This is a genomic window from Nostoc sp. JL33, assembly GCF_017114985.1.
Taxonomy (GTDB): Bacteria; Cyanobacteriota; Cyanobacteriia; order Cyanobacteriales; family Nostocaceae; genus Nostoc.
The window spans coordinates 1-57264 of sequence record NZ_JABXKP010000054.1 but is presented as its reverse complement, the minus strand read 5'-3'; the positions used below and the strand labels follow the sequence as shown (position 1 = coordinate 57264).

Below are 57264 nucleotides of genomic sequence, written 5' to 3'. Positions count from 1 at the left end.
GATGCCAACGTTGACTTCGACACACAACCAATTAATTTGCCCTCAACATGGTTTGAATCCCGAATTACTTTTGAACAAATACGTCGTTGCTTCATGGAGGGTAAAAAAGAAATTCGGATTGCATCTGGATTTTTCACAATCAGAGGTTGGGGATTGATCCGAAAGTCTACAACAAGGAAGCAAGTTTACCTCTTAGTTGGAATTGAAGACCCAGGTGAGGATCGGGCGCGAAAAGCTTTAGTTAATGAAATTATGCGTGATCTGCGTACTGGTTTGGATCACTCACGACGACAGGCTGTGTTTGATTTAGTCCAAAAAATGGCTGCGGGTGAGTTCCACATATTTGACGCTCGTGCCATGAACCATCATGCCAAGCTTTATCTCATTGACCGCAAAGTAGCCATTATTACTTCAGCCAACACAACGGGACGTGGTTTTATTGAGCAAATTGAGTCAGGAACTTTGGAAACTAAGCGCGATAAAGTGGTAGCTTTAGTGGATAAGTTCGATGAATATTTTGCTCAAGCTAAAGACATAACTCAGGAACTCCTTGAAGCTTTCCAAAGATGGCTAGAATTAGCTGATCCGTGGGATATTTATCTTAAGACCATACTGGCTCTAGAAAATCTACAACCTATTAAAGCTAACTATAAAAAGCAACCTGTTTCGTATCAGGTAGACATGATCTCTCAAACCTTGAACAAAATTCGTGATCATGGTGGGTCAATGTTGGTTGCCTCTACTGGACTAGGCAAAACTGTAGTGGCTGTTCATGTGGCAATACATCTGCGTGAGGAGGGTTTGATTGATAAGGTTATTGTTGTCTGCCCTGTAGCTGTCCGCAATATTTGGAAACGCGAAATGCGTGATGCCAGTTTACATTCAGACTACTTTACTCTTTCTGCATTGGATAAGGAAAATTCCACCCACGATCGTACCCTTAACGATTTTGAAGAAATTGTCCAAAACATTGGTAGTGATGGGCGCTATTTTCTCATTTTTGATGAAAGTCATCAGTTAAGAAAACGTTATTCAGATGAGTTTAGCAACAGAAGATATAGAAAAGAAGACAGAACAGAGCGTCTGGCATTTACACGCCTTAGCAATTTAGTCAAAGCTGGGAATTTGAAGGTTTTACTTCTAAGTGGCTCTCCTTATGCCACAGAGATCGACAATATCAACACCCAGTTATTGTTATTGCCTCATACTGCGGAAAGTCATGATTATTTGCCTTTAGTAGAGTTTTCTTACGATGCACAGGCGTGGCGTATTGCCCAAGCCGAAGAGTTTACAAAATTATGTGTAGCTTCTCAGTTAACCACGCCTCACGTAGCTAAGTATTATGGGCAAACTGACTCGCAAGGTATCTACATCGACTTTGGTGGACAAAAGAAATATATTCCCCAAGTAATTCTACATAGTATTTATGTTCCTTTACCCAATGAGCGCGAACTTACTTCAATTATTGTTGATGGTTATTTCGACCTTAATACACCCCATCCTATATATAGAAAAAATATAGAAACCCAGGTCAAAATATCTTGGGGCAGTTCCCCAGAAGCGCTTCTATCGCTACTTGAGCGCGTTGTGGATACACCTGAAGGATTAAAGGAATTCGATTTTGCTAAGAAGGGAACATCAACCTTTAAATTTTCAAGAACCGAGCGTCAGCAAGTTCTAAATCCCATTATCAAAAAACTAAGAGAACTGGCTTTTGAACACGATCTGAAACTGCAAACCCTCGTTCGTATTCTCGAAGAACTTCATGCTAAAAAAGAAAAAGAAAAAGTAATTGTATTTTGTGAGCGGCTACCAACTGCGGTTTACCTGGAACAAGGTTTAGCTAAATTGATGCCAGAACTGCGAGTATTCAGCACTATAGTCAGTGGTCAGTCTCAAAAAATTGATAACTACGAGCCGAAGAAAACAAAGGATATAGAAGAAGCCATAGCCAAATTTGCGCCCCATGCTAACAATACTGTAGGTAACTACAAGGAAACTTACGATGTCTTCATTGCCACAGATGCTTATGGCATCGGTGTTAGTATGCAGGATGCTTCAGTCGTCGTTAATTATGATATTGCTTGGACTCCGATTGAGCCAGTTCAACGCGCTGGGCGCATATTACGTTTTTGGCATCTTCCTAGAACAGTTCAGTTATATACTTTTATACCCACGTTGTCAGGAAATACGAATCTTGGATATGAGCTATTAAATATTAGGCAACGATGGGAAAATCTGATGGAGCGTCATGGTGAATCTCGAAAGTTAATTGATTTACCTGTATTAACCGCCAGCACAATGCAAGAAATTTATATGCCTGACGTAGCCCCCCAAAAGGTAATGATGGAATCAGGCAGCTTGAAACTGGATAGAGCCGATGACCAAGATGTTTCACCCTTTTACAAACACACAGCCCAACTCCAACTAAACCGTGACTATGCCGAAAATATCAATAGCGATATTATCAGCGCCAAGACATACCCTGGTCAGAACCCACTAATTTATGTTCTGCTAAAGTACAACGACAAATATAACTGGTCTGTATATAATCCAAAATTGAAACAATTAGTATCGCTGACTGATGTCCAGCTTCTTGATTTGATTGCTTGCTGTGAGAATACTGAGCCGGCTTTGGTTGACCCTGACGAAGTAGAGGCGTTAAGTGATATTTGCATACGCGCCTGGTGCGAAACACATTGCGTTTCTGAGCAAGAGGTAATCAGAGAGTGCGCTCTGTACTTGAAGCCAGAGAGTGAAGAAGATACTGCTTCATCTTTGCTGAATATTCCTTGAAGTCGTCAAACAAAGAAAGCGATCGCTGGGGTGGAGCATCGATGGCTATACTCATTTATTATTGGTCAATTCAGTTGCATCTGTTTGGCGTTACCCTGTCTGTGGGAATTATAGGTTTTGTTTTGAGTGAAGTTGTCTCAAGGATTGAAAGCGATGACTGCTACATGGAACGGGATTACAAAATCAGAAGTACTTGGGGATAATGAAACTGCGATTCGCCATAACCTTGCAGATGCTGCAAAAGCTTACAACTGGAACAAAACTCTTGAAATTTTGAATAAGCGTCCAGACTTAATTAATGTGACTCGTCCTAATGGGCGCTCACTATACACCCCTTTCCATCAAGCTGCACATGGGAACGCACCAATACAAGTAGTTCAGCAAATGGTAGCAATGGGAGGATGGCGGACGCTAAAGAATGCTTCTTGTCAAAGACCAGTTGATATCGCCAGGATAAAAGCACATCAACAGTTAATTGAGTTACTGGAGCCAGTTTACAAAATATATGTTCCTTACGAAACGCTTGCCTCAATTCAAAAGCATTTCCATGCAATTATTCGTGGTCGAGTAAATGATTTAGTTGAAAAATCTGGTTTGAGGTTGCCAGAGTTGGAACCGTTGCTAGAGATAGAGCAACCGCGAATGTGGTTTCCGGTTCCTGGGATGTATGGTGGATTTAGTTATTGGTTTAATGGTAAGGGAGAAAATCTAAAGTTGATTTCTGAGAGTTGGTGTCGTGTTGTTGGTGGGTCAGGTGAACGTCATGAGATTACCAGCAAGGAGGGTAAATTAGTTGATGAAGGCTTTGTTTAATCCGCAGCAGAGTAAACAGACCTCTTTATTACGCTGAAGTTTCAAAGCTTCCCAGCCACCATTTGATATTAAAGGTTCTAGCACTTCTTGTTCATCAACGAGAGTGAAGCTGGAGCAATAGAACCCAGACAACAGACTGACACACCTGAAATGTTGCCAGACAATACTCCATTTAATCAGTTGCTATCGTGGCAGCAGTTTCTTTCTCTACTACTAAAAACTGGAGGCTGGACGGTTGCTGTATTGCTTGCATTTCGGTTTGTTGTAGCGCCACTGTTAACGGCGGGTAATACTCCAGTTACTCTAATACTGGCGATCTCTGTCAGTATTTTTTTAATACTGTGCGCGATTAGTGGTTTAGTGCGGGAGTTTAGAAGGTAGGCAGTACATCACCCTAGCCTTCTCTTGCTTTTTCGGTGGATAAACGCATTCCTGCTGCGATTACCGATTCCCGCAGACGGGAAAAAAGTGTGGGTTTACTTGCATTGAAAGACTCCGTAATTGAGGCTATCCGGCAAGGAGCAACCAGCGTCAAATTAGCGATCGCTACATCACGTACTTGTTTTTTAATCCTGCAAGTTTATATCATCTTCTAATTCTTCAGCAGCGTCCGAGTAATTGAACATGAAGATAAATTTGTTTTTAGGTAGAATCAGGGTTGGAAGATAAAGCGGTTGATTATCCCAACCTTTTATGCTTTCACCTTTTTCATACATGATCAAAAGGGTAGGCACATTTGGGTACTCAGTTTTAGGTTTATTCAGTACCCTAGCATTGATAAAACCAAAACCTCCCCATCCTGACGGTTCTTGTCGTGACAATTCTAGCCCCTTACTCGTTTTTCCTCGAACAACATTGAGCCGTCCTTTTAAAATATCTTTTGTCTTCATTTGAACAAGCAAGTTTTTAACTCTGTCATCTTGCCAGGGATATCCTGGGTAATAGCGAGTTTTCATATAAGAAAGAATTTTGATGAGAAAATCAACTTCTACTTCGTGATACTCGCCTTTCTCACCTATACTCTCGTAACCGGACAATAGCCTATCTAACTCTTCTACATCTTTTCTAACTTCTGAGGCTTTCCACAAAGGAGCGCGAGGAAAAATATGTGAACCTGGAATGAAAGCATTAATTTCTGCTAGGTTCAAAACATTAGAACGGGTTGCTTTGAGTTGAGGCCCTACCCAAACTGGCGTAATCTGAATGTTATTTGGATCGTCTCCAATCGCCTGACGCATTCCCTCATCAGCTTCATGAATTGCCCGAAAATCTTCTAAAATATGCTGAGGTAAAAAAAGGCGGGTAACATCTAGTAATTCTTGGCGGTAACCAAACATTCGTGCGTGCTGATGAACTGTATCCATCGTTCTTTGCTTGGCATCACGAAGATAGTAAGTTACCATCAAACCCTCAATAGTAACTCCACGTCCAAGTCTATTACCGCCTATAAGAATGTTCATTCCTGGGTTATAGTTTGGCTCTTTATCCGGATTATTAGCATTGATAACTTTTGGGATAGCACTCCGCAATTCATATTTTAAATCTTCAATAAGGTTATTTAGTGGCGGTAAATCTGGCGCTGTTTTATTTAATTCGTTATAAGCTTCGTTTAAACATTTATAAGCATCAGCTTGCTTTGTAATTGATGCTTCTTCACGAATCGATTTATCAATATGTAAAATAAAAGAACTAATAATTTCTTCTAAATTTTTGTGATTATCTTTCTTGTAACATATATGAGCTAGGAAAGAATAACTAGCATCTTCCTTTCCTGATTGCATATTGTAAATTGATCCCAGGAAGAAGCAGCATAGAGCTAATTTAAGACCACTAGGAATATCCCAGTTATTACTGGGATTTTCTCCTTCCTGTTTTTTTAAGCGATCTAATTCTTCAGCTTTAACTGTGTAGGAATATAAGCTATTTTCTTCAAAAAATAAGTCACCTCCCATATAACTATTACCTGGCTGAGGAAGAGCAGCACAGAAAACTGGTTTGCAGGGATGTTCAAGACTTTGCAGTAGAAGGCTTTGAGGAGTTGCAGTAATCTGTAAATATATATGATTAGCTACTTCTTTGCGAATATTGCCTATTTTTTCAAACGTTGAGCTATCTTGAATTGTATCTTTACCTTTTTTTGATTGCCTTGCTTCGTTGGTGTTCAGACTCGCATTATCGGCTTCATCGTCAAATATGAGAGTGGGTACACTACTAGCTTTAGCAAACTTGAGAACCTGAAGCAGATTATCTAAGTGATGAGGATTCTTTGTAGATACTAAAACAACTCCTGTATCTTTGACATAGGGAAGGAATTTAGTTTTAGCAAAAACGTTTGGATCTTTTTTCCATTGTTCCCAATCAAAGACAACAGGGCCACCTTTAAGCTGATTATTAAACCGAGCCGCAGTTTGTTTACCGAGCCATGTATTGTTAGAAGTCAAAACAATGAAACAACGGAAATGGTTAGCCTGAGCAAGTGCCAGTGTAGCAATAGTAGTATTAGTTTTACCACTTTGGACTTTGCCATAGATTAGTCCGGTAGTACCATCAGCTATTTTTCCCTTGTAAGGTTGACTAACAATACCTGTACCTGTAGCACCAACATCACCATAACCAAAAGTTGCCGAGTAGACATCAACGCAATTCTGGACTACTTCAACAGCAGTTTGTTTTAATTGCTCTGCTGCTGTATCCCCAATTTTGCTTTTAAGTCTGTCAATAACCTTATTAATACAATATCCATCCGTTGCAATATCTATCTTACTCATCGGTGTTGTCTTAGTTGGAAAAAAGTACACGAGGCCAGTCATTTTGAGGCACTGTCTGATCCATCTGTTGTCTACCTGGGCCACTTATATGATAACTACCATGTGCCTTGCGAGACATGGATATATGCTGACCAGCAATACCAGCATTTTTGTCCAATATACTCCAAAGCCTTTGCTGAGATATGCAACAGATACCGTCTTTATAACAGATAAATGCCAAAAATACTGAAATATCGTGATACTTATTATGCAGAGTATCCAAGGCTAATTCTTCTTGACTACTTAAGGTAAATTGCCATGCAGATTTGGGTTTCTTGGAAACTTTAAAGAGAATAGCCAATTTACTGCTATCAGTTTCAATTAGGTAGATCGAGGAATGTATCCAAGATGCGTGAGTTATAGTGAGGCGCTCTCCATGATCAATTAGTCGCAAAAATGCAGCGCCGTAAAGAAATTCCCGATCATTGATCATGGTCAAATCTATCCGTGATAGGAGTTACGGATAATCCCTATAGTTAAAATACCCAATTAAACCGATAAAATTAATCTACTCTTTAACCTGAACCAGCACCCAATTAGCGATCGCTGATTTTATTCCTCTTTTTTACTGGGACGATACGTTATCTTTTTTGGACGAGTTGCTCAACATTGTAATTAACCGTTTAATTTGCCCAACTCGTTTACGTTGGTTGTAACGGTGCTTGGCTTCTGTAGTGATTTTTTCTACGAGCGCATTATCGGCACTTGCAATAGTCCAGGCTGCTTCTAGAAATACCTCAACTGTAATTCCCCTGTCTTTACAAAATCGTGTTAATTCTTGGTCGAGGTCTTTTTCTAAAACGATCGCCGAATGCCGTCGAGTTTCGGGATATTTTTCAAGTTCGGCTTGGAGTTCGGCGATTGTGTCTGCTGGTGCAGCAGTTGGGTTGGCTGGTTCGGTAACTGTGCTGGGTTCTTGTGATGACTTTTGTTTCTCCGCTTGGGGTTGTACTTTCTTGACGAGTGCATCCTGGCGTGGTGTAACTGTCGGGCGATTGCGCTGATTGCGTAGTTGATTGAGTACGTTATCTGACATTTTTATTTACCCCCAAGTGAAGTACGAATTTTCTCAACTAAAATTTCAAATGGATACTCCAAGTCGTTATATCCCAACTGCGAGAGGGTTGTACGTTTGTTGATAGCTTGCTTATAGCGTTCTGATTCGCGGATTGAGGGTAAAACCAACCCAACGCCCACTTCGTCACGCATACCATCTACAGCCGCCCGACTTTCTTGTGCTTGCGTTTTACCAAACCAGCGATCGCGGAATGGTAAAACACCTAATACTTGGGCATCTGTTGCACCGACATCTTGCAAGCCGTTCAATAAATCGAGTGTCCGCACAAGTGAACCGTACCCTTTAACTCATGCCTCTGCGGGGATAATCAAAAAATCTGCTGCGCCGATCACTGTCAAACAAATTTGCGATCGCTGAAGTGGGGCATCAATTATGCACACTTTGAATATTTTGCTGATGGCTTCCAATCGCCGCTTGAGTAAGGTTGCACCAACTCCACTGTTAGATAAATAATCCTGTACGGTATCGAGTTGATCGTCGGCGGGGATTAAAAATAAATTATCGTTGTCTTGAGTCGGGTAAATACAGTCTTCTGGTGCGACTGTTTTTTTGAGAAATTCCAATAGGGTTGGTTGGTTGGGTTCCAACTCGAAACCTAGATAGGTGGTGAGATTGTGTTGGGGGTCGGAGTCTAGCATCAAGGTAGGTAAACCCTGGCGCGATAGCAACCGCCCCAGGAACAGGGATGTTGTAGTCTTGCCCTGACCGCCACTCAAGGAGCTTACGGTTATTGTCAGCATAAATATATTTATTAAATTAGCTATTTAACTTAGAGTTATTTAATTATTTTGTCAAATACTAAATTTAGCAAGTTAGCTTTTTAGCTTTTTGTAAAATTAGCTTTTTAGCTTTAGCCTGCCGTCAATTTTCTTGTAAGTGCCATCTGCTTCTACATGTAATTGTGAAGTTAAATTCACAGTTGATGATATCCGTTTATTCTTCCAATCCATTGCTGATGCTGGTTGGGGACGTGTGGAAGGAACATGCGATCGCATGGGCTATGTTTGGGAAGCATGAAGAATGCTCCACGATTGCAAAGTGCTTTCTGGAGGTGGGAACACTGGAATTAAGCATCAAACTAATAATGCCATTTCAATTAGTAAAAAAATGTTTATGTTCCCAGTGAAAATCGTTCGCTCTCTGTTTGCAGTATTTCTGACCTGTGTAATTGCTTTGAATTGTTTTATTAGCCCAGCCTTCGCTGCTACTAGTTCTTCAGACTTTGCTGATACTGGTTCGGTAGTCAACTCCTTTGTTAAGGATTTTTTGCAAGAATTCGTTAAGAATGCGGGTAGTGCCGCAGGTAGCGTAGCAGGCTTGACAGCAATCTGTTATGCATCTGATGTTTTTATTGCTCCAGTCGCTCCGCCAGTAGCAGTTTACTTAGCTACAGTATGTTCTGGCATTGGAAGCACACTTGGAATAGGCGGAACCGTAGTAAGTGCAAAAATTATTAAATCGGCGCACCTCTAGATAAGCTTTAGACAAATTCTAGATAACCATTAGCAGCACCCACTTGATTGTTTTGTCGGGTGCTTTTTATTGGTCGGACTGCCTCAAGACTCAGGCTACGACATCGTTACAGTGGCAATATAACTCCTCTGCTCACTCAAGACAAACCCTAGATAAAAAACGCTATTTTTTTGGCACTCTAGACTGCTCAAAACAAATCTAGAAGCCCGTTTCAGCCAACTCTATATAAAAATCCTGCGGATTAAAAAACTGAAATTCGGCTGGAATTTTGAGGTAGGTAAATGACTAGATATTTTTAGTCCATGTTGGCTATCCAATTATATACACTACTGGATGATCAGACATTTAAAGCTACGCTAAAATGGACTTATCCAAATATACACACTTATGGAACATGAGCAAACTAAAGCGTGGAACTATTGGCAAGGAGAAAAGGACTCTACACCCAAATTCCAAGAAGAATTTAAGGTTGGGGCCTTCTTCGCTTATGCAGGGGAAGAAACCAAAAGTCCGGCACAACTTTACCTTATTTGAGGAAACCGTAAAATGGCTCCAAAAGCATAAGAGTGCCAGCGCAAAAATTGATGAACTGGTACGTCAGGTCAAAGAGCGTCAGCTAGTAGAGATTCAAGAAGTTCCTAACACTAAGCAGCAGATTTCAGATTTAGGGAAGGAATTGAAGCAGATACGGAGCAAATTAAAAAAGGCTGTTAAGCTACTTGATGAGGCACTGCCACTACCCACAAATCGGGGTGGAGCTATTAAAGAGAAAATTAGGGAAGCCCTGGCAGTATTAAACTAATTCTATAAGTGTGTATTTTTGGAATAGCTATAGAGATTATTCTTTGATCGCGGGTTACTGATGATTTTGGTGGTGGGTAGTAAAAGCTCTGTCATAGGTAGTGGCTGTTACTCCAGGCTTGATGTTGGGCAATTTATATATAGGGTTGGACAAATACAGTTTTTGCTAACTCACTATCATCAGGCACACCTTATTTGGCTATAAACCTGTGAATATCTCTGACTCAGAACTAGATTTAGTCTCTTTAGCTTCCAGAATTGAACAAATAGAAGAGGAGCAAAATCTCCGCAAGCAAAATATTGCATGGCTAAAACGCTATTTGGATGAAATCAAACAAGAATTAAATAATCGGACTGAAATACAGCAGTTTCAAAGTATGCAAGAGGCGATCGCGCTCTTAACTGCACAAGTCGCCGACTTGCAACAGCACCTCAATCTTTCGTCTAATTTGAGTAATGGCTTGAATAATAACCACACTATTGACCCATCTATTAAAGAGACGAATATTGATGATACGGAGATTATCAAGCAGTTTTTTGAGCCTGTTGAAAAGCCCGAAAAACAACTAGCGTGTGTAGATGTAATTGCTATTTCTGAAAATATAGATATTGTTGAAACTGAGCCAGATAAGCCAATTAATGTAGCTGAGGAGCAGCCGCAATTAGAGAGAGCTTTCAGCGCTCCAGAATTCAAGACTGAGAGAATAATGTGGTTAGTCAACAGAATTTATGCAGGTGAGGAACCTAGCCACGAAATACCTGTCGATGCTAAAGAATTTTTAAAGCGATATAACGCCGGAGAACGGGATTTTACAGGGATTAATTTAGCCGGGATAAATCTTAGTGGAAAAACTCTAGGCTCTAGTGCTAACTTGACTGGAGCAAATCTTAGGGGAGCCGATATGAGTGAGGCAGACTTATCTGGTGTTAACCTGACTGGAGCTAACTTAGATAACGCATACCTTCATAAGACAAAACTGAAATCGGCAAAGCTAGAGAAAGCAACACTGAAAAAAGCCAACCTCAATAGAGCTGATTTAACTCAAGCATATATGCGAGAGGCTAATTTCTGTGAAGCCAATCTCAGTGGATCTCAACTATCTGGAGGGGTTGACCTCAGCATGGCAAACCTAAGTGGAGCGAATTTGAGCGGGGCAAACATGAGACTGGCAAAACTGATGAGAGCAGACTTAAGTAATGCCAATATGAGTCAGGTAAAGCTGATAGAGGCAAATCTGGAAGGAGTTAACCTTGAAAGAACTAATCTTCTGTATAGCTATTACGACCCAACAACTATATTTCCAACGGGCTTTGACGCTGCTCAATCTGGTGCGTATTTTATTACTCCGGGTGCATCATTACAAAATGCTAATTTAGCTGGTGCTAACCTCAATAACGTAAATCTAAGTGGAGCAGAACTGCAAGGAGCCAACTTGAGTCAGGCAAGCTTAGAATCGGCAAACCTGAGTGGAGCAAATCTCAATGACTCAAACCTGATTGAAGCAAATCTACAATCAACAAACTTGACTGGGGCAGAATTGAATAAAGCAAATTTGAAAAATGCAAAATTATCCGGGACAAACTTAAACGGCGCTAACCTGATTGGCGTAAAACTGGGTGGGGCTACATTTAACTATCCAAAACTCAGTGGTGCAAACTTGAGTGAAGCTGATCTCCGAGGATGTAACTTCAATCAGGAAAACTTAAGTGAAGCAAACTTCACTTCAGCAGACCTACGTGGGGCAATCTTGACCAAGGCAAATCTTACAAAATCAAACTTCACTTCAGCAAACCTTACTGGTGCGAATCTGACTGGAGCAAATCTCACTGGCGCTATCATGCCTGATGGCAGTACTCACGAGTAAACTGTGCTATGGGCATTGATCCGAGATGTGTATATCTGGAAACAGTTAAGCGCAACTTATTAATCAACGGCAGAATCAGCATTCCAGCACTCCTGTCCGCACCTCTCATATATAAGCATTCGCAATAGTTGATCAGCAGTTCGCACTGTTCACCAGAAATAAAGGTTTGGGGCGCTTACGTGATCAAAGGGGAAAAACTATCTGTGTGCGATCACCTACGGTGGGAGAAAGAGCGCCATCGCAATTTCTAGACTTGCTCAAAAGCTGAATGATTCGGACAGTTCGGCGCATACTTGCGATTTACTGGGATTCCCAATTTGGGAATCTGGGAAGTTTCCTTGTACATTCCACTTCGGTCTGGTCATGTTGCGATCGCAGTCCTCTTGGACATTGGCTAAGGCTTGGGAGAGATACTTAATACACCCTTTGTCAGCAATAAAAATACTTAAATATGGGTTGTGGTTGTAGAAAAAGCAGTTTTGGGGAATTGATATCAGGGATTCGGTAAAGAAATTAGTAGAAATGCTTTTGGTTGTTCCCGAACAGCTGTATGTGTATGAAGGAGACAAAATTAGTCTTTTGTCTTTTTGATATCCGCGATAATTATGACACCAGTAGTCGTAGTCAAGGCAAGACGTAAGCAATTATCCCATTTAGCGCCGGTTGATGCCCAGCAGCGCTTAGTTCAACTGTGGCTGCACGATAAGCCTCAAAGTACCCAAAAGTGTTATTTGCGGTATGCGGCGCAGTTTACTGGATTTTTGGCGGGGGTAGGGAAGGCGATCGCTCACACGACTGTCGAGGATATGGTGGAGTTTTCTGAACATTTGCATAATCGGGGATTGGCAGCGCCTACCATTAAGACCTATATGGCATCTGTGAAAAGTCTGCTTTCCTTTGCTTACAAGACGGGTTATATCAAGGTAAACCCCGGTGCTGCGATTAAGTTAAAGAAGCTTGACCAGCGATTGCATGAGAAAGTTCTGACTTTAACTGATATCGCTTTGATGATTCGGCTGACAGAACGGGCTGAGTATCGTTATAAAGGTCAACAAATTAGAGATTTGTTGATATTGAAGCTTTTATACGTGGCTGGGTTGCGGGTGTCGGAGCTAGTCGGACTAAGGTGGAAGGACTTTACCCCACGCAATCTCACCGGACAAATTACCGTTGTGGGGAAGGGGGATAAGTCCCGTCACATCTTACTGCCGGAATATCTGTGGCAGGAATTGATAAATTACAGAGGAGACGCGCCGAAAGATGCCTATGTCTTCAAGAGCCGCAACGGGAAAAATAAGCCGATCCATCGTCAAAATGTTGATCCAATAATTAAGGATGCAGCAGAAAGGGCCAGGCTGATGGAGAAAGTTAGTTGTCACTGGCTCAGGCATAGTCACGCTACGCACAATGCTGAGAGGGGTACGCCTATCCCGTTGCTCCAGCAAACTATGGGCCACGCCGATATTTCCACAACGGCAGGATACATTCACATTCGCCCTGGAGACAGTAGTGCTTTGCACTTGCCACGGGTTTAAATACAGACGAACCCTATTGCGGAGACAGTTGAAATTATTTCACCGGATGGTAAAGTCCGTCTTTTACATTCCATTCCCATCCCACGCTCATGGGGTCACGGTTACGCGACCAACTGATAAATTCTTTGACGCTCTTGTTTTCCCTTTCTGCAATGAGACTTTGGTGGCTTACAGCAAGCCTTTGGGCTAAACTTTCATTATTTCTGGGAAGGAGTTCAACTTGGGGTTGTTGGTACGGGTGCGCTTGTCTTCGAGGTCTGGTGTTGCTGTATGTACCAGAAGTAATTGCCTTCTCTATGAGTTCCAACTTCTTGGTAATTGTTTCTAGTTTAGTGTCGAGATGGGATTCCAGATTTTCTAGCTTCTGATCCAATCTCCCGGAATTATTGATATCAATCTTGCTATCAAACTTAGATATTAATTCCTCCAAGCTTTGCAGCAAGGAAATTGTATGCCCCTCTCTATGCAGTTTAGATAGTTGGCGTACTACTGGAATTAAAGCAGTCGGGACACGAATCCGGAACGCTAGGTGGGGTCTTGTCCTCAGCCATTTGATATCAATTTTGATAGCAATAAACTGATGATAGATGAAAAGCGATCCGTTTTTTCAAAGCCCAGATGCTATGGAGCGATCGCAGCCCAGACATGGTATCAAACCTCACGCTCCCAATCCCTACACAACAATTCTGCCTGTTGCAACACCGTTACCATCGCCTTCTCCTGCTTGTCTGGAGGATAGCCATATTTCCGCAGCAGGCGCTTGACTAATCTCCGCAGATTCGCTTTGACACTTTCTTTTAGAGTCCAATCAATCGTGACGTTGCGCCGGATTGTCTCTACTAAGTCACGAGCGATCGCTTGAAGTATTTTATCCCCTAATGCTTACACAGAAGTGTCATTTAAACCCAAAGCATCATAAAAATCTAATTCATCCTCAGTTGAGCGTGAGTATTAACTGAGGATGAATTAGCTTTACAGATTTATTTTTAACTAATTATAGTTTGACCAAATGGGAATTCAATCTAGCATTTAAATTCCTAAACGTTTGCATTCAGTATCCATTAATTGGTCGTACATTGCCAGTTTTGAGTGAATCGATTCGTACAACTTGCCTAAATGTTCGGGGTCGCACTGGCACTTGTTGACCATTTGCTTAAACCATTTAAAACTCTCTTTGTCACTACGTCCAGCTTTGAAATCTACAAGAACACCCCAAAGGCATTCACTTCCTGTAATGGGTAGAAACCCCATTGAGACTGCCTCTTGTTCTGCAAGAAGGTTGTACCGTTGGATGATTTTGCGGTTGAGAGTTTTTTGTTGTGGTGTCATGAGTTTGGGGTCAAATCCATTCTTCTGGTTGCGTTTATTCTTACGAGGTTTTGTCATATCTATTCCTCAATTTTTTATTTGAAATATGCAATCACATTATAGTATATTTATACTATAAAAAATAAAACTTATTTTTTGATAATTAACTTATGCGCGATCGCTTTGGGCGTTTCTGTTTGCCCCCTAAGCGCCTTCATCATCCGATCTATTCAAGTAAATCTTATGAACTCAGGTTCAGATGGAGGTTATAAAGAAAGCAGTCAAGAAAGCAAATTGCAATTTGAACAAGGAGCGACATAGTTAAGAATGTTGATTCTGCGCGATTACCAACAAGATTTAGTTTCAAAAACTTTTACTGCTTGGTCTTGTGGAATTAGAAAAGTATTATTGCAACTGAGTACGGGTGGCGGCAAGACTATAATATTTGCTGCAATCGCATCTGAATTTATAGCCCAAGGTGAAGGTGTGTTGGTAGTGGCGCACAGGGAGGAATTAATTCTCCAGGCCAGCGAGAAACTGACGGCAGCCACAAAAGTACAACCAGGAATCATTAAAGCAGGATACAAGCCAACTGATTCCTTAATTCAAGTAGCCAGTATCCAAACTCTTTTTCGTCGCCAAACTTACCCAATAGCGAAGGTTGTCATTATTGATGAAGCTCACCATTCTTCAGCTAATAGTTACCGTAAATTGCTAGATGCTTATCCAGATGCACTCATTTTGGGATTGACAGCGACACCAAGACGTGAAGATGGTTACGGACTGCGAGATATTTTCGACCACCTGATTTGCTCAATTAAGACCAAAGAATTAATAGCCCTTGGATATTTGACAGATTATAAGTTAATAGCTGGCTTTAAATATGCCAAACACAAAGTCCCTAAAAAACGTGACTTCACCAGAAAAGAATTAGAAGAAGTTGCTTCTGATTACAAACCGTCTGAGGTGTTAAAGCAATGGAACAAATTTTGTGCTGGTCAAAAGACAGTTATTTTTGCGGTCAACGTGAAGCACTCTCAAGAGATCGCAGCAATATTTCGTGCAGATGGCATCACCTGTGAGCATCTTGATGGAGATACACCACACTCTGAGCGAAAAGCAATTTTAGATAGATTTCGTAATGGTCAAACGCAGGTGATTAGCAATTGTGCAATTCTGACTGAGGGATTTGATTGTCCTGACTCACTTGCTGCGGTGATTGCTCGTCCCACCAGTAGTGTTACTCTCTGGTTGCAAATGATTGGCAGAATATTACGCCCTGCACCGCTTAAGGAATATGCAACTGTCCTAGACATGACTGATAACTGGTTTCGGCTTGGTCGTCCCTGTGACAACAGAGAATGGAGCCTTGATCCGATATCCTGCGAAGAAGATAGTCTTGGGGTGAGATGCTGCCCACACTGTCACCATGTTTTCAAACCAATGCCAGCCCTAATTCGTACTAAAGAATATTTTAATTCCACTTCATTAGAGTTTTTGACTCAATATGAAGCGGATTGTCCCAACTGCGGCGAATCTTTTAAGTGGATATTGTCAGAGGATTCTGGAATAGAAAATAGTGGAGTACCAGTGATTGTTTCTAGCAACGAGATTGAATTTAAAGAAGTTCCTGCTGAAGTCCGTCCTGTTTTGCTGCTCCCAATTATTTCAGCCAAAAAGCGCAAGTTTAGAAGCCAAGAAAAAAAGCTATTATTCTATAATGACACAATCAAAAACTGGTTTTTAAATTGCCAAGAACTAACTCTCTCGGAGCTAATTTACGCTATTCAACTACTGTCATGTCCAGAATGGGCATTTGAGTACAGCATAAAATGTTTAGTCTCCCGTGTTCGCAACGCTACTGAATGGGAAAATGTAACCCGAATTATGTCTCTTCGTCCAGACAATGTGAAGAAAGTTATTTGGAGTAATTTGTCTGGTTTAGAAAAAGACAGACTCAACCAAATGAAAGCACAGTATGATAACGAAATGAAGGAATGGTTGACCGAAGAAAATCTGACAGCAATAGCGGCTGATCTGGAAATCTGTGAAGACATTGGGATGATTTCTGATTTATGGGAAATCTATAAAAAACCAGCGATTAAAGCCGCGATTGATCTAGTAAGTGCTGAGAGGCGCGGACAAATTACGCAGTGGATTACTCAGTTAGATACAGTTACTTATTCCTAACCTTGGGCTGCAATCATCGGCTGTCTTTGTTCGCACGTTAGCCAACAAAAAAAAGCGTTCAAAGCCGCTCAAAAAGGTAGTTTTCAGCCTTTTTACCTCGAAAAATGCCCGAAAAACATTTTCGCTGCCTGGTCGCGCCAGTTTACAAAACACCAGATATCCTTTGCCCATGCCAAGATAGAGCGATCGCAGTTGGTATAGCAGTCGCAGTAAGTATGCGTTTGAGGCAATTGAGTTAGAGTTGTCAGTTACTCAATTACTTAACTCAATTACTTATTACCAGAGATTTGGGAATTAGAATTTAGAGACGGGAGAGAACTGCGCGTTCAGACCGGATATTTTTGGGGATGGGAAAAGGTTTCGGACTATGCTGATATTCCAGGCTTTGTAGTGCTACATTTAGCTACTGAGCACTACAAAAACATCTGGCAAGGAGCAAGCAGCACCAATTAGCGATCGCTGCAAAGCAAAATTTCCTGCATCTACTCTAACTCCAGATAAAATACAGTAGAAAATGCAGTAACAATTGGTTTCCAGTTTCTCCTCTAGCTGCAAAACCGATTTACTGCCCTTTACAACATCGATATCAATATTGCTATCAAACTTGGATATTAATTCCTCTAAGCCTTGCAGTAAAGCAATTGTACCCCCTCTCTGTGCAGTTTGGATAGTTCTCTGACTGCTGGAATTAAGGCAGTGGGGACGCGAATCCGGAACGCTTGGTGGGGTCTTGTCGTCAGCCATTTGATATCAGTTTTGATAGCAATGAACTGATTGTAGAGTGAAAGCGATGTCTACTTTAAGGGGCTATTTGGTGTCGCTATTTTCAAAGAGGAAACTTGAGCAATGAGGCGACACCGAACAGCCCGCCGCAGGCATCGCCCTTTGATTTCCTCTTTGAAATCAGAACTGGGGGGCGTGAGCCAGTTCGCTACGTAGTCGCTCCACTTGTTAGTAAACGGTTCATTAAAAACCTCACACGCTTTCATCAAACACTACTCATCATCAGGCAAAAACTGATTGTAGAGCCAAAGCGTTGCTTGCCGGCGTTAGGCATTGCCTGATTGTGATGGTTTTCCTCGCTTGATTAAGTCACCAACAAAGTGCGATCGCTTTTGATTATCCTCTAGAACTTGACCACAGTATGAGTTGTATTTATCACTAGGGGCAGATGAAAGAGCGTTAATAGCAATGAAAGCTAGTGAGGTGATAACTAACAGGAAGGAGTGAAAATGTATGCCCTATCAAGATGTAGCGGATTTACCAGACTCCGTGAAAAAGCATCTACCCAAACACGCGGCGGAAATATTCTTGGCTGCGTTTAACAATGCGCTCTCTGAATATGGCGAAGAAGAGACAGCATTTAAAGTTGCCTGGGCAGCAGTTAAGCGTGACTACGAAAAAGGTTCAGATGATCATTGGCACAAAAAAGCAGAGTAAATTCTACTACACCGAGTCATCCATCCAACCGCACTCCGGGCAATCCCAATGCACCCGTGCTGACCAGTCGCGGTCAAACTCATATCCACACTGGGGACACTTGCCAGTAAACATAGGATGGGTATCTAGCAGTTCTAGCTGTTGCTGTTGCGTCAATCGCTGTTGTGGTTGCAGTATTAATTCACCGTTGTAGTAGCTTGCCCCCTCCGGTTGCCATAGTTCCTCTGGCTCAATGTTGGAATCTTCTCGAAAGTCCAAACAACTATCCCCCTGTGGCCCTGCTGGGTGAACGGCACAGATGAGGTGAGGATCATGTGAGTAAAGGAGACAGCGATCGCAGTCGGGAATCTTCATAGTACCAGTGTACTGCTTTGGGGCAAGCGATCGCTGTTTTGTGTGCAACTTTTCCTCTAAGAATTTTAGGAGGGGCGATCGCTCTAGTAAAATCAAAAACCACCCACATCATGTAAGTGGAGAACAAAAGAGATTGTATATCTTTTATCACTTGCCGAACACCTTATTAAGTACATCAGCTAGACGGTAGCCCGCCAAACTCATTTGACGTTCTGCTATTGGTTTGGCGGTAGCAGCATAATTTGGCGGTAACGGCTTTGAGTTTCCATCATTTTTATCACTACTGCCAGAAAGTTTGCCATTGAGATATGCTTTTTGTTTTGCTATCCTAAAACTCTCTAATTTTGCCCAATTATTAAATTGAGTTTCTCTTAATTCTGGCAATTTACTGCGTTGATAGTCGGCTCTTATCTTGGTTGCGGTGTTGCGAACAGTTTGAAATCTTTCGCTTCCAAGAATCAGGTCATCCCAGAATTTATGCAAACTAATTGTTTGGCTATCTGGTTTAACTCTAATATAAAAACGTGTACCACCTCTATCACCTTCCGGTTCGGGATACTGATTAGTTATTAATTTGGTGGTATGTAGTGGCTGATGCACATCTCCTAATAAATGGAATAGCCAGCATATTGCAACTGCTTTTTCGCTGTTACTAGTAGCACTACTTTGAACAATATCAAAATTTTTTTTAAATGCGTAGAGAATATTTTCTTCACCTGCAATTTCACGAGGAATTGAGTTTGAGGCATTGCTTGGTTGATAAGGAAAGTTGATGTAGTGCCAAGTTGGGTGATCAAATGTTTGATTGCCACGGGCTTCATCTGCCCATTTTGCCGCCCACATAAACAAGTACAAATTTTTATATTCAGCAGAAATATTAGATTGATTAAGAGACTTCCACTGTTCCTCAAATTTGGAGTACTCAGGGTGTTCCTTCAAAATGGCAACCATTTTCTCAATTACTTCTTGATGATTCTGCTTAAGTTCACTGTAGGCGATCGCTCCTGAAACCATGTGTCCAGCTTTATTCCAAGCAAAAGCTGGGTACTGCCAAATCAAGATTGTTGATAATGCTGTCAATAAAGAAAACTTAGCAAAAGAATGTAACTTCAGCATAAAATTCTTTGTTAGAAAATACAGCTAAAGTATAGGTTGCATTCAGGTAAGTTAGGGTTAAATTTGCATGAAAAAAATAAATCACCCTACACAATATTCATATATTTCAATAAACAGAGCTGTACATTAACGAGTTTAAGAGTGCGATGCCACCGGTTCATGGCGGGTACGGTACGCCATCGCAGGAGTAATGCAGTGTGTAGTCAATGCAGCAGCAAAGATGTTGAGCATATCTCGTGCTGGCAGTTTCCAGATGATTGAATGTCCAGATATGTAGCGATCGCTCAAAGCAGTTAATTTTTCCTCTAAGAATTTTTTATGGGCGTAGCCCGCATTTCACACGCTTCGGTGCGATGGCGTACCCGCCCGCCGGAGGCATCGCTCCCACTTGGGCCAGAACTGAAAACTTTATCACTCTCCATCCCTAACCTCTAACTGATAAATCCGCATTGATGGGTATTCGTCCATCATCCGCCAGTAATACCCAGTAGGCGGCGACGATACCCTACTACCACAGCGATACAAAAAGATTGGCTCGTCCCGCTTCATCACTTTCTTAACTGTTTGCTCCAGGGTGGTGTCGGGGCGATCGCTGTCGTACCAAATAATATGCGATTTTCCTTCATACCCAGCCGCCATTAAACTAGCAAACAGCCATTCCATCAGTGATTGAATTTGCTCTGGCTCTACGCCGCAGCTTTGTTGTCCGTAGCATAGAATAGTTGGCTGGACTGGTTTGGGTTTGAGGAAGTTCAAGAATTTCATGACTGTGAGAAACGCAACTATTAACAGGGTTCCCATTTGTTGAGGTGCGATACCTAGCTTGGGCAAGAAAGTGCGATCGCTATTGAGGTACAACTTTTCCTCTAAGAATATTTTTAACTGAAATACTCGCTCTTAATGAGGGCGATGTCTAGGACGGGCTGTTCGGTGTCGCACTCAGCAATAGAAGTGAAATAATAAACTAGTATGCCTTGCTCTGGAGATACACGCCATGACCTACACCATGCACGACGCTCTAGAAGTAGCAAACCTTGCTGCTACTGATATTGAAGCTTGGCTGCTCTCCAAACCAGAAACTATTAGCGTTGTTAATGTTGAGGATCACCCAGAATACCAACGCCGCGATGTTGACCTCATCTGGACAACGCAGACGGGTGAAATCTTGATTGAGATTAAGGGCGATAGGTGGAATAAAACTCGTAACTTTTTCTTTGAAACTCACAGCAACCTGGAAAAGGGAACCCCCGGCTGTTTTATGTACACTGAGGCAGATTGGCTATTTTATTACTTTGTCAATACTCGCCAACTGTACAGACTACCGATGCCAAAAACGCGGGAGTGGTTTTTGATTACCATGCGGCGGTTTCGGGAGCGCTCGACTACAACGCCAGTGGGGAGTAGTTATTACACCACTGTGGGGCGGCTTGTGCCGATTACTACGGTGATGATGGAAGTGGCGGGGATTAAGATGGAGCAATTGTAGGGGTGCGATAGGCGTTGGCGTAGCCTCTCGTAGAGAAGCCCGTCGCAGACATCGCATACCCCACCCAATTCTTAGAGGAAAGTGGGGGAGCGATCGCCTGTGCGTTGGCCGCATACGTAATTTATGCTTGTTAAATTCCAAGAGAACTGGGGCAAAGCGGGCGATGCCTACGGCGGTAAACTACGCGCAGCTTAACGAACGCAAGAGCGTCTCGTAGAGAAGTTATCGCATTCTATGCCTTTTCAGTTGGACGAAACTGCTTAAAATCTTGTTAATTCAAAAAATTTCCGAGTTTTTACGGAGAACACATAAGCATAGGTGTAGTTAATATAAAGCAAATGATATATCAAGTGTTACATCAAGTTTGTTATTTGAGTTCAGAAGCTAAATGACCACAAAAAAGCCCCTAGTTATCAAACAGCCAGAAGTTGGTAAGCTTATTCGTGAACTCAGGCTTTTGACTGGACTAACGCAAGAACAGTTTGCAGCTACTTTAGGTGTCACTTACCCAACAATTAACCGTTGGGAGAATGGACGCGCTAAACCATCACCTTTGGCAATGGAAAAGATTGAGGCGCAGCTGCACGAGATGGGCGATCAAGGTAAGGATTTGTTGAAGAAGTATTTGGCAACTTAACCAATATTTTCTGCAATATTTGGTGCTAAAAGCAGTAATTTTCAAAGGAAATTATCAATGACACTAAGTTTTACCAATATAATAGCAAAAATTGCATCTGTTGATTTATTTAAAAGAAATAGTAGTACAGGTGATATAGAAACTGGAATTTTTATTGGTCGTCCATTTCACATTGATTATGAAAAAGCATATATTTTAGTTGCTGACTCTTGGAAGCTAAAAGCTAAAGGAGTTCCCCAAGGGTCTTTTTTATTAGCTTATTACGAAAATGAAAATGAGGTTGATGTTTCTGAGGTATTACTTCTTAGGGTTGTGAAACCAGCGAAGTTACCTACTGATAATGATGTCATCAGTTCAATGGTTGAATATTATAAAGATAACTTAAAGACAAGTGGTAAAGAAAGTCAGTTAGATAGCTACACAAAATATGAATTTAGTTTCTCTGGCCTGGAATGCAGAATTTTAGGAACATTTTATAAGGACGATAAAGGATGTACACGTTTTGGCGCTGATGTTGAAAACTTTTATAGCGCCCATCACTATAGGGTCATTAAGCCAAATCCAGACGTATTAGAACTTATAGTCAACTTCCGTGAAGAGGGCATCACAGGTAAGCCAACTGATATCAAAATTGGTAAGGTTCGCTACAGTTCTAGCCTTCGTTTCCAAGCAAAAGAAGATGATGTACCTGTATTTGTAAGTCCAAAAGACTTTCTTGGTAAACGTACTGCCCTGTTTGGAATGACCCGTACAGGTAAGTCAAACACAGTTAAAAAGGTCATTCAAGCTACTGTTTTGATGAGCGATAAGGCTGCTTATACACTCAACGTTAAGTTAAATGGTAGCGCCGCACAGAACTTAGAACCTTTAACTGATGACGGTTTACCAAAATATCCGGTCGGTCAAATCATATTTGACATTAATGGCGAGTATGCAAATGCAAATATGCAGGATGAAGGTACAGCGATATTTGAGATATACAAAGAGCGAACCATCCGGTACAGTACTATCAATAAAGATGGCTTCAAAGTAATGAAGGTAAATTTCTACAGAGACGTAGAATCTGGATTTGAATTAGTTAAATCACGTTTGGCTGAAAGCACAGGTAACTATATTGATAGTTTTTGTGCAGTAGACTTTACCAAGTCAGAGGACTATGACACAAACAATTCTGTAAAAACTCGATACGATAGGAAAGTTGCAGCGTATCTTTGTTGTTTGTACAGGGCAGGATTTACTGTACCACAAGGCTTTAAAATTAATTTTTCAGGTAATAAAGAACTTAATGAATTGGTAAAGCAAGATGGAAGCTTAGATCCAAGTAAGGGTATTTCGCTTGAAGAAGCCTGTGATTGGTTTACTACTATTTGGGATAACTACGAGAATCAATTCTTCTCTAAATACAAACGCGACAATGGGCATGAATGGGCAGATGAAGATTTGAAAGCTATACTAGTTTTCCTTTCACGCAAGCGGAGTCCTGGAGGTAGCGCTAATATAGATGGTTATAAAAAATTACGCAGTATTGCTGAACTACATACCGAGACTGTTGGCAAGTCCTTTGAGATAGAAATTATTGAGGAACTTCGCAAGGGTCAGATTATCATAGTAGATTTGTCACAGGGCGATCCAGAGATTCAACGCTTATATTCCGAGCGCATTTGCCGACAAATTTTTGCAGATGCAATGAATCACTTCATTCAAAACATACCCAATAATTTCATTCAATTTTACTTTGAAGAAGCTCATAATCTTTTTCCAAAAAAAGATGATAAGGACTTAAGCCAAGTCTATAACAGGATTGCCAAAGAGGGTGCAAAGCTAAATCTTGGTTTAATTTATGCTACTCAAGAAGTCAGTTCAATAAGTTCCAATATTCTGAAAAATACTCAAAATTGGTTCATTGCTCACTTAAATAATGAGGACGAGACAAAAGAAATTAAAAAGTATTACGACTTTGGAGACTTTACTGAATCTTTAGTCAGGTTTAGTGCAGATAGTGATAAAGGTTTTGTACGCATGAAAACCTACTCAAATGCCTTCGTAGTTCCTACTCAAATTGACCGTTTCTCTAAAATTTAGGAAAGCAAGTAGTATATGGGATATACAAGCAAGCGTGGACGGCGACCTAATGAGTATGCCAGTAAGTCTGCACATAGTCATATAATTAATGATGAATCATTACAGGAGTTTCTTAGTCAATGTAATCTCCCTAAATCAGCAGATGAAGTAACTATTTACGACTGCCTTAACTTTTCCTATGAACCTGTAGTAAAAAATCCGATCCGCAATATTATCGCTATTGATGGTGGATACAGTGAAGTGTCTGTACAAACCGGTTTCCCATCTTCAACTGTCTGCTTTTGTCAAATCGGGGCGCTCATTTTTAGCATTGATGATCTTGATGGACTTGGTAAACAGCCTTTCATAGACCCAGATGATATGGCGAAGTTAAAGCAGATTCAACGTTTAAAACTAACTCTGCCTGTTCGCAATATCCAATTTAAAAATGAAAGTACACTTCTAAACTCAGTACGTAGAACTATTCATAACTTTTTCTGCCAGAAGGTGGACAATGAAGAATTGATTGCAACACTAAGATGGTTTATCTTTCAGGAATATGATGTAAGTTTACCAACTTGGAACTTAGCAAGTTGTCCAGTTTGTGGAAGTACAGGTATTCCCCTTAATCTGGGAGAAATGACAAAAGACCATACCTTTTCCTGTAATCATTGCAGCACTGATATTTTTCTAACAGATGTATTCCGGCTACATGAAGCTATTGATGAAGAATTAGGTGCTGGCGGTATTTTAGGATATTTGATAACTACCTTAGAGCAGATGATCTTAGTTCACCTCATTCGAGTTGTTCTTAAGATGAAGCCAGCTTTGCTGGGGGAAATATTGTTTGTTAAGGATGGCCCACTTGCCTTTTTTGGACAAACAGCAAATATGCACCGTCCGATGCGATCGCTTGTCAACTTTCTCTTTAAACATCACAACTTATACCTAGCTGGATTGGAAAAGAGTGGAGCCTTTGTAGAACACGCCGATGAAATCTCTGAAAAGCTTGCAAATGGAACTGTCCTAATTCTGAATAATGATTACATCTACAAGTACATTCTTCCTGGCAAAGCTGACCCAACAAGACCTTATGGTTCTACAACTTACTATAGCAACAAGCTGATTTTTAAGACCTTGGCGGGTGGGATGTACGTTGTTTCTTTACCAACTTCAAGAAATATGACAAATCCCAAAGAGGCAGACTTCCAAAACTTGAGTGCAATTTTAACCAACGTTGAGAAGCTAAAGTGCGATATGTACGACAACTCTCTGATTCCTGTCGCTTTAGCAAACAAGCTTGTCTCTCTGGCTGATCATCCTAGCTCTAGAATCCTTCAGAAGTTTGCCAAAAGTGCAATACAGACTTAGCTGTGGTTTTTACAGATGATGCGATCGCATCTCTCATTTTTAGCAAACTACTAGACTAAGCGAAAAAATTGCTGAGAGATTGGGTATTAACCTGATTGGTTGAATTAGTCTAGCAGCTACTCATGCTCAAGCCCAAGGTCATACGTAAACTTTTCAATTGCGATCGCTCTCCCAATGCTTAGAGGTTTGAAAAGAGATGAGTGATATAGAAATAGATTATAACTATGTTATTGAGCAGGACGCAAAAAGATTTAAAGTTTTAAAACTTATTTATTTTGAGACTAAAGGTGATAAAGATATAGCAGCAGATACCAATTATATTTGTAATAACACTGGTGTATGTAGTAAAGAACTATTACATATTTTAGAATATTTAGAAAACCAAAGTTTAATTAAGCCATTGGGTAGTCTGTATGCAATGTATGGTGGTTCAGCTTATATAACTATCACACATCAAGGTGTGTGTGAAGTAGAAGCTGCAATTAAAAAACCCCATGAACCCACTAATTATTTCCCTGCCATGATTCAAAATCTCAGTTTAAACATTAAAAATGTTGCTGTAAATAAATCTATGTCGAATATTCAAAATAATGATTTTCAGGGTGCTAATATCGGTGGTGGCGTTGCAGGACGTGATTACACAGGCGATGTCACACACAACTATGCTATTCAACGAAATTTAGCTAAATCCGCCGCAGAAATTCAGCAGATTTTAAAACAATTAGAGCAAAGCTATCCCACTACTAGTTTAGTAGAAAAAGCAGCTGTAGTAGAGAAAGCAATAAAACAAATTGAAAATGATCCGACTTTAAAGGCAAGAGTGCTAGGAGTATTAAAACTTGCTGGTAAAGAAGCTTTTAAAGAAGCCGTCGATCATCCTTTGGTGAATGTTCTAATAGCGGGAATTGAAGGCTGGCAAGAGGGAGTTTAAAAATATATCAAGGGCGTGATCGCCCCTTGACCCCATCAATCCCTCTCAAACACCGCCACCACTAACCCAACTAACTCCCGCAACTCTAGCAGCTTGAGGGGTGTAGAAAATCTTCTCAGAACCAAACACCGAACCATCCGGGCTAATTACACGAAATTGCCAACACTTGCCAGGAGTGTAAAACACCAAGAGGATACAGCCGTTGATTGCAAAGAGGGATTGGATCTGTAACTGGTTCATGCTGTCATTGTAGGAGCGATCGCCCTTCAGTTATGGGAGAAGCTGAGGCGATCGCCCATTCCAATTTTTCCTCTAAGAATTCAAGTTCAACATTACTTAAAAAACTCCCCTTCATTCAAGTAAGAAATTTTACTATAAAAACACATTTCAGTGTATATACGGTGTGTATGCAGCTTTAAAATGACTAACTTGTAATAGATAATATAGCACCAGCTACTAAAGATACAGTGAATCAAGTTTAGAAGTTAAATGACTATCAAAAAAGCCTTGGCTATCAAACAGCCAGAGGTGGGGCAGATCATTCGTGATCTGCGGCTTTTGGCTGCGCTAACGCAAGAACAATTTGCAGCCACTCTAGGCGTTACTTATACCACGATTAATCGTTGGGAAAATGGACGCTCAACACCCTCGCCGATGGCGATGAAGCTTATTGAGCAGAAGCTTAATGAGATGGGCAGTCAGGGGGAAGATTTGTTGGCTAATTATTTGCGGAATTAGTTGCTTGCTCAGTTTTTGTGTGAGCGATGTCTACTTTTTGGGGCTGTTCGGTGACGCTGTTGGGTGCGATCGCCTACGGTCGCTCGTAGACCATCGCAGATTTGACGTGCCAATTAGAGATTCATGAGGAACACGAATGGTTTTCACTAAAGAACAGTTGCAGGATGTGATAAGTGGCACAGATATAAATCGCGTTGAAGCGCTACGGCAGCTGTTGGAATATCCAGTGAAAGAGCGTGACCCTCAAGGTTCTCGGTTCTGGTATTTGCGTCCTGGTGTCGATGAGGAGGAAGCTGAGGAAACTTGCCCAGTTGCTGTTGGCTTTTACGAGGAACTATCAGGAGCAACAGACCAAGAAATCAAAAGATTTTTGACTTCAAAAGAGCAACAACAAGAAATTTACGGGCATTACACAAATCGAGTTGCTGAACAGCAACCAGTGATGTATTTGCTGTTGCCAACTAAAGAAGCTTTAGGTCGAGTGCCGTTAGTGCTGCCAAGTGAAGGTGGACTACGCCAACGGCAAATCCAGACTTTTGATTGGAATGAACCGCAACTAATAGCACGGTTAAACCGTTTAAAACAAGGGGAACTGCCGATTGCTGCTAAGGGACTAAGTTCGGTTCCCTTGGTGGAGTGGGTTTTCTATGAACCGATTAAGACGGCGAAAGAACTGGCGCAGTTGTTGGCTGAAGCTGCCCGTCGAATTGAGCAGGTCATTCCCCAAGTCTATGAGAAAGAAAAAGCTGATGGGTATTTACACCACCTGCTAAAGAGTTTTCAACGGGAACTATTACCCACACTGCAATTGACTTCAGAGAATGAGAAGGATTACAGTTTTGCAGATATCTACGCCCAAACCATTGCTTATGCACTGTTTACAGCAAAGGTATTCAGCCATGTAAAAGATAAGCGGGAGGGACGTGAGAAGGAAACGCATTTTGACCGTGAATCTGCATGGCAACAATTACCAGAAACCAACCCGTTTCTTCGTAAGCTGTTTCAGGATGTGTCAGAGCGTCAACCAGAAGAATTGGGTGATGAGTTAATTGGTGCGATCGCAGATATCTTTGGCATCCTCCGCGCTGCCAAGATGGATGCGATTCTCTCGGATTTTCAACTGAAGATGAACCGGGAAGATATTGTTATCCGGTTCTATGAGGATTTTTTGACAGCCTACAAGTCACAGATGCGAGAACGCCGGGGTGTTTATTATACGCCAGAACCTGTAGTTTCTTACATGGTGCGTTCTGTAGATATTTTAGTGAAGGAAAAGTTTAATAAACCCTTGGGTTTGGCAGATCCAGAGGTAATGATTCTTGACCCTGCTTGTGGTACAGGGACGTTTTTATTATGGATTTGTCAACTTATTTATCAACGTTTTCAAGAGTCTCCAGAAGCACTAACAGAAGGATTAGAAGATAAATCTTGGTCTGGTTATGTCAAAGAGCGGTTATTACCAAGAATATTCGGGTTTGAGTTGTTAATGGCTCCTTATGCGATCGCGCATCTGAAGTTGGGGTTATTTTTGCAAGAAACGGGGTATAAGTTTGATACGAGTAAGAGGTTAAATGTTTATCTCACAAATGCTCTAGAACAAGCTGCACCTGATAAACCAGAAATTCCTTTTGAGGAATTTATTGCAGCAGAAGGTGAAGCAGCATTAAAAGTTAAACAAAATCAACCTATTATGGTGGTTTTAGGAAACCCACCTTATTCTGTAAACTCTGCAAATAAGAGTGAATGGGCTACTAACCTAGTTCGAGATAGTTACTACCCCAATGATGAAATTAAAGAACAAAACCCAAAACTTTTACTAGATGATTACGTTAAATTTATCCGCTTTGCTCAGTGGCGGATTGAGCAGACAGGGTATGGAATTCTTAGTTTTATTACAAATCATGGGTATCTAGATAATCCGACTTTTCGGGGTATGCGTCAAAGTCTGATGCAAAGTTTTAATAATATTTACACTCTTGATGTACATGGTAACTCTAAGAAAAAAGAAAAAGCACTTGATGGTTCAAAAGATGAAAATGTTTTTGATATTCAGCAGGGTGTAGCAATTGGTATTTTTGCTCAAATTGATAATAAAAAGCCAAGTAATATTTGTCATGCCAATATATGGGGTGTTAGAGAAGCAAAGTATGAATGGTTAAAGAAAAATGATGTGATAAGTACTAAATGGATTTCTGTACAGCCGCAAATACCCTTTTCTCTCTTTTCCCCACAAGATACTGCATTGCTACCAGAATATGAACGGGATTATAAAATTACAGATATTATGGCACTTAACTCTACAGGAGTAAAAACCCATCGTGACCATTTTGTATTCGATTTTGAACTCTCATCACTGCAAAAGCGTATAGAAGATTTTAGAAATTTAGATATTTCAGATACAGAAATTGCAACAGCTTATGACCTTTCTGATGCATCAGATTGGAAATTAAATAAAAAGCGGAAATCTTTAGCTACAAATTCTAACTGGAGACAATATTTGATTAAATGTTTATACAGACCCTTTGACCTCAGACATTACTACCATCATCCGGATGTAGTAGATAGACCAAAAAACGAAGTTATGCAAAACCTGCTTGTGGAACATAACTTAGGTTTAATGTTTATGCGTCAGGTTGCTATACAAGGTAACTATAATCATTTCTTAGTAACTTCCCAAACAGCAGATAATCGAGCTTTTTACAGTAATAAAGGAGCTATGCAGCTTGCTCCTTTATATATCTACCCTGACTCAAGCAACCCTAAAGAACTACAGCAATCAGTCCGTTCCAATCTTTCACCCGAATTCCTCAAAGACATCACCGCAAAACTCGGCTACACCCCCACACCAGAAACCATCTTCTACTACATCTACGCCATCTTCCACTCTCCCACCTACCGCACCCGTTACGCCGAATTCCTCAAAATCGACTTCCCCCGTGTTCCTCTCACCAGTAATAATCAACTCTTCTCTCAACTATCAGAATATGGTGAAGAATTAGTAGCACTCCACTTAATGAAATCACCTAAATTAAACAACCTAATCACACAGTTTCAAGAAAATGGTGGCAATCAAATAGTTGATGCAGGACACCCAAAATATAACGAAGGCACTGTCATCATCAACAAAAAAGGAGACAAATTTACTGGCGTACCAAAAGAAATTTGGGAATTTTACGTAGGTGGTTATCAAGTCTGCCAAAAATGGCTCAAAGACCGTAAAGGACGCATTCTCACTTCTGACGATATCCAACATTATCAGCGTATTGTTGTAGCCCTCAAAGAAACCATTGAACTAATGGCAAAGATTGACGCAGTAATTCCAGCTTGGCCTATTCAGTGAGTTATTAACCATGCTTGAAAACTTTATCCAAGACCTAATTCGCAAACAACGCCCCTATTACCTACTCCAAGGTAATCCCATCAAAGGCGTTGACAATCAATACTGGCTTGTCTTCAAGCACCGCGATGCTGACAGGTTGTTAAAAACAGTTGTGAAGTTCTTAGGTATTGGTGGTAAACAAGCGACTTATAAAATACTACGAATTGACCCAAAAAGCGCTAAGGTTTTTGAATATACACCCATCAAAGATGGAAATGTACCTAGTACCTCTCTACTGCGAATTAGTAATTTAAATGTTATTGAAAAATTCCTTCATAAAGAAAGTGTAACCAAAGAAAAAGCTTTACTTGCAGGCAGCTTTTTAGAAATTAAAGGTCGTCTTCGTAGATTCAATTTGCCTGAACAGCTAGATAAGTACAATGTCTTCATCGGCTCTGCCCTAGAACGCACCCAAATTTATCGCCGTTCTACAGCTTACTTTGATAGTGGTGTGCTGAAACTATATGAAGAACCTCTCGCTTCAATTCTGCAAACTGAAGGTCAAATTCGCCTATTGATGGACTGGCAGGGATTCACCAAGCAGGCTGATGTCCAAGAACTGGAGAAATTACAAGACCCTAACTACCGCGCCCAATTTGCTCATCTTACCCTAACTGAATTCCTTAAGGGTTTAGAAGATAGTGCCTTTAGTGGGACAGAAATTTTGGCAGAGTTAGTTCGCCTCAATTTTTTGCAAATTAAACTCGTCAAAATGGAATCAGGACGAGCTATATATCACAAAAAAACTGGCATACTGAGCGACCAGTTAGAAAACCACATTCTGCATGAAGGCTCAGATAATTTCACCCGTGCAGCACATTCTAAAAATGCTGAGAGTGTAACTTTTCTTTATTCTTGGGATTCTCGTTTAGATGCAGAAGCCATATTTGAAAGTATTGGTCAATTTGATGCTGAGTGGCAGCGAGATGACATCACCTTTGACTTAACCCAAGAGTTTTTACAGCAGGTGTTGACGGAACGCGATCGCCGTGCCCAATTAAAAGAACCAGTTATTGAATCTATCAATCCTGATGAGTTTGCCCCTGGAGAAACCACCCAAGTTGAAATCACAGGTCAAAATTTAGACAAAATAGAAAGCATTGAGGTTGTAGATGATGAATTGGTTAAAATCACCATTGATAGCCAAGATTCTGAACGGATTATTGGTCAAGTTGAGGTAGACCCAGAACATCCGCCGACAAAGTTAACCGAATTCAAAGTTACAACCACCGAAGGCACTTATCACAACTTACCCGAAAATCCCCCAGCAGTCAGCCAATCCCTAGAAATACCAGATTTCAGTGAGATTGAAGGGTTTAAACAAGCTGTCGAAATAATTTTAGCTGGCAATCACGGCACACCTAACGATTTTCTCTACTGGTTGGCACAGCAGCGCCCCCGTCAGTTCCGGGTTGAACGTAGTGATTTATTGGATGAGCTGTTAAATCAAGACATCTTGTTTGAGCATCAAAAGTCTGGAGCGCAACATTGCCTAAGAGTCATGCAAGATTTTGGTGTTGCCGTCTGTGCTGATGCTGTAGGTTTGGGAAAAACTCGGCTAGCGGCTACTGTCTCCTGGTTGTATCGCCAGCAGAACGGTCAAGCTAAGATTGCGATCATCGCTGCTAAGAAACTCTACCCCAACTGGGAGCGAGAAATGGCAGAATTGGGCTTTAAATCTAACGATTACGAGCTTTACAATAAAAACCTGATGAGCCGCAAAGGTAGTAATTTCCTGGCGGACTTCAATCGTTATCGTGGCCCCGACTTAGTTATTATCGATGAAGCTCATGAAGGAATCCGCAATTATAAAAACCGTATTCACAAAACCTGTGCAGCAATTCAAGAAAGCGATCGCAAGTCTGCTTGGCAACGTTACTTTCTACTGTTGACCGCTACACCTTGGAACAATCGCCGGGAAGATATTTATAACATTCTCTCACCCTTTATCAGTCGTCCTGAAGGATTCAATGATTTAAAGTTTCCCGCAGAAGTTGCCCAATGGTTTCAAAACCGGGAAATTGGGGTTGAAAATTTTACAGATAACACTGAACTGTTTCGCCGCACCTACCGGGAACTGTTTCTTCAGCGCACTAGACAAATGTTGCGAGAAGCCACCCCAGATTTAAACTTGTATGCCAAGCGGGTAGCAGAATGGCTACCTGTGCATTTTGAACTTAGTACCGAGCAGGCACTTGAGCAGATTTTCACCCAATTTGAAACCAGTCTTTTCATTCCCTTTGCTGACCCTATTCGCTATTTAACAGGTAATGTTGAACAGCGAAGCTTACTAGCTAACCAACGCCGATTTTTCTTGCAACGGGCTGAATCCAGTATGTATGCCCTCAATCGGACTATTAAAAACTTTGGTAATCGTATTAGGCAAATGCAGCAACGTCTAGAATCGGTTTCTCCAGATGCTGATGGGCTGAAAGAATTTTTGCTGATTCACTACAATTTTGAATCAGATAAGAAAGATAAACAAGATGACTTCGACCGTGAAAGTTGGGGTGAAGATGAAGAGGAGGAAGATGAAAACGAAGAAACTGAGCCGGAACAAGAAAAGCAAAAGCGTCACCAGCTGCTTAGTTCTATTAAGAAAGTTACTGATGCTTTGCAAAAAGACCCAATCACCGCTCAATCAGTTTATAACCGAATGCTAACTGATTGTGAAGGCGACTTACATCAGCTAGAACAGATTCAAAACCTATTAGTAGATGAATTTCTTGTTGACCACAAACGCAAGCAAGTTACCCAAAAAGTAAGAGAACTGGTAAGTCAAGGTCATAAGGTACTGCTAATTTCTACGTTCAGTGACACCGTAATTGATTACTACCGTTATATGGCTCGTGACAGTGCGATCGCATCTAAAGGTATTGGGATGCTGATTGGTTCTACAAAACTGTATTACCCCAACAATTCAGACCAAGCTCAAAAAGTAAGTCCAGGTCACGCACTCCAACACAAACGTAGTCCAGTTACTTTAAATCGCCAAGAAATATTTAGACTGTTTGCCCCAGATGCTACTTGTAAAAATCTCACAGAACGCCCCAAACCAGAAGAAGAAATTGCAGTATTAATTGGTTCAGAAACTCTATCAGTGGGTCAAAATCTACAAGATGCTGATTACTTGATTAATATTGATCTGCCTTGGAATCCCATGATTTTAGAGCAGCGCATTGGACGGATTGACCGACCAAAACAACATAAAGCTGAGAACATTTATGTTTATTATGCCAATAGTGAAAGCCAACTTTTACGCCAAGCCTCTCGCCTATCAAATCTGCATAAAAAATTGGTAGGAGACTTAGCCCAAAAGGATGGAGACATCGCTAGTATTGAGCCTAACCCCAACATCCCTACCATTTCCAGTGTCAACACATTAGGGGCTTCTATCTATGGTGATACCCTATTTGATGATGAGATTTTACCAGGATATATTGACTTTCTTCAAAGCTTAGTCAAAGCCAGAAAAATGGAACAGGGCAATTTACAAGAAGATGCCTATAAAAAACAGGAAACCAACCGTGACATTTATACCCAGAATGAAATTTTACACAGTGAAGAATTGAGTGAACTGCTAAAAAAATTAGGTGAAGACTATCAAGCTAACCCCATTGCTGTAGGGCGTACAAATGAACTAGATGAACCAACTGGGTTACTAGCGTTAACAGTGCAATATTTTGGCCCCAATGGCGAACCAATTACAGACAAACAGCAAACCCTATTCTGGAATGACCGAACAGGAGAAAAAGATGGTTATGGTTTAGCGATCGCTACTGCTATCAAAACTCCAGTAGCCAGCAATATATTTTCTACAAAGTATTTACTATCATGCGCTCAATCAATTTACAACGAACTGGTGAAATTAAAGCAACAACGCAGTGCAGAGCTAGAACAACCAGAAACTTTAGAAAATATCAGTGTCACATCTGAGCGCATTACCCAAATTCAGCGTCGGCTAAGTATGTTTGATAGCTTGCCAGAGGGTTTAGACCGTGGAGCAGTCAGAAGTACACTCAAAAAGCTCAATTCTCAGCGAGAAAATAAGTTTGTACAAAAACTCTTAAAAGAGTATACCGATGGTAATAAGGCAGGTTTAGATAATGAGGATTTCGTTATTCAATTAGTACAAGATACAGACAGATTAAATCTGATTCTAAATGAAGGGATTAAATCTACCAGTATCAAAGTTTATTTAGCTGCACTTTTATTGAGGGCATAATTTCATGAACATCAATATCATCCTTCCATTCTTGAGGGAAATTTATCTAGATGCGATCGCCCCCACCAAATTAAGCATTCACGTAGTGTCTCGCAGAGAGGAAATCTACCAACAATGACCTACTGGCTATTTCAAGGCAACCCCAAGTATTACCGCATCATAGACGGCATCCGCGACTTTGAGCAGATGCCCTGGCTGACAACGCGCTACGCCAAAGACATGGCTCCTGGTGATGGAGTGCTGATTTGGAAATCTGGAGATAAGGCGGGGATATATGCGATCGCAGAGATTATTGAGCCGCCCAAGATTATCACTAACCCCCCTGACATTGGCTACTGGATTGATACCAGCCGTATTGGTGCTAAACCTTGCGCCAAAATTCGCTTTACCAGCAAATTGTTAGATAAGCCACTGCTAAGGGAAGACTTAAAACAAGACCCTGTGCTAAAAACTCTGATGGTAATTCGACAGCCAAACACTACAAACTACAAGGTTACACAACAGGAATGGCAACGTGTACATGAATTGAGAGGATAGCAACGCTTCCCAATTCTTAGAGGAAACCCCAAGCGATGGGCTACGCCCCAACCAATTATTCAAAAAAAACCACCTCCAACAAGGTAAAGATTAATGGCATAGATTATGGATAAAAGTCTTAAATCACATCACACAATTATGAATTTGTACAGTACATAAGTCATATCATCTATGAAGCAGTTTCCTTTTTTGGTATTTGAAGGATTAGATGGGGCTGGGAAAACTACTTTGGCAGAGCTATTTGCCAAGCAACAAAATTTTTCTTATTACAGCAGCATACCGCCTGAGTTAATTTCTTTACGAGAGCAAATAGCTGCGACTCATTCCCCAATCACCACGTTTCATTTTTATACTTTGTGCAACCTTATGCGTAGCCATGAGTATGGATTAAAGTTGAACTATTCAGGGGTTGTGGCTGACAGATATGTGTTTTCTACTCTTGCTTACCATAGCCTGTTGATGAAACAAGACTTGTCTTTGCATTTACCTATATTGCAATCAGAACAAAAATTTTTGTTACCTGACGTTATTGTTTATGTGACGGCCTCTCAGCCTGTAATTTGCCAGCGTCTTGCCAAGCGAAGTCAGGAAGTTCCTATGCAATGGTATGGGGATAAAGTTTCTATTGAATACAATCTTATTGAATCATATAAGCGTATATTTTCCCTAGTTGATATACCAGTTTTAGAGATTGATACGACTAATTCTGACCCTGAGCAAGCTTATTCTACTTTGTGCTATGAACTGCACAGAATTGGTCAAAATATACCCATCATTCAGTCTACAGATTTTGCATTAAATAGCTAACTTCAACTTTTCAATTTACCAAGAAATATTATCATGCGACCAATATCTGTAAATTTCCATTTGTGGAAACCATGCAATTATCATTGCCGATTTTGCTTTGCTACCTTTCGTGATGTCCAAGGATATTTAAGTTTCAGTGATGCTAAACGTCTTCTTTTCTTATTGCGTGAGGCGGGGACGGAAAAAATTAACTTTGCTGGAGGAGAACCAACACTGCACCCTTACATTGGTGAACTTATAGCTGAGTCGCGTCGTTTGGGATTTGTAACAAGCATTGTGACCAATGGTGCGCGAATGGCTGAATTACTAGAAAAGCACGCTGGTGATATTGATTGGGTCGCATTGTCGGTAGATTCTGCTTCGGAAATGGTTCAAAAACAGTTGGGACGGGGGAATGGGGATCATGTAGTACGCTCAATTACTTTGTTTGATCAGCTACATCGATGTGGCATTCATGTCAAACTTAATACAGTAGTCACCCGTCTTAACTTCCAAGAAGATATGTCAACCTTTGTAAGGCGGGTGCGTCCAGAAAGGTGGAAGGTCTTTCAAGTGCTGCCAGTGGAAGGTCAAAATGATGGTAGCGTTGAGGATCTGCTAATCTCGCCACAGCAGTTTCAAGAATTTGTCGAACGACACCAAAGCCTTTCAGATGAGGGAATCAGATTTCTCGCAGAGACAAACAACTTGATGAAAGATTCCTATGTAATGGTCAATCCACAAGGGCAGTTTTACAACAACACTACAAGAGGGCGTTATTTGTATAGTTCACCAATTTTGGAAGTGGGTGTAAATGTTGCCCTAGCTCAAGTCGGTTGGAATGTAGAAACTTTTTTGGATCGTGGAGGTATTTACTCTTGGAAATAGTTGCACCGCCAATTGCAGACGAAGATTAGCGCACTTCCTCATTACTGACAACAGGGATACCCAAAAAAGTCAAGGAGTAAAAATCATGGGACAATGGATTGATTTTCAACAAACCGTTAATCAAAGGTTACTCAGAGAAGATTTAGACCAAGAACAAACTAAAGTCAGAAACATGAATACCAAAGGACACGCTCTTGTTCGAGGTATTGCTGGCTCTGGTAAGTCTTTAGTTTTAAGAAATAGAGTTGAAAAAATAATTAATGAATTTGATAATATTTTAATCCTCAGCTATAACCGTTTTATGAGTGGATGGCTCAAATCAAAGCTAAGAGAGAAAGGTATTAGCAACGAAGTAACTTGCAATACCTTTCACAGTTGGGCTTATCGTAATTTAAATTATGATTACAAATTTGATAATAATTATGAATTAAGAGCGCAAATTATAGATTTTGCTAAAAATTCAGACTTAAAATATCAAGCTATTTTAGTAGATGAAGCACAAGATTTCTATGATGAGTGGTTTATTGCTTTACTAGAAATTTTAGATGATAATACAAAATCTTTATTTTTTGTCTACGATAATACTCAATCAGTATATGGACAATCTCACAGAAGAAAACAAGATTGGACATGGCGAAAACTGGGAATTGATGTTGTGGGGCGTTCTCAAATATTTGATGTTAACTATAGAAACTCCCCTGAAATTCTAGAATTGGCTTGGGAATTTATACTTGGAGCATTATCAGAAGTCAATATGAAAGTTTCTAAAAAAGAACAAGCTGGAGGTAGAATAGGCGACATTATTCAACCCAAAAAGAAAAACTCTAGAAGTTCAAATATTAAACCAGCTTTATTGCAAATTTCTGATGAAGCGATACCAGTTAAAATTGCAGAGCAAGTCAAACTTGCCTTATCAAGTCATAAAGAATCTTCAATTGGTGTTTTAGTGCATCCACAGAATTGGAAACTAAAGAATGCAATTAGCGCAGAATTATCAAAGCTAAATATTGAACATCATGCCCCCAAAAGTTCTACAGACAGAGATATGAATGTGGTGGATAGACCTTTTGTAATTGTTGACTCTTGGAATGCCTTAAAAGGTGTTGAATTTGATGCGGTTATCATTGCTGGACTAGATAAAGCTGATGAATACCCAGATGATCTAGATAAGGATTTTCAAGAAAAAGCAGGAATTTACACAGCCATGACTAGAGCAAGAGATCACTTAGTTATGCTGTACGATTCCAAGAATTCAATTGTTGACATTATGGAAAATGCTCTAAATGCTCCTGAACAGTTGGAGAGTGAGGACTAAAAAAGTCATCTTGCTATTTGTAGCGATCGCCCTCCCCATTCTTAGAGGATGTTTGAAAAGTCTAATTTATTACTAGCCGGGCGACTAGAAGTCGCGGCTACACGAGACTTTACCCACCTCCGTGGGTTAAAAACCTTGATTTTTCATGCTTTCCACGGAGGTGGACGAGAGTTTCTGTAGTAGCGAATTATATTCGCCCAATACTTTTCAAACAACCTCTTAGAGGAAACCTCAAATTACACTTCCTATGGCCACACTAATTACCTCATTCAATAGTTGCTCAAAGCGGATGACCCCTGGCGAAACGAGGTTAGCCCAGCGATTGGAGAAAAAATTAGAAGATGATTATTTACTTTGGTATGACGTGCCAGTAGGTAGAAACCAACTGCACCCAGATTTTATAGTGCTGCACCCTAGCCGGGGCTTGTTCATTCTTGAGGTGAAAGACTGGAAGTTAGAAACTATTCAAAATATTAACCCCTCCACATTCACACTGCTTACTGAAGATGGAATAAAGGAAGTTAAACACCCACTACAACAAGCCAGAGATTATGCCCTAGCAGTGAACAGGATGCTAGAAAAAGACCCCGCCTTGGTGCAGCAAGAAGGTAAATATCAAGGTAAGCTGGTCATTCCCTACGGTTATGGGGTCGTATTCACCAACATCACCCGCAAAGCATTCAATGAAAGTGAACTACCCGCAGTATTTGAGGAACACTTAGTTATCTGCAAAGATGAAATGCTCCCAAAAACAGATGCAGGGGAATTTCAACAACGAATTTGGGATTTATCGGCATATCAATTTGGCAAGACCCTCACCAGCAGCCAAATAGACAGAATCCGTTGGCACATCTTCCCAGATTTACACATTACTCCCAAACAGTTATCTTTGCTTGAGTTAGAAACCGACACTGAAGAATCACCGCAGCTGCAAATCCCCGACATTCTCAAAATTATGGACTTGCAACAGGAACAGTTGGCACGGAGTCTAGGTGATGGACATCGGGTAATTCATGGTGTGGCTGGTTCAGGAAAAACCATGATTTTAGCCTACCGTTGTCAACACCTTGCACAAGTTGGAAACAAACCAATTTTGGTGCTATGTTTCAACGTTTCCCTAGCTGCCAAGCTCCGGCAAACTATCCAAGATAAAAACAAAGTCAGTCGCATCAAGGTACGACATTTTCATGGGTGGTGCATGGATTTACTCAAAAAGTATGACATCCCCAGACCCGACTCTAGAGAGTATCAAGGTGAAGCTTATATAGAAGAACTGGTTCAAAGAGTAATTACAGCTGTCGATGCCCAGTTAATACCTACTGGCACGTATGGCGCTGTCATGCTGGATGAGGGACACGACTTTAAACCAGAGTGGTTAAAGTTAATTGCCCAGATGGTCAACCCCGAAACCAATTCTTCTTTGCTTATCCTCTATGATGATGCCCAAAACCTTTACGGAGGAGAACGTAGTCAAAAATTTAGCTTTAAGAGTGTAGGCATTCAAGCACAGGGACGCACCACTATTTTTAAACTCAACTATCGCAACACAGAGCAGGTGTTAGGGGTAGCCTATGAATTTGCTGCATATGTGATGACCCCTACCACCGGGGATGATGACCAAGTAGTATTGTTAGAACCCGCTAGTGCAGGACGACAGGGAGCAATACCAGATTTAATTAAACTCCCCACTTTTCAGCATGAGGTAAATTACCTAGCCGATAGAGTGCAACAATTACACGAGCGAGATATCCCCTGGAACGAAATAGCAATTATTTACCGCTCCAATTTTATGGGCGATGCCTGTGGCGGGCTACGCCTACGCATCTACAACGACTTCCAACAAGCCCAAATACCAATAGAGTGCGTAAACGGCAGCAGTGACAGCCGCAACTATCACCCAGCCGAGTTAAGCATCAAACTCATAACCATGCACTCCAGCAAAGGGCTAGAGTTCCCAGTGGTGCTTATTCCTGGTATTGGTTATATGCCTGACCAGTACGGACACGGCACAGCAGAAGAAGAAGCGCGGCTATTGTATGTTGCAATGACACGGGGAATTGACCAGTTGATCATGACCTGCGATCGCCCTTCAGAATTTACCACTCGTTTAGAAACAGCATTAGGTAAAGTAGCGGCCAAAGTAATTTGATTGGTAGTTGCTCCGGCGTAGCCCCCAATCAAGAGAGGAAACTAAGCGATCGCCCTCACTCGATTCTTAGAGGATAAGTTAAGGATGCGTAGTTTACCAATCGCGCTCAAGCCTAAAAATAAGCAATTTAACCAAGATAAGGATATTGTGGTGGTTTGATTTTCACTAATTCTGTCCAGTATCGTATAGCATTATGTTTGGTGGTTTCTGTGTCACGCGATTTGTGAACTCTGGCTATCTCCATTAGAAAATATGTAAGTTTAATAGCAGCGATTAGGTTAATCCATCCCACCGCTTTAAAATGTTGTAAAAATAAGTGAAGCAAAATTTTTAATTTTTGTTTATGACGAAAATACATCCACCATTTCATTTGATGTATGGCGATGCTGGTTTGATAATCTAATATAGTTTCTACTTGGGTTAATTTATCTTTAACTTGATGATAAAACTGTATTTCTTTGTCAAAATCACCTGCTTTTTGGGCTAAAACAGCATCATCAGATAATTGATAAGCCTGACTAATTAAGTTACCCGCCGTTTCTGCCTGCTGTTGAGTATAACCAAGTTTCATATATATGGTAGCTGCTGCTGATGCCAATTCTGCAAACTTCAGAGCATCATGTAACCAATATATTTCTGCTTGTAGTTCTCCTAGTGTGGCTGCTAAACTCTCATTCATGTTCAATCTAACTTTTCCTCTAGGGATTGACCATAGCAGTATTTTAGGTGTTAAGGGTTTCCTCTAAGAAACTGAAAACGAGCAATCGCTATTTCGTCCCAATTGTTTGCGTAGCGTTTTCTGTAGATGGGCATTGCCGATGATACTCCCCAAAGCTGTTGGGTAGTCTTATCAACTCTACCAATTTTTGAGAGCAGCGATAACAACTAAAGCGTAGCTTGCCGTCGTAGACATCACTGATCATTCAAGCGAGGATGCATAGCGATCGCCCGCCATGTACCACAAATTTTTTTTGCAATAGGTCTAATTGTTAACAGTTAATTTCAGAGCTTAATTTACAAAAGTAAAGTTAAATTTTAAAATCTATCAACTCCTTTACAGCCTGAAGCCAATGTTCTACAGACTTGCCATTTGGATAGCCCATTTGTTGCCAAATTTCATAAGCTTTTAAACGGATTTTATTTTCATCTGGGCGGTTACTGATAAAATGTTCACAATAATTAGTAATAAAATTATAGGGAGCTTCTCCAAAAAAATCTTGACGACCCAGAATTTCATCTGTAAAACGGGAACAATTTTGTTTTATCGGGCAATTTTGTCCTGGACACATCGTCATATCGTAAGACATATATATTTTTCCTCTCGAAAGGAACTTATTTAAAAGTTAAAACAGCATGATTCAAGCTTTCGCGTTGAGCGGATCATAGAGAGGAAACTTTATATATGGGTTATTCATTAGACCTCTTGCACGAATCAAGAAAACAGAGCAACTTCATAATTGAAAATTCCAGCAATTAAGTTGCAACGCTATCTGTTTTTTATAACATTTATTCAACTCCATAAATTCTGAACTTTTTAGAAGTTAAAGATTATTTAACTTGAGTATGGAACGCCTCTTTCAACAAGGAAATAGAGCCATCGGCAATAAACCGTACACCAATTGCTAGGATGAAAAAACCAAAAACTCGATTTAAGGCTCCCACACCATTTTTTCCTAACTTACTAATAAGTGGTTCTCCTAATGACAGGCACAGATAAAGGCTTATACCTATTAAAACAATTCCCACTAAAGACTCAAGATAATCTACCCAATCTTTAAAGCTAATCGATAAACTCGTTACTACCCCAATTGCTCCAGGGCCACTGATTAATGGTACTGCCATTGGTGTAAAAGAAATATCTTCTTTATCTAGAGCCTCATCATTTTCTGATGGAGTTAGTCGTTGACGGGCTGTAACCATTTCCCAGGCTGTATGAGCAACAAGTAATCCCCCTGCCAGCCGTAGCACATTTAATGAGATTCCAAAAAATTCTAGAATCCACCTGCCAGCTAGTAAAAACACAGCTAAAACTAAGACTACATTTATGGCAGTTTGTATCGCCTGCCGATGGCGTCTAGATGATGTTTCCATTGCTGTTAAGCTGTAAAAAACCGGAACTGCACCTATTGGATTGGCGATTGGGAAAAGAGCCACAAAGGTGAAGAATGTATTTGGAATTAACGACATTATCAATATTTGGATATCTAGGTTTCCTAGAAGCAGAGTTTAGCAGACAGTGGGGGTGTCGTTGTACCCACTTTACTGCTTTCACAAAAAACTCCAAGAACCACCGATGCGATGCCTACGGCGGGCGGGTACGCCATCGCTCTCCCAATCAAGCGAGGAAAAGGGAAAGCGATACCTGCGGTTTTTGCTAGCCTACGCTCCTCAGAATTTACCAACCGTTTAGAGACAGCATTAGGCAAAGTAGCGGCTAAAGTAATTTGATGTGCGATCACCCCTCATTCAAGCGAGGAAAAGTTAAGGATGCGTAGCTTGCCGCCGTAGGCATCGCCCCTGATTCTTAGAGGAAAAAACAGCATCGGGAGCGTAGCTTGCCGTCGTAGACATCGCTCATCATTCTTAGAGGAAAAGAGCGATCGCACTACTCAGGCAGGAATAATTTAGTCTTCGTCCTTGACTTTTGCTGCGATTTTATCAAGACGTTCGTTAGCTTTGTCGAGGCGATCGCTAGCATCTTTAGCAAGCTGGATGAAAACCATGCTTGAGACAAGTCCCCCAGCAGTAGTTATAGTTCCCTCAGAAGCTTTCCCTGTTAATAAAAATCCAACACCCAGAAACCCTACAATGGCGCTTGCTCCTGTCATAACCAATGCAAGTATAAAACTATGACGAGCTATGTTAAATGTCTGTTGTGTTTGACGTAAGCCTTCCTCTGCAATACGAGCCATCAATACTGAATCTGAGTTGAGGGTTGTGATAGGAACAGATGCAAGGTTGTTGTTCGTCATATCATTATGGTGTGGGTTAGTAGCAAGATTAGAATCCATTTGTTGCTCTCCTACATTGGATAAAGAGTACTTGCTTGGAAGTTGGAAGAGTCAAGCAGGTTACTCATTTAAATTATTGTGAGTTACTGACTTATCTTTGCTGTCGGTGATAGAACGGCGACCGGTAACTGCCATTAAATCATCACCATAATAGAGATTTTGCAACTTTACTCGGATACTGCCGTAAAGCATATCCAGTAATGTTGTGACTGTGATGAATCTGACGTAAAATTTGGGTTTATTTGCAGCAATTAATTCATAACGTAATGCTTCTAAGTCGCCTCGCCAATCTTCTGGCAAAACACAAATTACCCACCCAGTTATGATGTAACTGTTTTGAGTATTGGAGGTGTTATTATGTCGTTTGCTTTGTCGACGCTTTGTTAGAACAAATAACACTATGACTCCAGAAAATACGAAAGCAAATGCAACTATTACACCTGTAAATACTGATTTACTAGTAGATGATTCAGGATACCAAACCTTGACAATACCATCATCACTAGTAGAGGTAATTCTTCGACCGTCAAGGCTGTAATCAACTTTGTTTACCTTCCTCTCATGTACTTTTAAACTACGTATTAATTGGCCAGTATTAACATTCCAAATGTAGATTGTTCCATCATCACAGCCAGAAGCAAGAATTTTATTATTGGGATGAAAAGCAATCGCACGAACAGGCTTATTATGTTTCAGGCTATTTAGTAATGAGCCATTCTTACTCAAGAGGATTGTGTTATCACCACTAATAGAAGCAACAATACTGTTATCATTACTTGAAATGATTTTATCGGCATTTTCATGATTATTTTTGTAATTTGTAAAGGCTAGACTATCTCGATTTTTTAAATCGCTTGCGTTATGTTCGTCGGGACTAGCACCATTCCCTTGTCCATGAGTAGCAAAGCTTATAACATCCCCATCCTTTAGAATCAGAGACTTAGTATCGATGGTTATATTGCCACCATTCCCTTGTCCACGAGTAGCAGCGCTTATAACATCTATAACATCCCCATCCTTTAGAATCAGAGACTTAGTATCGATGCTTATATCGCCACCCTTCCCTTGTCCACGAGTAGCAGCGCTTATAACATCCCCATCCTTATTATGAGAGACAAAAGAAATTTTTCCTCTACTACCTAATGAAGAAAAATTGTAAGTTTGCAGTTTCTGACCGTTTCTATTCCAGAGTCTAACTATATTATCATCGCTAGTAACGGCAATGATCTTGCTGTCAGGACTGCAATCAACGTTGCGAATCGAACCACCCACGGTTAAAGTTTTTACTAACTTGTCGTCTAACTTCCAGAGGGAGATTGTATTATCAGCACTGCTTGAAACAATGATTTGATTATCAGGACAAAAACTTACATTAGTGACTTCAGCATCATGTCCTCGGAGGACTTTTGTTCTTCTACCGTCTAGACTCCAGATTTTAATGGTTTTGTCAGCACTAGCAGAAGCAATAGTTTTTCCATCAGGACTAAAGCTGACACTAGAAATACTGTCTGAATGCCCTTTGAGAGTATTCAATTCTTTGCCAATAGCGGCATCCCAGAGTTTTACTGTACCATCACCACTTCCAGAAGCAAGGAGCTTACCGTCAGGGCTAAAGCTGACATCGTAAACTTTCGTATTATGTTCTTTGGGGTTTTGAAGTTCCTGAGCGTAAACTAATGCGATAGATAAGATAGATGCTATTGCTGTAAATGCAACCTTTGTCACTCTCACACTTTTAAACTTTAAATTTTGGCTCATGTTGTTAAGCTCCTTCTAAACCGGGAGTAGCCATTCCAGATCGCCAAGCAAGCTGTTGACGATATTCTTGTACTTCTCTGAGAGCCGTTACACCTAAAGCCGTTACTCTATAGTATTTGCGCCGCGCTCCACCTGTTTCTTCGGCTTCATCTCCCCAATGCCACAAGACTAAGCCTTTCTTCTCCAGTCGATTTAGAGCGGGGTATAAGCTCCCAAAGCCAATAGGTATTGGTCTGCCATCATTGAGTACATTCAGGATTTCCAGACCGTAAAGTTCCCTTCCCAGCAAAGCCGTGAGAATATCTTCGTCTATAGCTGAGAGCTTAACCAACTCTGATTCATTCTGTTTTTTACCCATAGTTGAGCTTCAACCTTAATTCACACTTTTTATAGTACTATAAAAACATATAAGTGTCTATGCTTTTATAAAAGGTATGCACGAGAGAAAGGTTTCCCGGTTACGTACTACGCTTTTAAATTTGGATGTTGCGATCGCCCTCCATCTCTCAAGGACAAGTGAGCCGCCCTACCCAAACGGTTGCCCCCAGCGTTCCCAGTTTTCTTTATTGAACGGACTTCGCCACTTCAAAATCAGACTCAACTCCAATTCTTGCCGAGGTTTTCTCTCAACCGGAGCATCCCACCAAAACGCCGCATTGACCGCAGTCTGAATCCCATAGCGATAATGTAAATCCTGGTAGCTGGCGATGTAATCCTTGCAGGCGTGTATACCCTTCCAGCGCTTGTTAGAGCGGCACGTCTCACCTACATACAGCACAAGAGAAGCCACAGAGTCAACGATGAAGTACAGAGACACATCACCGGGGTTGTCTGCTGGCACTCTATGAAACGACATTGGCACAAGCCGCAGCAAAAGTGGATCAATTTGGTCTGGGCCACAGCGCTTTGGTGCAATGTCGAATAATGTCGCCTGCTGCACTGGCTTGGTTTCCCTCACCCGTTGCTGATAGTCCAAAATTTGGGCTTTCCACTTCAGCAGGGCATCAGCACTCATCACCAGCGCCTCTGCTCTAGGTGCTGGTGTGAGGGTCAAATCAGGAAATAGATTTAGCTGGTTGTCTTCCAAGATCATCACTGGGAGTTACTTTCCCAGTAGATTATCACCCAGAAGTGAGCTTTAATTGATTTGCAAGAAGCGATCGCTAGCTAACGGGAAAGCCACAAGCCTGAATTTTTATCTTTTCTACCCCAATTACTTAAGTAATTAAGTTAAGTAATTAAGTAAAAAACCAACAGTATTACCATCATAGTGACATCCTTCCATTGCTGGGATTATACTTAACTCAGTTAAGTAATTGAGTTAAGTAAATGCCCATTATTTCGTTTTGCAATCAGAAGGGAGGCTGCGGAAAAACAGTGGGGGCAGTGCATCTAGCCGCTTGGCTGCATCGCAAACGCAAGAAAATCCACTTTGTCGATGCAGATCCACAAAGCAGTGGAGCAACATGGATGTCCCTGCTGTCTAGCCAAATACCTACGTCAAAAATTACTGACGCTAATGAGCTAATCGAGAGATTACCAGAGCTTGCTGAACAATTCCAGTTTGTAGTTGTGGACGGTGCGGCGAATACCAGCGAATCCACCAGAGCAATTTTGTGCTTGTCGGATGTTTCAGTAACGCCGATTCAGCCGACTGGATTGGATCTGCATTCGGCTTCAGAGGCAATAAGGCTAATCAAATCAGCGCAAAAAATAACTGGGGGAGGGCGGCCAAGAGCAGCAGTGTTTCTATCGCGTGCCACTAAGGGGACGAGGCTCAAAGAGGAGGCATTATCATTGCTCAGTCAAATTCCCGACGTTAAATTACTCAAAACTGCGATCCACAGCAAACAATCTATTGCGGATTGCTTTACTCAGGAATGCACCATTTGGGAAATGAAAAAAGCTGAAGATTCGGCTCAAGAATTTGAGCAATTGTGCAAAGAGATATTGGGATTACTGAAATGAATACTAAACGAAAAAGGCTAGACGATGATACCGCTAAGTTCATTTTTCCTGAAGACGAACCGAATAAAAAAACGACTGGCGCGGCTAAAAAGCCTGAGAAGCAATCTAATGATTTATTAGAGAAATTAACTCAGCAATCTACACCAAGAGAAAAACACATTCGCGTCAGTTTGGATCTATCCCCAGAAATGCACTCTAAACTTACTAACCTGGCTAATCGCACTGGCAGGAAAAAAGCTGAAATTCTCCGAGTCCTTTTAGAGCAAGCATTTGAGGGGATTGACCTAGAATAATAAGTTACTCAATTCCTTAACTCAATTACTTATTACTAGAGACTTGGGATTTGATTCTTTTTACTGTTAGAGTTATATAATGCGATGTTGTTTTTAGTGACTTGTGTAATCGATGAAGGCGTGTATGACAGTTCGTTTATTGTCGTAGAGGCACAATCTGAGCTAGAGATTGCCGAACACATGCTGTCCGACACATCAAGATGGGAATGGTTTCTAGACCGAGCATACCCCCATGATTGGCAGCAACATCAACAAAATTTTGCAGGTTCTTTAATGGACTGTATACGAGAAAATCCTGCCATGAATCCACAAGAATTACTGGATTTGATTAACATCACTTCTGTGGACGGGGACTCAACATGGCAATTGCGGATTCATCCAATCACCGTGCGATCGCTGCGGGAGGTAGAAACTGATCCTTGGAAACGGGAAGAGCTAAATAGAGGAAATACTGGCTGTTGAACGTTTACGCCTCAAGTACTGGTGTATTTCAGTACTTGCTCAAATTAACAACGCCATACCGTTTCAAGCTGTATTCTCTTGTTGTTAACGCGACTCGCTACCCAGATTTCTCAGCAATTAAATTAAGCATTTCATTACGTAAAGTCTTGTAAAAATAATTCACTTTTGCATAAAACTCGCCAAGGTAAGCCAGAGATAAAGTTAGCAAACTTTTGGAGTGCCAAATCAATCAAAGGGGCTTTGATAAAATAATTGGGTTAATTCAATTCAATGCAGTTGGCTGCAAAACATTGCTAGGAAGCCCATTCTACAGGATTACAACGCCGGGGGAAAAGACTAGTTACACGATGGATTTATTGGGGAGTGATATGTCAGCAATAACTCAAGATTTGCAGCGTTGGTGTAGTAGTTTGGTGGTGGGAGGTGTGTTAATTGCTTCTTTGCAAGAGCATGTCTTTGCCCAAATTACCCCAGATGGCACTTTGCCTAATAATTCTGTCGTTACATCAGATGGCAACACCCTCAATATAACTGGAGGAACCCAAGCAGGAAGTAATTTGTTTCACAGTTTTGGGGAGTTCTCTGTTCCGAATGGCGGTGTTGCTTCTTTTAATAATGCTTTAGATATTCAAAATATTATTAGTCGAGTTACGGGTGGGTTAGCTTCTAATATTGATGGATTAATTCGCGCTAACGGTACAGCCAATCTGTTTCTGATAAATCCATCGGGGATTGTTTTTGGTAAAAATGCTCAATTAAATATTGGTGGTTCTTTTGTTGCAACTACAGCTAATGCGATTCAATTTGGCAATCAAGGTTTTTGGAGCATTTCAAATCCAGAAACTTCTCCATCACTGCTAACGGTCAATCCTTCTGCTTTTTTCTTCAATCAAATTACAACTGGATCTATTCAAAACGGGTCAACAGCGCCAGCAGGATCAAAGCTATTGACCTATGATTCCGGGTTAGGAGACAATTTATATTTATTTTTTCGAGACCCATTCCCATTGTTTGGTCTAAGGGTTCCTGATGGCAGGAGTTTGTTGTTCCTGGGCGGCAATGTGAGCCTGGATGGCGGAAATTTGAATGCCTTGAGTGGTCGAGTCGAGTTGGGAGGGGTAGCAGAAGCGGGAACGGTAGGGCTAAATGTGGATGGTAAAAATCTGCATTTGAGTTTTCCCAATGGTATGGCGCAAGCAGATGTAACCCTCACTAATGGATCTCAAGTCGAGGCTAATGATATTCAAGTTCAAGCCAGGCATCTTACGCTCACTAATGGTTCAGAAATTTTGGCTACAGCCCAGGGAGCGGAACCAGGAGGAAATTTGACCGTAACCGCAACTGAATCTGTTGAACTAAGTGGAAGCTCAGAATTTGGGTTCGGTAGCAGATTATCTGCGAGTAGTAAAGATAATGGAGGAAACTTGACAATTTCTACGCGGAAGTTAATTGTCCGCGATGGAGCGGAAGTATCCACTGACAATTCTGGCAAAGGGACGGGAGGAAATTTGACTGTAGCCGCCTCTAACTCTGTAGAAGTGAGTGGAAGCTCATGGACTAAGAGCAATTTATCTGCAACCAGCGAAGGTGCTGAAGGAAACTTGACAATTGCTACTGGAAGATTGCTTGTTCGCAATGGAGCAAGTGTATTAGTTACCTCTGGTTTCGACAGCACTAATGTAGAGCCTGATTTGACTAATCGGGGGGGGAATTTGACAGTAAGTGCTTCTGACTTCGTGGAACTAAGTGGCAGTGAAACTGATAGATTTGGTTCTCCGGCTAGTTTGTATAGTTCAAATTATGGTAACGGAGCTAAAGGAAACTTGACGATAACTACCCCAAAATTGATTGTCCAAGATGGATCAAGCATAAACACTAATGTTGGTCTGGGCGCGGGAAAGGGTGGCAATATAACCGTGAACGCTTCAGACTTTGTGGAATTAATTGGTACCTCAAAAGGTAGTTACCCTTATAGTGGTAGCTTAATTTCACAAACTGGTCAGTATCTAAGCGGTTTGTCTACTGATGGTTATAGTATCGGAGATGCAGGAGATATAACGATTACCACTGGGCGTTTGCTGGTTCAAGATGGAGCAAGGGTATCAGCTTCTACTTTTGGCTTGGGGTCAGGGGGAAAGTTGACTATCAGTGCCTCAGACTCCGTACAGTTAGTCGGTACCTCAGCAGATGGTCAAACTATGAGTAGCTTATTAACTGAAAGTACCATTGCTCCAGGTTCTTTACCTGGAAGAGGAGTCGCTACTGGAAATGCAGGAAATATAGAGATTAATACAAAACGATTACAAGTCCTAGATGGAGCTCAAGTATCCGCTTCCACTTTGGGCCCAGGGAAGGGAGGAAATTTGATTGTGGCTGCTGCTGACTCTATAGAACTAATTGGTACCTCAGCAGATGGTCAAACTAGAAGTAGTTTGTTGACTCAGAGCAGTCCTCCTGTTGGAGATCCCAGATTTGGAGTCATTATCAAACCTGGAAATGGCGGACACTTGAACATTAGAAGTAGACAATTGAAAGTACAAGATAGAGCCCAAGTGAGTACAAGTAGCCTTGGTTCAGGGGATGCAGGCAACTTAGATATTGCAACTTCTTACTCTATCAGTTTGGATAACCAAGCAGTTCTCTCTGCTGAATCCGCATTTGGTAAGGGTGGGAGTATTCAGTTACAGGCGAGAGACTTACTTGTGTCACGACGCAATAGCTTGATATCTGCTGTTAGTGGTAATCTTAGCAGTAATGGTTTCGACGGCAATATAAATATCAACACTAAATTCTTAATAGCTGTTCCCGCAGAAAATAGTGATATTGTTGCAACTGGCTTCGGACGCAGCCCCGGTAGTAATATTCAAGTCAACGCACAAGGAATTTTTGGCACCCAATTTCGGCAACAATTAACTTCAGAAAGTGACATTGTTGCAACTGGACAGGTGACATTAAACACGCCCGATATCGACCCTAACAGTGGCTTGCTAGAGTTGCCAACAATACCAGTTGCCACAGAGGTAACACAAGGCTGCTATAGTGCAGGTTACGCCCAAAACCGATTTGTGATCAGTGGACGTGGCGGCTTACCCCTCAATCCCTATAACTTTCTTTCTCCTAATGCAGTTCTGGCAGATTGGGTAACTCTCAATCCCAGCACCAGAGAAGGTAAGAGTCCACCTGTTAGCATCAAACCTACTACTGCGACACCAAAACCGATTGTGGAAGCTACAGGGTGGGTGATGAATGCAAAAGGGGAGTTGGAACTTACAGCGAATGCACCCAGCACACCTCATGGTTCATGGCAGAACGCTGTATCTTGCCGTGCTGCTTCTTAGATGTTAGTGTCCGTCTGAGAATACCCAGACTATCATGGGTTTGAGGAATGCGATGCCTTCGGCGGGCGTAGCCATCGCAGTAAAGAAGGTTAGGGAAATACAGATGGTAGGTCATAGCTTAATGCTCTTAATGGTTCCTACCCATTTTTTGCGAATATCCTGATTGTAAAACTCAACTTTATCCCCAGGTTTCAATTCAGAGCGAAATAATTCGCTATCTTTAGCATTTATCAATTCACTATCTTTTCGGGGAACCATAATTGAGTCATCCGCATCCATGAATTCCTGATCGCTGAGATTTTTACTGAAATATTCATAGTAAATTCTTGAGATGCGTGGACTCAAAGCTTGATTGTAGTAATTGGTAATTTCTAGGAAAGTCTCATTAAAAACTGTTTCTTGCAACATAATTAAAGATCCCGCCAACTTTTGACACTCATAGCTATTTCCAAATTCCGACGATTACTCGCACTCAAATCTTCTTTGTTGACATTGTTACCGCCACTGCTCACCTTGGCTGCAAGTATGGTTCCCAAAACACTCGGATCGTCCTGAACCTGTTGGAATGTCGATAACCAACACAGCAATACACCCCACTGCTCAGGATTCCGCTCTGCTTTAACGACACAAGCCCGGACGAAACTAATATCCGGGTTCCGATTGAACGCATACCACTGCAAAAACTTTAAGAACTCCGGCTTAATGTCATTTGGATTTGCATCCAGAACACGCCCAGAGTGCCGATAAAGACTCGCCAAGTCTCCTAACCTATATTCAGCTAATTTAACCAGTTCTGAGCGCGGCAGAGTCGCCCCATTACGCACTTTATCCTCATACTCAATAACCCAATCTGGGCTTTTTTCTTTTTCAAGAGAAAATCCCGCGCCGCCAAGGAATTTTTTCTCCATGAAAATATTTTGCTGGCCTTGAGATTTTAATTCCTGATCCTTGGTTGATTGCTGAGTATCTGGTAATACTTGTACTTCTACTTGTAGAGCGTTTTCCTTGTTCAGCTCTTTTTCTTGTCCGGGGCCATTAAATAAATTTAATAGTTCAGTTTTTTTGTTTGTGGAATCCGGGGTCGGTTGCCCACTCTTTGCCGAAATTAATGCCGTAGTTTTTGCCGTAATCTCTGTAGACTCTAGGACGTAGGCGGGCGCTGGGCTTGAGGGCTAGGGTAAACTCCCATCGGGAGGTACTAGTACTTCCTGTTGGGGGGTACTAGTACTGCCCGATGGTTCCTTCTTGTACTGCCCGTTGGGAGTAACCAGTACTGCCCGATGGGAGTTTGTTGGTCTAGCAAGGGTTTGAGCCAGTTGAGAGAGTTGAGAGCGCAAAGAGTCGGCAATTTCGGATGGACTGATTTGTAATTGTTGGCATCGGTCAAAAAATTGATTAGTAACTTGGTGGCACTGGCGAATTACTGAGCGGAATCGTTTCATTTGATCCTGCATCTCTAAGTATTGGATGCCGCGACTCAAAAGTACGCCATAAGTACTGCTTAAAGTTTCAAACTGTTTTTTTACATTGGATGCGATCGCCCAAACATCCCAAATCTCTTTTAAAGGATCTGCAAGCAGACGATACTCCAACCGCGATGGGATACCACGTTCTTGTTCTTCGACATATCCACGCTCAACTAATGACCGCCGTGCGGTTCGTTGCTCTTTCTCACTTAAGCCAGTCTCATAGCCCCACTCTTCTTGTGTCTTGTAAATCCAACCGTCTGGATTATGCTGCTTGCCTGTCCAATACGTTAATTGACACAGGAATAAGGCTGCGTTTGGAGAACCAGTCAGTGGTATTAAATCAGGGTAGAAAGCTATGGGTGAGCCGATTCCTTCGAGTAAATCTGTAAATTTCATTTTTGTCGTCCTGTGGCCTGTAATGTTTGCCACAGGAGGATGCCAACGCTATTTCGTTTCTACAAAACCCGTGTTCCTAGAAGTAAGCATTCTTTGAGTTACGCCTCTATGACCGCACTGGGAACCAAAGTGAGCTAGAGTTAATATAAGTTTTTTGACAAAATAGTAATACTATTTTGATGTTGGACGGGTGGTTGTTTGGGCAAACTCTGGTGAGAGCGTCAGCATCCTCCTGTTTTTTTTGCTTGAAATAATTAAGGGTTTATTTCTCTGAAAATAGATTGCTCAAATTCTGGGTCTGGTTCTTGCTTGTACCATATTTTACTTATAGCCTTAGTTATAGCCTTAGTTATTGATATTAGATCGAAAAATGATTTTTGGCGAGGCAAATTAAAAAATGATATCTTGAGATTTTTGTTTTTGGGCTGTAGTTTATTCTATCTCCGGTATACCTGAGATAGAATAAAAAACCTAGAATGTGCCATTATTTGTTGTTGTACTCTTACCTAAAATATAGGCTCTGGCTATGAATTACAGGCGCTGATACCTATGTCTATCGATAAGTACATTTCACCTTGATTCTGTCAGCCATTTTTTGAAATTAATATAAAAAAACGCGGGTAAACGCGGGTAAATGAGGATAATTGCGAAGTGTACTTTTATGAATGCAAGTACACCAAAAAGGGTAGATACCCTTCAACATTTTGCCCCAGTAGGCGCTACTATTGGCTCTAATGCTAGTATCTCTGCCATGTGGTAATGTTCATTCCCGTCTCCAATGAGTCTGTATTTAGTAGTAAATTGTGACCAATGTTCTTTAATTACAACTGAGTTAGTTAGTGCGCGATAAGTAAATTCAATTTGGCTACCTTCAGATAAATCTCTCCTCTAAATACGATTGAATTCATACAAATCTTCAGGGAACTAATACTCCTCGCAATTTGGAGGTTATTACTAACTGTAACTACTGCAAAGCGGTCATTTCTGCGCTCGAATAAATTTTCTGCGCTCGAATAAATTTGCGATCGTTCTCAGAAATTCTGGTATGTAAATTTTTATTTCACCAAGATAAAGACCGGGGGCAGAAATAATACTGCTCATACTTAAATTCTGCTTCTTTTTGGGGTATGAGTAGCATTCGCGCAGAAAACTGGGTTAAGAGACATTACATGAGTAATACAAGTATTTTCAGAAGCTGAAACCCTTATTCTATCGTTGAGTAGTGACTCGATGATCAGCGCGGAAATGCTGGAGGGGATTCGCACCTCTGCAAGAGGATATGAATTTGTTGCAGTCAAAAGTATCTCTCAAGTTTGCTCAGAGAAATTGGCGGGGTAATTCATGGATTGAGTTATGTAATCGGCTTAGGGTTGGCAGACTTAGTAGATTTGGGTTTAGAGTTAGATTTTTTGAGAGTTTGGGACTTTGACTTTTTGTTTTCGAGTGTGGCTTCGGATATGGATATCTTTTCCTGAGCGGCATTAATTAATATGCTAGCAGCGAGATTGCTGACGGAGCGATGCTCGTTTTGGGCCCATTGCTCTAAAAATTGTTTGAATTGTTCGGGTAAGGTTACGGTGATTCTCCAATTAGAAGCCATTGATAAGAGGGATGTAAACTCTTTCTTGATTATGCCTCACTTATATGCAAATAGTACATAATTGCATATAAGTGAGTTTTTTAGTTACTAAGTGCTGCACTATGCAGCTTTCTATGATATATTTAAAATAGGTAAACATCAAAATAGATATTTTAAAAATATCATGATTTAAATAAAAATAGAAATAGGATTTTGGGAATAAAAAATGAGTTACAGGAGAGATGTAGAACCAGAGAATAAACAAGAATTAATCAGGCGGGATCAGGAGTTTAGAGCATCTGTAGGTAAGATGACTAAAGTAGAGCGTCAAAGCTTAAGAGATACAATTTCTGAGGTATTTAAAATAAGTAAAGAAACAGCATCAAAATGGATAAGTCCGACTGCAAATCCAGATTCTAAAGCGTTTCGGACAATGTTCACATACAATAAGAAAGCAAAAGTACCAGAATATATAAAAACTTCAGAAGAATTTAGAAAACTGCCGCGTGAGTCAAAAATAGAGAGTGTAGAGCTTCCGAGAGGAGCGAAAACAGAAGATAAAATAGATGCCGTTTTTAATGCGAAATTGAGGTTTAGTGAATCTGTAGTGAATGGAAAGGCAGAAGGTCAAGAAGTCAAAGCAGTTGTGAAAGAGGGTATAGAAAATGGTGTTGCGATTAGGGGAATCGAAAACTCAGTAACAGGAATTGATGATAAACGGTTATATCGTTATTTGTTAGAGGATAATTTATCTAATTCTCAAGCACAGATGAAATTGAAATTCCAATCTGGAGGTTCAGTTTACCTAGAGTATTATCATGATTCCCCTAACTCGTCAGGAAAATCGTTAAATTTTGAGGATTATGAGGACTCTGATTTAGTTGATATGGATGGTGATTTATATGGTTAAACCTGTGGAGAGCATAATTGTTGACTGGGCGACAGAGGCAGATGCACAGGGCTTTGCAGATAAAAAGGGAGGAGATGTGCAAGCCTCCAAAGGGAAGGTCTGTTTTACGGTTAAGCGAGGTAGTAAGAAGTTAGCGGTATTCTGGAATCCGAGTGAGGAAGGACAGAAATTCCGAAAAGAGACTTATGAATTAGCTCAGGTATTTGGGTTCTCATTGGCTATTCATCCAGATTTAACTCCTGGCACACTTGCTGAAAAGTTTTGGAAGGAGGTAATCGGTATTAATCCTCAAAAGTGTGACAGTAAAGCACCGAGAAGCCCTTACTACTATGGGAAAAAAATATTAGCGAGAGCCGAAAAATGTTCGGATGAGTACTGGAGCTATAAATATTTTCAAGAGCATGAGCCGCAGTACTTGGTAGATAGGGATATCAAATCAGCATTTTTCACATCACTGTGCCAGTTACCGACTTTATACTTGTTTGAACATAAAAATGGTAATACTACATTTGAGCCAGATGGTGGTGGTATAGATCAATTACGCCAGTGGTCGCCACATTTACCTAAATGGTTTAAGCATCGTGCTTTTGGGATGTTAGCTTCCAAAAAATATGGTACAAAATGGGGTGCTGCTTTTAACGCAGCAACATTAGCAGTGCAAAAAGTTTATGATGTGATGGAAGCAGGGCAAAAAATAACTGAGGGTTACTGTGTTCGTTGTCACACAGATTGTTTCACTCTAAAGGCTTGTACCCCAACATCAGTTTTAGAGAAATTAGAGAGTTTTTTAGCAGAGAAAGGATTTCAGCTTTCAACGAAAAAGTTGGGATATGGTCAGTTATGGGATGAAGGATTTGGATTTATAGGTTTATTAAATCCAATTGGCAGTGAGCGTGATGTAAATCATCAAATAAGGCTTAGGGGCTTGAAGTATAAGCCAGCCGCATTCACAGATGAATTGGTGAATAATTTTGGTGTACGTCTAATAACGCATGTTCTAGATGGGAGTGATAGAAAGATTTATGGGCATTGGAATGGGAAGGCATTTTTTGCGATCGTTCAGCCTGTGGTTGGTGAGTCAAGTGATAGCCATTTTTATCAGGCGCATGCAATGGAATTGGAGAAAGCGAGGAGATTAATCAGAGAATTGTAGTTACTAGCTTTATGGGTGGCAGGTGTAATTTTGAGAATCCTCAGAATAAGTCCATGTAAAGTTGTCGGGGTCTTTGCTTCGGCACCAAGAGTCAAAATCTTGTGCTGAGATATAGGCATTAGAGAAGCTTGATCGTTTTCTGCTTAAAGTAGAGGAATTAAGTCCGAATCTCTTTGCGAGTTGAGATTGATTGAGATCGGGTAGAAGTTGTGGCTTAGGTTTTTTGGTTGATTTAGATTTAGTGGCTAATTTTTCTGTTTGGAGTTTAGTTGTAGTAGACTCAGGTTTTTCAGTGGTATCAGAAGGAGCGGGCAAGGTCTGTATTTCTTTGGCGGTAGGGGGAGCAGCAGTAAAAGTAACAGTAACAGTTGTGGGAGGTTCTAAGTAGGGAATGTGGAGTCGTTGAGTAGGATCATAAATCCAGCCAAATTTTCCATTTTCTTTTTTAAGGGTATATTTGAAAAAACCTTCAGGAGAATGTTTGTACTGAGTTCTGACTTTTTCAAGGCGTTTGACAGAAATTTTGAGACGTTGAGCAAGTTCAGTTGTGCCAAGAGGGGAAGGTAGTTCTTTAATAGAGGTGGTTCCTTTGAGTGGTAGAGGTAAAGGCTTAGGCTTGGGATCTGGATTTAGAGTTAAAGATTTTGGTTTAGTTTGATTTTGGGCTGTGGTATGTGTATTAGGCTCTGGGGTAGTATGTTTTTGAGAATTTAGAGAATTTGTGAATTGTAGTTGTATAAAATTATCTTCGAGAGCAGAAATGCGGTCGGTTATTTTACCTAAGGAAGTGATCGCTGAGTTAATTAGCTCAGTGTTTTGAGTGTTTGAATTAGGGTCGGTTTCGGATA

Annotated in this window: 60 protein-coding genes and 2 pseudogenes (1 of these 62 only partly in view); 33 read left to right on the top strand and 29 right to left on the bottom strand. The window is 41.0% G+C overall.

The window, feature by feature from the left end; genetic code table 11:
• From HWQ23_RS15520 to HWQ23_RS15500, 5 genes are all read left to right on the top strand, one after another.
• Positions 1 to 2796: the 3' portion of a helicase-related protein gene (locus tag HWQ23_RS15520; RefSeq protein ID WP_292829658.1), read on the top strand. The gene continues 3 nt to the left of window position 1, outside the view; only the last 2796 of its 2799 coding nucleotides appear in the window; its start codon lies beyond the left edge, outside the window; the stop codon is at positions 2794 to 2796.
• Positions 2793 to 2999: a hypothetical protein gene (locus HWQ23_RS15515; protein WP_292829657.1), complete on the top strand. Its 207-nt coding sequence runs from the start codon at positions 2793 to 2795 to the stop codon at positions 2997 to 2999. Before HWQ23_RS15520 ends, HWQ23_RS15515 begins: the two co-directional genes overlap by 4 nt.
• Positions 2950 to 3609, top strand: a complete 660-nt coding sequence (locus tag HWQ23_RS15510) for a hypothetical protein (protein WP_292829656.1) — start codon at positions 2950 to 2952, stop codon at positions 3607 to 3609. The genes HWQ23_RS15515 and HWQ23_RS15510 overlap by 50 nt, the downstream gene beginning before the upstream one ends.
• Before the next feature lie 87 nt (positions 3610 to 3696).
• The gene (locus tag HWQ23_RS15505; RefSeq protein WP_292829655.1) at positions 3697 to 3990 is read left to right on the top strand and encodes a hypothetical protein; all 294 of its coding nucleotides are present in this window, start codon (positions 3697 to 3699) and stop codon (positions 3988 to 3990) included.
• 35 nt (positions 3991 to 4025) lie between these two features.
• Positions 4026 to 4205, top strand: a complete 180-nt coding sequence (locus HWQ23_RS15500; RefSeq protein WP_292829654.1) for a hypothetical protein — start codon at positions 4026 to 4028, stop codon at positions 4203 to 4205.
• Here the strand turns inward: HWQ23_RS15500 and HWQ23_RS15495 are convergent.
• The 6 genes from HWQ23_RS15495 to HWQ23_RS15470 form a co-directional block, all read right to left on the bottom strand.
• The gene (locus HWQ23_RS15495) at positions 4176 to 6377 is read right to left on the bottom strand and encodes a Z1 domain-containing protein (RefSeq protein ID WP_292829653.1); all 2202 of its coding nucleotides are present in this window, start codon (positions 6375 to 6377) and stop codon (positions 4176 to 4178) included. The genes HWQ23_RS15500 and HWQ23_RS15495 overlap by 30 nt on opposite strands.
• Before the next feature lie 10 nt (positions 6378 to 6387).
• Positions 6388 to 6849 carry a hypothetical protein gene (locus HWQ23_RS15490; RefSeq protein ID WP_292829652.1) on the bottom strand — a complete coding sequence of 154 codons (462 nt, stop codon included), beginning with the start codon at positions 6847 to 6849 and terminating at the stop codon, positions 6388 to 6390.
• 132 nt (positions 6850 to 6981) lie between these two features.
• Positions 6982 to 7452 carry a carboxysome distribution maintenance protein McdB gene (locus HWQ23_RS15485; protein WP_292829651.1) on the bottom strand — a complete coding sequence of 157 codons (471 nt, stop codon included), beginning with the start codon at positions 7450 to 7452 and terminating at the stop codon, positions 6982 to 6984.
• Positions 7453 to 7454: 2 nt separating this feature from the next.
• A complete protein-coding gene (locus HWQ23_RS15480) occupies positions 7455 to 7760 on the bottom strand; it encodes a hypothetical protein (RefSeq protein ID WP_292829650.1) in 306 nt (101 codons plus the stop codon).
• 21 nt (positions 7761 to 7781) lie between these two features.
• A complete protein-coding gene (locus tag HWQ23_RS15475) occupies positions 7782 to 8234 on the bottom strand; it encodes a ParA family protein (RefSeq protein ID WP_292829649.1) in 453 nt (150 codons plus the stop codon).
• A gap of 96 nt (positions 8235 to 8330) precedes the next feature.
• The gene (locus tag HWQ23_RS15470) at positions 8331 to 8489 is read right to left on the bottom strand and encodes a hypothetical protein (RefSeq protein ID WP_292829648.1); all 159 of its coding nucleotides are present in this window, start codon (positions 8487 to 8489) and stop codon (positions 8331 to 8333) included.
• 25 nt (positions 8490 to 8514) lie between these two features.
• On the opposite strand from HWQ23_RS15470, the gene HWQ23_RS15465 reads away from it, so the two are divergent.
• From HWQ23_RS15465 to HWQ23_RS15455, 3 genes are all read left to right on the top strand, one after another.
• Positions 8515 to 8967 carry a hypothetical protein gene (locus HWQ23_RS15465; protein WP_292829647.1) on the top strand — a complete coding sequence of 151 codons (453 nt, stop codon included), beginning with the start codon at positions 8515 to 8517 and terminating at the stop codon, positions 8965 to 8967.
• Between the two features lie 394 nt (positions 8968 to 9361).
• A complete protein-coding gene (locus tag HWQ23_RS15460; protein ID WP_292829646.1) occupies positions 9362 to 9769 on the top strand; it encodes a hypothetical protein in 408 nt (135 codons plus the stop codon).
• 208 nt (positions 9770 to 9977) lie between these two features.
• Positions 9978 to 11633 carry a pentapeptide repeat-containing protein gene (locus tag HWQ23_RS15455; RefSeq protein WP_292829645.1) on the top strand — a complete coding sequence of 552 codons (1656 nt, stop codon included), beginning with the start codon at positions 9978 to 9980 and terminating at the stop codon, positions 11631 to 11633.
• Positions 11634 to 11890: 257 nt separating this feature from the next.
• Here the strand turns inward: HWQ23_RS15455 and HWQ23_RS15450 are convergent, their stop codons facing one another.
• The gene (locus tag HWQ23_RS15450; protein WP_292829644.1) at positions 11891 to 12202 is read right to left on the bottom strand and encodes a hypothetical protein; all 312 of its coding nucleotides are present in this window, start codon (positions 12200 to 12202) and stop codon (positions 11891 to 11893) included.
• 36 nt (positions 12203 to 12238) lie between these two features.
• Between HWQ23_RS15450 and HWQ23_RS15445 the strand changes: the two genes are divergently transcribed.
• Positions 12239 to 13168, top strand: coding sequence for a tyrosine-type recombinase/integrase (locus HWQ23_RS15445; protein WP_292829643.1), 930 nt, complete (start codon positions 12239 to 12241; stop codon positions 13166 to 13168).
• A 34-nt stretch (positions 13169 to 13202) separates the two neighbouring features.
• Here the strand turns inward: HWQ23_RS15445 and HWQ23_RS15440 are convergent.
• From HWQ23_RS15440 to HWQ23_RS15430, 3 genes and pseudogenes are all read right to left on the bottom strand, one after another.
• A pseudogene (locus tag HWQ23_RS15440) lies at positions 13203 to 13719 on the bottom strand (hypothetical protein).
• 100 nt (positions 13720 to 13819) lie between these two features.
• Positions 13820 to 13999: a type I restriction enzyme endonuclease domain-containing protein gene (locus tag HWQ23_RS15435; protein WP_292829723.1), complete on the bottom strand. Its 180-nt coding sequence runs from the start codon at positions 13997 to 13999 to the stop codon at positions 13820 to 13822.
• Between the two features lie 198 nt (positions 14000 to 14197).
• On the bottom strand, positions 14198 to 14554 hold the full coding sequence (locus HWQ23_RS15430) for a hypothetical protein (RefSeq protein ID WP_292829642.1): 357 nt from the start codon (positions 14552 to 14554) through the stop codon (positions 14198 to 14200).
• Positions 14555 to 14803: 249 nt separating this feature from the next.
• Between HWQ23_RS15430 and HWQ23_RS15425 the strand changes: the two genes are divergently transcribed.
• Complete coding sequence (locus HWQ23_RS15425; RefSeq protein WP_292829641.1) at positions 14804 to 16666, top strand: DEAD/DEAH box helicase; 1863 nt, start codon at positions 14804 to 14806, stop codon at positions 16664 to 16666.
• Positions 16667 to 16770: 104 nt separating this feature from the next.
• On the top strand, positions 16771 to 16905 hold the full coding sequence (locus HWQ23_RS15420) for a hypothetical protein (RefSeq protein WP_292829640.1): 135 nt from the start codon (positions 16771 to 16773) through the stop codon (positions 16903 to 16905).
• A 160-nt stretch (positions 16906 to 17065) separates the two neighbouring features.
• Here HWQ23_RS15420 and HWQ23_RS33455 read toward each other — a convergent pair whose 3' ends face one another.
• Positions 17066 to 17410, bottom strand: coding sequence for a hypothetical protein (locus HWQ23_RS33455; protein WP_365741558.1), 345 nt, complete (start codon positions 17408 to 17410; stop codon positions 17066 to 17068).
• 492 nt (positions 17411 to 17902) lie between these two features.
• Here HWQ23_RS33455 and HWQ23_RS15410 point away from each other — a divergent pair, with 492 nt between their 5' ends.
• Positions 17903 to 18106: a ChaB family protein gene (locus tag HWQ23_RS15410; protein ID WP_292829639.1), complete on the top strand. Its 204-nt coding sequence runs from the start codon at positions 17903 to 17905 to the stop codon at positions 18104 to 18106.
• A gap of 6 nt (positions 18107 to 18112) precedes the next feature.
• Here HWQ23_RS15410 and HWQ23_RS15405 read toward each other — a convergent pair whose 3' ends face one another.
• The 5 genes from HWQ23_RS15405 to HWQ23_RS15385 all read right to left on the bottom strand — a co-directional run bounded on the left by HWQ23_RS15405 (position 18113) and on the right by HWQ23_RS15385 (position 20434).
• On the bottom strand, positions 18113 to 18460 hold the full coding sequence (locus HWQ23_RS15405; RefSeq protein WP_292829638.1) for a hypothetical protein: 348 nt from the start codon (positions 18458 to 18460) through the stop codon (positions 18113 to 18115).
• Positions 18417 to 18611: a hypothetical protein gene (locus tag HWQ23_RS15400; protein WP_292829637.1), complete on the bottom strand. Its 195-nt coding sequence runs from the start codon at positions 18609 to 18611 to the stop codon at positions 18417 to 18419. The genes HWQ23_RS15405 and HWQ23_RS15400 overlap by 44 nt, the downstream gene beginning before the upstream one ends.
• Positions 18608 to 19576 (bottom strand): S1/P1 nuclease, encoded by a 969-nt coding sequence (locus HWQ23_RS15395; protein WP_292829636.1) that lies wholly within the window; start codon positions 19574 to 19576, stop codon positions 18608 to 18610. Before HWQ23_RS15395 ends, HWQ23_RS15400 begins: the two co-directional genes overlap by 4 nt.
• 135 nt (positions 19577 to 19711) lie before the next feature.
• Positions 19712 to 19864 carry a hypothetical protein gene (locus HWQ23_RS15390; RefSeq protein ID WP_292829635.1) on the bottom strand — a complete coding sequence of 51 codons (153 nt, stop codon included), beginning with the start codon at positions 19862 to 19864 and terminating at the stop codon, positions 19712 to 19714.
• A gap of 123 nt (positions 19865 to 19987) precedes the next feature.
• Complete coding sequence (locus tag HWQ23_RS15385) at positions 19988 to 20434, bottom strand: hypothetical protein (protein ID WP_292829634.1); 447 nt, start codon at positions 20432 to 20434, stop codon at positions 19988 to 19990.
• A gap of 136 nt (positions 20435 to 20570) precedes the next feature.
• On the opposite strand from HWQ23_RS15385, the gene HWQ23_RS15380 reads away from it, so the two are divergent.
• The 5 genes from HWQ23_RS15380 (at position 20571) to HWQ23_RS15360 (ending at position 26062) form a co-directional block, all read left to right on the top strand.
• Complete coding sequence (locus HWQ23_RS15380; RefSeq protein ID WP_292829633.1) at positions 20571 to 21062, top strand: hypothetical protein; 492 nt, start codon at positions 20571 to 20573, stop codon at positions 21060 to 21062.
• Positions 21063 to 21450: 388 nt separating this feature from the next.
• Positions 21451 to 21699, top strand: coding sequence for a helix-turn-helix domain-containing protein (locus HWQ23_RS15375; RefSeq protein WP_292829632.1), 249 nt, complete (start codon positions 21451 to 21453; stop codon positions 21697 to 21699).
• Between the two features lie 57 nt (positions 21700 to 21756).
• Positions 21757 to 23781: an ATP-binding protein gene (locus tag HWQ23_RS15370; RefSeq protein WP_292829631.1), complete on the top strand. Its 2025-nt coding sequence runs from the start codon at positions 21757 to 21759 to the stop codon at positions 23779 to 23781.
• Between the two features lie 15 nt (positions 23782 to 23796).
• Positions 23797 to 25131, top strand: coding sequence for a DNA double-strand break repair nuclease NurA (locus HWQ23_RS15365; RefSeq protein WP_292829630.1), 1335 nt, complete (start codon positions 23797 to 23799; stop codon positions 25129 to 25131).
• A 196-nt stretch (positions 25132 to 25327) separates the two neighbouring features.
• Entirely contained in the window at positions 25328 to 26062 is a 735-nt protein-coding gene (locus HWQ23_RS15360; RefSeq protein ID WP_292829629.1) for a hypothetical protein, read from the top strand.
• Positions 26063 to 26107: 45 nt separating this feature from the next.
• Here the strand turns inward: HWQ23_RS15360 and HWQ23_RS15355 are convergent, their stop codons facing one another.
• Complete coding sequence (locus HWQ23_RS15355) at positions 26108 to 26302, bottom strand: hypothetical protein (protein ID WP_292829628.1); 195 nt, start codon at positions 26300 to 26302, stop codon at positions 26108 to 26110.
• Positions 26303 to 26551: 249 nt separating this feature from the next.
• Here HWQ23_RS15355 and HWQ23_RS15350 point away from each other — a divergent pair, with 249 nt between their 5' ends.
• From HWQ23_RS15350 to HWQ23_RS15310, 9 genes are all read left to right on the top strand, one after another.
• On the top strand, positions 26552 to 26800 hold the full coding sequence (locus HWQ23_RS15350) for a helix-turn-helix domain-containing protein (protein ID WP_292826330.1): 249 nt from the start codon (positions 26552 to 26554) through the stop codon (positions 26798 to 26800).
• 136 nt (positions 26801 to 26936) lie between these two features.
• The gene (locus tag HWQ23_RS15345) at positions 26937 to 30140 is read left to right on the top strand and encodes a type ISP restriction/modification enzyme (protein WP_292829627.1); all 3204 of its coding nucleotides are present in this window, start codon (positions 26937 to 26939) and stop codon (positions 30138 to 30140) included.
• 10 nt (positions 30141 to 30150) lie between these two features.
• Positions 30151 to 34404, top strand: a complete 4254-nt coding sequence (locus tag HWQ23_RS15340) for a helicase-related protein (protein WP_292829626.1) — start codon at positions 30151 to 30153, stop codon at positions 34402 to 34404.
• A 114-nt stretch (positions 34405 to 34518) separates the two neighbouring features.
• Positions 34519 to 34941, top strand: a complete 423-nt coding sequence (locus HWQ23_RS15335; RefSeq protein ID WP_292829625.1) for an EVE domain-containing protein — start codon at positions 34519 to 34521, stop codon at positions 34939 to 34941.
• A gap of 171 nt (positions 34942 to 35112) precedes the next feature.
• Positions 35113 to 35748, top strand: a complete 636-nt coding sequence (locus HWQ23_RS15330) for a deoxynucleoside kinase (RefSeq protein ID WP_292829624.1) — start codon at positions 35113 to 35115, stop codon at positions 35746 to 35748.
• 33 nt (positions 35749 to 35781) lie between these two features.
• Positions 35782 to 36615, top strand: a complete 834-nt coding sequence (locus tag HWQ23_RS15325; RefSeq protein ID WP_292829623.1) for a viperin family antiviral radical SAM protein — start codon at positions 35782 to 35784, stop codon at positions 36613 to 36615.
• A gap of 85 nt (positions 36616 to 36700) precedes the next feature.
• Entirely contained in the window at positions 36701 to 37930 is a 1230-nt protein-coding gene (locus tag HWQ23_RS15320; RefSeq protein ID WP_292829622.1) for a UvrD-helicase domain-containing protein, read from the top strand.
• 48 nt (positions 37931 to 37978) lie between these two features.
• On the top strand, positions 37979 to 38110 hold the full coding sequence (locus HWQ23_RS15315) for a hypothetical protein (RefSeq protein ID WP_292829621.1): 132 nt from the start codon (positions 37979 to 37981) through the stop codon (positions 38108 to 38110).
• Positions 38111 to 38177: 67 nt separating this feature from the next.
• Complete coding sequence (locus HWQ23_RS15310) at positions 38178 to 40079, top strand: 3'-5' exonuclease (RefSeq protein WP_292829620.1); 1902 nt, start codon at positions 38178 to 38180, stop codon at positions 40077 to 40079.
• A gap of 127 nt (positions 40080 to 40206) precedes the next feature.
• On the opposite strand, the gene HWQ23_RS15305 is transcribed toward HWQ23_RS15310, so the two are convergent.
• From HWQ23_RS15305 to HWQ23_RS15295, 3 genes are all read right to left on the bottom strand, one after another.
• Positions 40207 to 40758: a hypothetical protein gene (locus HWQ23_RS15305; RefSeq protein ID WP_292829721.1), complete on the bottom strand. Its 552-nt coding sequence runs from the start codon at positions 40756 to 40758 to the stop codon at positions 40207 to 40209.
• 349 nt (positions 40759 to 41107) lie between these two features.
• Positions 41108 to 41386, bottom strand: coding sequence for a DUF2934 domain-containing protein (locus HWQ23_RS15300; RefSeq protein ID WP_292829619.1), 279 nt, complete (start codon positions 41384 to 41386; stop codon positions 41108 to 41110).
• Positions 41387 to 41627: 241 nt separating this feature from the next.
• Positions 41628 to 42266 carry a MarC family protein gene (locus tag HWQ23_RS15295; protein WP_292829618.1) on the bottom strand — a complete coding sequence of 213 codons (639 nt, stop codon included), beginning with the start codon at positions 42264 to 42266 and terminating at the stop codon, positions 41628 to 41630.
• Positions 42267 to 42377: 111 nt separating this feature from the next.
• Between HWQ23_RS15295 and HWQ23_RS15290 the strand changes: the two genes are divergently transcribed.
• Positions 42378 to 42527, top strand: coding sequence for a hypothetical protein (locus tag HWQ23_RS15290; protein ID WP_292829617.1), 150 nt, complete (start codon positions 42378 to 42380; stop codon positions 42525 to 42527).
• Between the two features lie 176 nt (positions 42528 to 42703).
• On the opposite strand, the gene HWQ23_RS15285 is transcribed toward HWQ23_RS15290, so the two are convergent.
• From HWQ23_RS15285 to HWQ23_RS15270, 4 genes are all read right to left on the bottom strand, one after another.
• Entirely contained in the window at positions 42704 to 43090 is a 387-nt protein-coding gene (locus tag HWQ23_RS15285; protein WP_292829616.1) for a TRADD-N-associated membrane domain-containing protein, read from the bottom strand.
• A gap of 60 nt (positions 43091 to 43150) precedes the next feature.
• The gene (locus HWQ23_RS15280) at positions 43151 to 44848 is read right to left on the bottom strand and encodes a WD40 repeat domain-containing protein (protein WP_292829615.1); all 1698 of its coding nucleotides are present in this window, start codon (positions 44846 to 44848) and stop codon (positions 43151 to 43153) included.
• 4 nt (positions 44849 to 44852) lie between these two features.
• Positions 44853 to 45206, bottom strand: a complete 354-nt coding sequence (locus HWQ23_RS15275; protein ID WP_292829614.1) for a PadR family transcriptional regulator — start codon at positions 45204 to 45206, stop codon at positions 44853 to 44855.
• Positions 45207 to 45374: 168 nt separating this feature from the next.
• Positions 45375 to 45941 carry a GIY-YIG nuclease family protein gene (locus HWQ23_RS15270; RefSeq protein WP_292829719.1) on the bottom strand — a complete coding sequence of 189 codons (567 nt, stop codon included), beginning with the start codon at positions 45939 to 45941 and terminating at the stop codon, positions 45375 to 45377.
• A gap of 236 nt (positions 45942 to 46177) precedes the next feature.
• On the opposite strand from HWQ23_RS15270, the gene HWQ23_RS15265 reads away from it, so the two are divergent.
• From HWQ23_RS15265 to HWQ23_RS15250, 4 genes are all read left to right on the top strand, one after another.
• The gene (locus tag HWQ23_RS15265) at positions 46178 to 46816 is read left to right on the top strand and encodes an AAA family ATPase (protein WP_292829613.1); all 639 of its coding nucleotides are present in this window, start codon (positions 46178 to 46180) and stop codon (positions 46814 to 46816) included.
• Positions 46813 to 47109, top strand: coding sequence for a hypothetical protein (locus HWQ23_RS15260; protein WP_292829612.1), 297 nt, complete (start codon positions 46813 to 46815; stop codon positions 47107 to 47109). The genes HWQ23_RS15265 and HWQ23_RS15260 overlap by 4 nt, the downstream gene beginning before the upstream one ends.
• Before the next feature lie 84 nt (positions 47110 to 47193).
• Positions 47194 to 47571, top strand: coding sequence for a hypothetical protein (locus tag HWQ23_RS15255; RefSeq protein ID WP_292829611.1), 378 nt, complete (start codon positions 47194 to 47196; stop codon positions 47569 to 47571).
• Positions 47572 to 47939: 368 nt separating this feature from the next.
• Positions 47940 to 50909 (top strand): beta strand repeat-containing protein, encoded by a 2970-nt coding sequence (locus tag HWQ23_RS15250; RefSeq protein ID WP_292829610.1) that lies wholly within the window; start codon positions 47940 to 47942, stop codon positions 50907 to 50909.
• 111 nt (positions 50910 to 51020) lie between these two features.
• Here the strand turns inward: HWQ23_RS15250 and HWQ23_RS15245 are convergent, their stop codons facing one another.
• From HWQ23_RS15245 to HWQ23_RS15230, 4 genes are all read right to left on the bottom strand, one after another.
• On the bottom strand, positions 51021 to 51317 hold the full coding sequence (locus HWQ23_RS15245; protein ID WP_292829609.1) for a hypothetical protein: 297 nt from the start codon (positions 51315 to 51317) through the stop codon (positions 51021 to 51023).
• A 2-nt stretch (positions 51318 to 51319) separates the two neighbouring features.
• Positions 51320 to 51817, bottom strand: a complete 498-nt coding sequence (locus HWQ23_RS15240) for a hypothetical protein (protein WP_292829608.1) — start codon at positions 51815 to 51817, stop codon at positions 51320 to 51322.
• Positions 51818 to 52081: 264 nt separating this feature from the next.
• Positions 52082 to 52774: a helix-turn-helix domain-containing protein gene (locus HWQ23_RS15235; protein ID WP_292829607.1), complete on the bottom strand. Its 693-nt coding sequence runs from the start codon at positions 52772 to 52774 to the stop codon at positions 52082 to 52084.
• Positions 52775 to 54125: 1351 nt separating this feature from the next.
• Entirely contained in the window at positions 54126 to 54374 is a 249-nt protein-coding gene (locus HWQ23_RS15230) for a ribbon-helix-helix domain-containing protein (protein WP_292829606.1), read from the bottom strand.
• Between the two features lie 205 nt (positions 54375 to 54579).
• Between HWQ23_RS15230 and HWQ23_RS15225 the strand changes: the two genes are divergently transcribed.
• Both HWQ23_RS15225 and HWQ23_RS15220 read left to right on the top strand, forming a co-directional pair.
• The gene (locus HWQ23_RS15225; protein ID WP_292829605.1) at positions 54580 to 55263 is read left to right on the top strand and encodes a hypothetical protein; all 684 of its coding nucleotides are present in this window, start codon (positions 54580 to 54582) and stop codon (positions 55261 to 55263) included.
• Positions 55244 to 56416, top strand: coding sequence for a hypothetical protein (locus tag HWQ23_RS15220; RefSeq protein ID WP_292829604.1), 1173 nt, complete (start codon positions 55244 to 55246; stop codon positions 56414 to 56416). Before HWQ23_RS15225 ends, HWQ23_RS15220 begins: the two co-directional genes overlap by 20 nt.
• Positions 56417 to 56425: 9 nt before the next feature.
• Here the strand turns inward: HWQ23_RS15220 and HWQ23_RS15215 are convergent.
• Positions 56426 to 57264, bottom strand: a pseudogene (locus tag HWQ23_RS15215) (hypothetical protein); the annotation flags it as partial.

Coding starts and splice junctions, on each gene's coding strand:
- HWQ23_RS15510 (WP_292829656.1), top strand. CDS start 2,950: ATGACTGCTACATGGAACGGGATTACAAAATCAGAAGTACTTGGGGAT.
- HWQ23_RS15495 (WP_292829653.1), bottom strand. CDS start 6,377: ATGAGTAAGATAGATATTGCAACGGATGGATATTGTATTAATAAGGTT.
- HWQ23_RS15490 (WP_292829652.1), bottom strand. CDS start 6,849: ATGATCAATGATCGGGAATTTCTTTACGGCGCTGCATTTTTGCGACTA.
- HWQ23_RS15485 (WP_292829651.1), bottom strand. CDS start 7,452: ATGTCAGATAACGTACTCAATCAACTACGCAATCAGCGCAATCGCCCG.
- HWQ23_RS15475 (WP_292829649.1), bottom strand. CDS start 8,234: ATGCTGACAATAACCGTAAGCTCCTTGAGTGGCGGTCAGGGCAAGACT.
- HWQ23_RS15470 (WP_292829648.1), bottom strand. CDS start 8,489: ATGCGATCGCATGTTCCTTCCACACGTCCCCAACCAGCATCAGCAATG.
- HWQ23_RS15465 (WP_292829647.1), top strand. CDS start 8,515: ATGCTCCACGATTGCAAAGTGCTTTCTGGAGGTGGGAACACTGGAATT.
- HWQ23_RS15460 (WP_292829646.1), top strand. CDS start 9,362: ATGAGCAAACTAAAGCGTGGAACTATTGGCAAGGAGAAAAGGACTCTA.
- HWQ23_RS15445 (WP_292829643.1), top strand. CDS start 12,239: ATGACACCAGTAGTCGTAGTCAAGGCAAGACGTAAGCAATTATCCCAT.
- HWQ23_RS15430 (WP_292829642.1), bottom strand. CDS start 14,554: ATGACAAAACCTCGTAAGAATAAACGCAACCAGAAGAATGGATTTGAC.
- HWQ23_RS15425 (WP_292829641.1), top strand. CDS start 14,804: ATGTTGATTCTGCGCGATTACCAACAAGATTTAGTTTCAAAAACTTTT.
- HWQ23_RS15420 (WP_292829640.1), top strand. CDS start 16,771: ATGCCCGAAAAACATTTTCGCTGCCTGGTCGCGCCAGTTTACAAAACA.
- HWQ23_RS33455 (WP_365741558.1), bottom strand. CDS start 17,410: ATGGCTGACGACAAGACCCCACCAAGCGTTCCGGATTCGCGTCCCCAC.
- HWQ23_RS15410 (WP_292829639.1), top strand. CDS start 17,903: ATGCCCTATCAAGATGTAGCGGATTTACCAGACTCCGTGAAAAAGCAT.
- HWQ23_RS15405 (WP_292829638.1), bottom strand. CDS start 18,460: ATGAAGATTCCCGACTGCGATCGCTGTCTCCTTTACTCACATGATCCT.
- HWQ23_RS15395 (WP_292829636.1), bottom strand. CDS start 19,576: ATGCTGAAGTTACATTCTTTTGCTAAGTTTTCTTTATTGACAGCATTA.
- HWQ23_RS15380 (WP_292829633.1), top strand. CDS start 20,571: ATGACCTACACCATGCACGACGCTCTAGAAGTAGCAAACCTTGCTGCT.
- HWQ23_RS15375 (WP_292829632.1), top strand. CDS start 21,451: ATGACCACAAAAAAGCCCCTAGTTATCAAACAGCCAGAAGTTGGTAAG.
- HWQ23_RS15370 (WP_292829631.1), top strand. CDS start 21,757: ATGACACTAAGTTTTACCAATATAATAGCAAAAATTGCATCTGTTGAT.
- HWQ23_RS15365 (WP_292829630.1), top strand. CDS start 23,797: ATGGGATATACAAGCAAGCGTGGACGGCGACCTAATGAGTATGCCAGT.
- HWQ23_RS15360 (WP_292829629.1), top strand. CDS start 25,328: ATGAGTGATATAGAAATAGATTATAACTATGTTATTGAGCAGGACGCA.
- HWQ23_RS15355 (WP_292829628.1), bottom strand. CDS start 26,302: ATGAACCAGTTACAGATCCAATCCCTCTTTGCAATCAACGGCTGTATC.
- HWQ23_RS15350 (WP_292826330.1), top strand. CDS start 26,552: ATGACTATCAAAAAAGCCTTGGCTATCAAACAGCCAGAGGTGGGGCAG.
- HWQ23_RS15345 (WP_292829627.1), top strand. CDS start 26,937: ATGGTTTTCACTAAAGAACAGTTGCAGGATGTGATAAGTGGCACAGAT.
- HWQ23_RS15340 (WP_292829626.1), top strand. CDS start 30,151: ATGCTTGAAAACTTTATCCAAGACCTAATTCGCAAACAACGCCCCTAT.
- HWQ23_RS15335 (WP_292829625.1), top strand. CDS start 34,519: ATGACCTACTGGCTATTTCAAGGCAACCCCAAGTATTACCGCATCATA.
- HWQ23_RS15330 (WP_292829624.1), top strand. CDS start 35,113: ATGAAGCAGTTTCCTTTTTTGGTATTTGAAGGATTAGATGGGGCTGGG.
- HWQ23_RS15325 (WP_292829623.1), top strand. CDS start 35,782: ATGCGACCAATATCTGTAAATTTCCATTTGTGGAAACCATGCAATTAT.
- HWQ23_RS15320 (WP_292829622.1), top strand. CDS start 36,701: ATGGGACAATGGATTGATTTTCAACAAACCGTTAATCAAAGGTTACTC.
- HWQ23_RS15315 (WP_292829621.1), top strand. CDS start 37,979: ATGTTTGAAAAGTCTAATTTATTACTAGCCGGGCGACTAGAAGTCGCG.
- HWQ23_RS15310 (WP_292829620.1), top strand. CDS start 38,178: ATGGCCACACTAATTACCTCATTCAATAGTTGCTCAAAGCGGATGACC.
- HWQ23_RS15305 (WP_292829721.1), bottom strand. CDS start 40,758: ATGAATGAGAGTTTAGCAGCCACACTAGGAGAACTACAAGCAGAAATA.
- HWQ23_RS15300 (WP_292829619.1), bottom strand. CDS start 41,386: ATGTCTTACGATATGACGATGTGTCCAGGACAAAATTGCCCGATAAAA.
- HWQ23_RS15295 (WP_292829618.1), bottom strand. CDS start 42,266: ATGTCGTTAATTCCAAATACATTCTTCACCTTTGTGGCTCTTTTCCCA.
- HWQ23_RS15290 (WP_292829617.1), top strand. CDS start 42,378: ATGCCTACGGCGGGCGGGTACGCCATCGCTCTCCCAATCAAGCGAGGA.
- HWQ23_RS15285 (WP_292829616.1), bottom strand. CDS start 43,090: ATGGATTCTAATCTTGCTACTAACCCACACCATAATGATATGACGAAC.
- HWQ23_RS15280 (WP_292829615.1), bottom strand. CDS start 44,848: ATGAGCCAAAATTTAAAGTTTAAAAGTGTGAGAGTGACAAAGGTTGCA.
- HWQ23_RS15275 (WP_292829614.1), bottom strand. CDS start 45,206: ATGGGTAAAAAACAGAATGAATCAGAGTTGGTTAAGCTCTCAGCTATA.
- HWQ23_RS15270 (WP_292829719.1), bottom strand. CDS start 45,941: ATGATCTTGGAAGACAACCAGCTAAATCTATTTCCTGATTTGACCCTC.
- HWQ23_RS15265 (WP_292829613.1), top strand. CDS start 46,178: ATGCCCATTATTTCGTTTTGCAATCAGAAGGGAGGCTGCGGAAAAACA.
- HWQ23_RS15260 (WP_292829612.1), top strand. CDS start 46,813: ATGAATACTAAACGAAAAAGGCTAGACGATGATACCGCTAAGTTCATT.
- HWQ23_RS15255 (WP_292829611.1), top strand. CDS start 47,194: ATGTTGTTTTTAGTGACTTGTGTAATCGATGAAGGCGTGTATGACAGT.
- HWQ23_RS15250 (WP_292829610.1), top strand. CDS start 47,940: ATGTCAGCAATAACTCAAGATTTGCAGCGTTGGTGTAGTAGTTTGGTG.
- HWQ23_RS15245 (WP_292829609.1), bottom strand. CDS start 51,317: ATGTTGCAAGAAACAGTTTTTAATGAGACTTTCCTAGAAATTACCAAT.
- HWQ23_RS15240 (WP_292829608.1), bottom strand. CDS start 51,817: ATGGAGAAAAAATTCCTTGGCGGCGCGGGATTTTCTCTTGAAAAAGAA.
- HWQ23_RS15235 (WP_292829607.1), bottom strand. CDS start 52,774: ATGAAATTTACAGATTTACTCGAAGGAATCGGCTCACCCATAGCTTTC.
- HWQ23_RS15230 (WP_292829606.1), bottom strand. CDS start 54,374: ATGGCTTCTAATTGGAGAATCACCGTAACCTTACCCGAACAATTCAAA.
- HWQ23_RS15225 (WP_292829605.1), top strand. CDS start 54,580: ATGAGTTACAGGAGAGATGTAGAACCAGAGAATAAACAAGAATTAATC.
- HWQ23_RS15220 (WP_292829604.1), top strand. CDS start 55,244: ATGGTGATTTATATGGTTAAACCTGTGGAGAGCATAATTGTTGACTGG.